Source organism: Actinopolyspora mzabensis (genome assembly GCF_900101095.1).
Lineage (GTDB): Bacteria > Actinomycetota > Actinomycetes > Mycobacteriales > Pseudonocardiaceae > Actinopolyspora > Actinopolyspora mzabensis.
In genome coordinates, this window is sequence record NZ_FNFM01000013.1 from 115,344 (window position 1) to 171,647 (window position 56,304).

Below are 56,304 nucleotides of genomic sequence, written 5' to 3' on the forward strand. Positions count from 1 at the left end.
CCTCGGGCGTTGCCGGTGATGCGGTGCGCGGCCAGCTTGCCGGACAACACCACGGTGGGTACCCCGACACCCGGGGTGGTTCCGCAGCCGGCCAAAACCACGTTCTCGATGCCGCTGACCAGGTTTCTCGGGCGAAAGGGGCCGGTCTGGGCGAACGTGTGCGCCGCACTGAACGGGGTGCCGGCGAGCATCCCCCGAGCCGCCCAGTCCGCGGGCGTAACTATGCGGCTGATCTCCATCGAGGATTCGAATTCCGGCATGAGCCGGTGTTGCAGTGTGGCGAGCACTTCTCGCGCGTATCCGTTCGAGATTGCGTCCCAGTCGAGGCGGGCGAGGTCCAGGTTGGGGCAGGGAACCAGTATGTGGTGCAGGTGCTTGCCCGCCGGCGCGAGTGAGGGATCGCTGCGAGTGGGATTCGTGATCAGCACCGAAGGGTCGCTCATCAGCTTTCCGGACCGGGTCAACTCGTCGAAGATGCCTTTCCACGCTCGCCCGAACGAGAGCGTGTGATGGCTCAGTTCCGGTTGGTCCCGGTTCGTCCCGGCGTGGATCAGCAACGCCGAGGGAGCGGCGCGCAGTCGCACGGGACGTCGCGGAGTACGACCCAACAACCGGTAGGAGACGGGAAGATCGGGAGTGAGTACCACCGAGTCACACGGAATGCGTTCACCGTGATCGGTGTGCACAGCGGTGATTCGTCGTCCACGACGTTCCAGGTCCGTCACCGAGCTGCCGTAGCGGAACGTAGCCCCCGCCCCGGCGGCCGCTGCGGCCAGCGCGTCCGGCACCGCTCGCATCCCGCCGCGTGGGAAGTACACGCCCCGTACCGTGTCCATGTAGGAGATCACCGCGTACGCGGCGAGCGCGTTGTGCGGTGCCACCCCCGCGTACAAGGCCTGGAACGAGAACACGCGTCGCAGTCGTTCGTCCCGCAGGAAGTGACCGATCCTGCGGTCCAGTCCCCCGAAACCACCAAGCGCGACCAACCGGGCGAGGTTCGGTTCCAGCAGATTCAGCGGAGAATCGAAATTGGCATCGATGAAGGTCTCGTACTGGGCCGAGTAGAGCCTGCTCAACCACTGCCGTAACCGGCGGTAGCCCGCCGCCTCCTCGGGACCTGCGAACTCCCGTACCTGTTGTTCCATGGCCGACGCGTCGGTACGGACATCGATACTCGAACCATCCGCGAACCGTGCGCGGTAGGCCGGGTCCAGCGGGATCAGCTCCAGCCGCTCCCGTACCGATTCACCCACCGCTGCCAACGCCTCGTCCAGCAGTTCCGGCATGGTCAACACCGTCGGCCCGGTGTCCATGCGGTATCCCGCGATGTCCAACCGCCCCGCACGGCCTCCCGGGAACTCCTGGGACTCGACGAGGGTCACCTCGCGGCCCGCCCCGAGCAGGTGCAGCGCGGCGGTCAACCCGGAAAGTCCCGCGCCCACGACCACGACACGCTCGGTGGGCCCGGTGACTGTCCGCATGTGGCTTGCTCCTTGGGATTGATCTGAGAGGACTCGGTTCCCACGGCGAACCGCTCCTCGTGGGTCAGTCTAGAAATCCACTCGGATCCCTTCAAATTCGCGATATCACTTCTTCGGGTGAGGTCTTCGGAGCAAGGCGGGCCGGCGAGTGCTCCGAACGATATACACGGTTGTGGCGTCGCGACGGGAGCATCGGTTCTTGTCGTCGAGGGGCGAAGAGGTGGTGATCACCGGTTGCCTCGCCCCGAGCGGCTTCCACGGTCGGCCGTTTCAGGACACGGGGCCTCGCTCGATACCAATCCCTTCCCCTGCGGCCTACGAACAGTGTTCGGTGGCAGTGTGCGGCAGTACGTCCGGCCGTTCGCCACCAGAGGCGACGAGCGTACGTGCGTCACCCGAAAGGAGTCAGGCACAGTGATCAGCGACGATCGTGCGAGTGAGACCCACACGGAGTTCGGAGCCATGCCCAGGCCACCGCTGAACGAAACCGCCGACGTCGAGGTGGTGCTGCCCTGCCTCGACGAGGCCGCGGCGCTGCCCGCGGTACTGGACTCGATCGTCGAGGGGCTTGCCGTGCCCGTCCTGGTGGTGGACAACGGCTCCACCGACGGTTCCCCGGATGTGGCGGCCCGGCACGGAGCGCGAGTCGTACACGAGACCAGGCCGGGTTACGGCGCGGCCGTGCACACCGGGCTGACGCACGCGTGCGGCAGGATCGTCTGCGTACTCGACGCGGACGGTTCCGTGGACCCGGCCGAGCTTCCCGCGTTGATCAGTCCCGTGGTCGAGGGTGAGGCCGACCTCGTGGTGGGAAGGCGGGTGCCGACCGTTCGCTCGGCGATGGCGTGGCACGCCAGGGTGGGCAATGCCGCCATCGCGACACTGATCCGTCGAAACGGGCTGCCCGTGCACGATCTGGCTCCGGTGCGGGTCGCCGATCGTGTGAAACTGCTCGGCCTGGACATCCAGGACCGCGCGTTCGGTTATCCCCTCGAGCTGTTGCTTCGAGCGGGGCGCGCGGGTTGGCGGGTACGCGAACTACCGGTTCGGTACTCCCCCCGAACAAGCGGTACGAGATCCAAGGTGTCCGGCTCGATGAAGGGAACCGCCCGCGCGGTACGCGACATGATCAAGGTGCTGCGATGAATCCGACGGTCGTACTGGTCGTGGCCAAGGCCCCCGAGAGCGGGGTGGCCAAGACACGCCTCACGCCACCGCTTTCCCCGGAACAGGCGGCCAAGGTGGCCGCTGCGAGCCTGCTGGACACGCTGAACGCGGTTCACGGTATCCCCGGGATATATCCGGTGATCGCCTGGACAGGTGAAATAGAGCGGGCATGTCGTCGTGACGCGATCGAGGAGGCCATGGCCGACATGGATCTGATCCCGCAGCGGGGAGGAGATCTCGGTGAGCGGTTGGCCGCGGCGCACGCCGATGTGGCGGAACGCTACCCTGACTCGCCCGTGTTGCAGATCGGGATGGACACGCCGCAGGTCACTTCCGAGTTGCTCGTCGATTCGGCCGCGCAGCTGCGCTCCCACGACGGCCCGGAAGCGGTTCTGGGGCCTGCCGTGGACGGTGGGTGGTGGGCGCTCGGCCTGCGCGAGCCGCGTGATGCGGAAGTGCTCGCCCACGTCCCGATGTCACGAGCGGATACCGGGGAACTGACCGGAACGGCCCTGGCCCAACGGGGACTACGGGTGCACGAACTGGTCGAACTCTCCGACGTGGACACGGTACTGGACGCGCATCGTGTGGCCGGATCGGTTCCCGACTCGGAATTCGCGGCGGCGTTGCGCGCGAGCGTCGAGCCGGAGGGCGCCGTGTAGCGGCGCATGTCCGGTCGCTCCCTGGCTCAGTCGGGTGCGCCGCGTTGGGCCGCGCTGGCGAACTCGGTGATCCCCTCGGTGAAGCCGATCCGAGCGCGGAAGCCGATCTCCTTCGCGGTCAGGTCCGGGTCAGCAACGATGTGGCGCACATCACCGAGCCGGTACTGCCCGGTGACCACGGGCTCCGGACCGCCGGTAGCAGTCGCGAGCTCCCGCGCCATGTCGCCGATGGTGCGTGGTTCACCGGAGCACACGTTGTAAGCGGCGAAACCGTGCGGAGGATGTTCGAGTGCCGCGAGGTTCGCCTCGGCGACATCGCGTACGTGCACGAAGTCACGACGCTGCCCACCGTCCTCGAACACGCGGGGAGCCTCACCACGAGCGAGGGCCGAACGGAACAGCGCGGCGACGCCGGCGTACGGAGTGTCCCGTGGCATGCGCGGGCCGTACACGTTGTGATAGCGCAGCGCCGTGGCGTGCCCGCCGGTCTGACGCGCCCAGGAAGCGACCAGATGCTCCTGGGTGAGTTTCGTGGTGGCGTAGACATTGCGCGGGTCGGTCGTTGCGTCCTCCGGTACCCGTCCGGACTCGAGCAGTCCGCCGCAATGGGGGCAGCGGGGTTCGAACACGCCGCGGTCCAGATCCTCGGCGGCGCGCGGTCCCGGGCGCACGACACCGTGAACGGAGCAGTGATAGCGCCCTTCCCCGTAAACCACCATCGACCCGGCGAGTACGAGCCGCTCGACCTTTCGTTCGGTCATGGCCGACAACAGCCGGGCGGTTCCCAGATCGTTGTGTTCGACGTATGCGGGTGTGTCCGCCGGGCCGGTTTCCAGACCGACCATCGCCGCGTGGTGACAAACCGCGTCGACTCCTGAGAGCGCCCGCCCGATCACCTCGGTATCCCGTACGTCACCGAGCACGAGGCCGTCCGCGCGGGAATGCGTCTCTCGTGCGGAGGATCCGTGGGCGCTGGGCAGCAGATTGTCGAGCAGTCTGACCTCGTGCCCGGCGGTCGTGAGTCGCTCCGCGACGTGGGAGCCGATGAACCCGGCTCCTCCGGTGATCAGGACCCGCACTCGTTCCTCCCGAGCGGACGACTACTACGACAACGGTGTGTGATTGTCCATCCACCGGCTCGGCACCTCGGCCGCGGGGTGGTGGGGCGTTCGTGTGGCACGCGAGCGGCGTCGGACCGGTCGTCGATGGCCGGACCGCACGACGAGGGCCTCGCTCGGCTTGCGCGACGGCGAGTCCTCGCGGTCCGGAGCACGGCCGGGAAAAGGATTCCTCGGATCGGTGAATCGCAACGATTCACCGATCCGAGGACCTGGATCGAATTGTGCCGGTCACTGCTTGGGTGGCATCAGTACCTCGTCGATGACGAACACCGTGGCGTTGGCGGTGGGAACGTTTCCGACCTGTACGTTCGCCCCGTCGATCTTGATGTTCTCGCCGCTGCCACTGATCGGAACGCTCTTTCCGTTGACGGTCTTGACCTCACCGGCCTTGCCGAGTTCCTCGGCGTTCATCCGCTCGGGAACCACGTGGTACGTGAGAATGTTGGTCAACTGCTCCTTCTTCGCGGGATCGTTGAGCAACGCCTCCAGCGTGGCGGGATCCAGCTTCTCGAAGGCCGAGTTGGCGGGAGCGAAAACGGTGTAGTTCGCATCCGGCTTGTTCAGCGTGTCGACCAGCCCCGCTGTCTTCACCGCCTTGGTCAGGTTGGTCAGCAACGGATTGTTACTCGCGGCCGTTCCCACGGGATCGTCGACCATGCCCTGGGCCGATCCCTCGTTGTTGGGGTCGGTCGGCACCTTGGAGGCGGCCGGGCCGTAGATGTCTTCGACCGTGGTCACACCCTGCTCACCCATGCTGTCCTGCCCGGACTGTTCCTGCCCGGACTGTTCCTGCCCGGACTGTTCCTGCCCCGACTGGTCACCGCTCTGCTGCGACTGCGAGGACTGGTTCTGCTCGTTCTGGCCGCTTTCCTCGGCGGCTCCGCCGCATGCGGACAACAACAGGGCCATGGAAGCCACCGCGCCGGTAATGGCGGTTTTCACTCGCGTATTGCTCATCAGGATCGCTCATTTCCCTTCGCTTCGCCTTCGGGGCGGGCCCGAAGTATTTCTTCCCGGCATTCGGAGTGGGGTGTGCCGCTGATTGGTGATTCGACGGATTTTCTTCCGCTTTTCGGGTGACCATCGTCACTCGGCGGTGAAAAAGACCGAATGCCATCCGGTGGCCCCGTCGGGCACCGTGGGAACACGTTTCGCGGTCTGGGTGTAGCCCGAGCGGTCGGTGGCTCGGGACTCCACATTGTGTCCGCCGGGTGAGAGATCCAGTTCGATCCGCCACATGCGCCAAGTGTCCGTGTTGACGGAGGCTGACAGCTCCGCCTCTTGCCAGGATCCTTGATCGACTCGCACCTCGACACGCTCGATCCCGGTGTGTGGTGCCCAGGCGATGCCCGCCACGGTGATCCTGCCCGCCGGCGTCTTCTCGAAGCCCTTGGGACGATCGATGCGTGACTGGGTCTTCACGGGTGCGCGCTCCGCCCACCCCCGCTTTTCCCAGTACGTACGAGTATCCCAGGTGGTGACTTCGAGATCGGTCACCCACTTGGTCGCCGAGACGTAGCCGTACAGTCCCGGTGTCACCATGCGGACCGGGAAACCGTGCTCGGTGGGCAGCGGCTCGCCGTTCATGCCCACCGCCAGCAACGCGTCCCGATTCGGGTCGGTTAGCGCGTCGATCGGGGTTCCGGCGGTGAAGTTGTCCACGCTGGTACTGAGCACCTGCTCCGCACCGTCCCGTACTCCTGACTCCGCCAGGATGTCGCGGAGCGGTACTCCGATGAACTCGGCGGTCGATATGTAGGAACCGCCCACGGGATTGGAGACGCAGACCATCGTGATCGGCTTCTGCAGTTGTCGTCGGTCCATCAGATCGTCGAAGGTGAGGTTCAACTCCCGATCGACCATGCCGTGTACTCGCAGCCCCCACTCCGAAGCGGGTACCCGCGGCACACGTAACGCCGTGTCGATCCGGTAGAAGCTCTTGTTCGGCGTGATGAAGCTCGGTGTTCCCGAATCCGCGAAATCCGCTCCCGCCGGAACCGGTGCTGCCGCGATGTCCGGCTCGAGCGCTCCGATGGCTTGCCGTGACCTGCTGACCCGACGTCTCCCGCTCAGCAGTTGTCCGACGGTACCCGCGCTCCCCGAAGCGAGAGCGACCACGACGCCCGAGATCAGGAAGCGTCTGCGTCCGCCGGCTGTGCCCCGAGTCGCCGTTTCGTGCTGCTCGGCGTCCTCCTGCTCGGCTTCTCGCCGGGGGTGTGACGATGCCCGGTCATTGCCCCGGGCGCTCGCCGCGGCAGTGCGGTGCAGCCAGGCGAAGGCCCCCATCCCCACCAGTGCGGCTGTAACGGGAGCTGTCAGAGCCAGTGGGGCCAGGCTGGAGCGGGACACGGTGGCGGCCATACCGAGCAGACCGAACCCGGTGATCATGGTCATCCCGGGCAGCGGATTCCGGCGCGAAACCAGCCCGCCCACCGCCGCCAGCGCGGCGATCACGACTCCCATACCCACCAGCAGCGCGAGTTTGTCGGCGGTGCCGAACAAGTCGATCGCCAGTTCCTTCACCGGCTGCGGGGTCAGGTCGATCGCCGTGTTGCCCACCGCCAGGTAAGGAGAGGCGAGTGGTTCGGTCAGCGCGGCGACCAGATGCCCCGCCGCCAGGGCTGCCGCCACCGCGAGCAGAGCGATGAGTACGGCAACGGCGCCACCCAGCCGATGTTGGTGACTCGCACGGTACATGACCGGGATTCGGAGTCGGACACGCTTCGGACTGCTCCCGTGACGTGAGCGACACGCTCACGAAGATCTTGCTCCGGGTCCTCGGTAACACCCGCCGAACGGTCGCGGCAGCCCCCGAGCGAGTTCTACCACTCGCCGCCGGACAACCGATGCAGCCGCAGCGCCAGCTGAATCTCCAGACCGCGCTCGGGAGACCGCCAGTCCGGCCCGAGCAGTGCCGATACCCGCTCCAGCCGTTGGGAGACCGTGTTCACGTGCACGTGCAACGCTCGAGCCGTTCTACTGAGACCGGCATCGTGCTCGAAGTAGCTTCGCAGCGTTTTCACCAGATCGGTGCCCTTGCGGGAGTCGTAATCCAGTACCGCCCCCACGGTTCGACGTACGTAGCCGGAGAGGTCACCGCGGTCGCCCAGCAACACCCCCAGGAATCCCAACTCCGCCAGGGCCGCGCCTTCACCCTCACGGCCCAGGGCGAGCAGAGCTTCCAGGCAGCGGCACGCCTCCTCGTATTTGTCCGCGATTCCCTCCAGGCCCGCCACAGGTCCGGAACCGCCCACAGTTACCGGACGTGCCGTGCTCGTGCCGAGCGCTCGGGCGGCGTTCTGGGCCGCGTTTCCCGCATCCGTGCCGGGAAGCACGATAACCAGGTGGTCACCATGGGTACCCGCGAGCCCGCTGTGCTGCCCGACATAGCGCGAGGCCGCGGCAGCCAGCCGTTCACGATCCGCGTTTCCGCAGGGAGAGACCAGCACCACTTTGCTGCCCTCGGGGTCGAAGCCGACTCGTCTCGCTCTGGCAGCCAGGCCACCGTGCGCGCGTTCCCCCACGCCCAGCAGCTCGGTGATCAGCTCTCCCCGCACGCGTTCCTCCGCCTCGGCGGTTCTGCGTCGGAGCAACAGCACCAGTGCGGTAACCACACCCGCGCGTTCGAACAATCGCCGATCGGCATCGGCGGGTTGGTGGCAGCCCACCAGGGTCAGACTGCCGAGCAGTTCGGGGCCGGCCAACGCCGCGCACACCAGGTTCGTCCGCCACGGCACCGATCTTCCGCTGTGGCGGGACTGCTGCACCGCCCGGTCGGGCCACGGCAACGAATCCGTCGCCGCGCACGCCAGCTCGGTGCCGTCCTCGTCGTGCACCACGATACCGCCCCCGAGCACGTCCGCCACGGCTTCCGCGATGTCCTCCAGGCTTCCGCCGCGCAGCACCAAATCCGTGAGGCGATCGTGGGCTCGTTCGGCACGTCGCATCGCCGAGTTGTGCTCACGGATGGTCTCGTGCGCGGCGTTGAGTTCCACCAACGCGTGCCGCGTCTCCTCCAGCAGCCGTGAGTTGTCGATGGCGATCGCGGCGTGGTCGGCCAGCGATGAAAGCAGTGCGATCTCGTCGTGCGAGTAGTCCCGCGTCGACCGGTCCGCGGCGTAGAGCACGCCGATCACCGAGCCACCCACCGCCAGCGGAACTCCCAGAATGGCCACGAGACGTTCGTCACCGACGGCGCGGTCGATCTCATCGGTGTGCGTGAACCGCTCGTCCTCGAAGTAGGAGGGGGTGGCGTAGGGCCGGGCGGTCTGGGCCACCAGCCCGCCCAGACCTTCTCCCATCCCGAGCCGCACCTGCTGGAACAGCGCCGAGACGCACCCGTCGGTGACCCGCATGTAAGTGGTACCCGCCCGGGAGTCGTTGAGACTGAGATAAGCCACGTGACTTCCCAGCAGCATCCGCGCGCGGTGCACGATCGCCCGCAGCACCGCGTCGGGGTCGCGTACTCGTGCCAGATCGCCCGCGGTGTCGAACAGGGCGGCCAGTTCAGACTCGTGGCGGCGTCTTTCGTCGAGGGTGTTGCGGAGGCGTAGCGCCAGCTTCCCCGCCCGTTCCACGCGGTGCAGCTCCCGGGCGGGGAGCCGAGTACGCGCTTCCACCGGTACCTGTGCGAGCTGTTCACTGGTCCCGTCGCCCGCGAGCAGTTCGAACAGGTGCAGCAGGTAATCCGAGCAGGTGAGCATGCTCGTCATGGTCGAGGTGGGGTGGTTCCGGCGGCAACCAAGGGACGAACGCGATTCGGTTTCCTCCGCCGGTTCCTGATCCCGGTGGTACGAGTTCCCCGCCGACACCGCAGCTCACCTGTCCTTCACCCGCCCCTCATCGGGCGATTTCGGTTTCCGCCGTGCTCTCGGTGTGCAGTGAGCTTCCCCTGGTCTCGGTGGCGAACAGAATGGCCACCGAGGTCACCGCCGCGCCCAGGGCCACATAGATCGCGATCGGTACCCAGCTGTCGAAGGCGGCCAGCAGGCCGGTGGCGATCGTGGGCGCCAGGCCGCCCGCTATCACTGATGCCAGCTGGTAGCCGATCGAGGCACCCGAGTACCTGACGCGGGTGCCGAACAGCTCGGACATGAAAGCCGCCTGTGGCCCGTACATGGCGGCGTGCAGGACCAGACCGCCCGTCACCCCGAGCGCTATCATGGCGAACGAACCGGTTTCGAGCAGCGGGAAGAACGCGAAGATCCAGAAGCCGGTTCCCACGGCACCGATCAGGTAGATCCCCCTGCGCCCGTAGCGGTCGGAGAGGGCGCCCCAGATCGGGATTACCACGAAATGCACCACCGAGGCGACCAGGACCGCGTTGAGTGCGACCGATTCGGACAGATCCAACTGCTTGGTGATGTAGGTCAACACGAACGCCGTGATCACGTAGTAGCAGACGTTCTCCACGAAGCGCGCCCCCGAGGCGATGAGCACCTCCCGCCACTGCTCGCGCAGTACCCGAACGATGGGGGGTTGCTCGGGAGCGCTTCGCTGCTCCGCCTTGTCGGCGGCCTCCAGGAACACCGGGGACTCGCTGACCGCCAATCGGATCCACAACCCCACCAGCACCAGCAATCCGGACAGCAGGAACGGGAGGCGCCAGCCCCAGGCCATGAAGGCTTCCTCCGACTGCACCGCCGACAGCACGGCCAGTACCGCGGTGGCCAGCAGGTTGCCGGTCGGTACACCCGCCTGCGGCCAGGATGCCCAGAAGCCTCGTCGGGCACTGTCGGTGTGTTCGGAGACGATGAGTACCGCCCCGCCCCATTCACCGCCCAGAGCGAATCCCTGCACCACCCGCAGCAGGGTGAGCAGGATGGGGGCCGCGACGCCTATAGTCCCGAAAGTGGGAAGCAGCCCCACCGCGAAGGTGGCACCCCCCATCAGCAACAGGCTCAGCACCAGCAGTTTCTTGCGACCCAGTCGGTCGCCGAAGTGACCGAACACCAGGCCACCCAGCGGGCGGAACACGAAGCCGATCGCGAAGCTGGAGAACGCGAGCAACGTGCCGATCAGCTCGTCCTCGGTGGGGAAGAAAGCCTTGTTGAACACCAACGCGGCCGCCGAGCCGTACAGGAAGAAGTCGTACCACTCGATGGTGGTGCCGATCATGCTCGATCCGACGATCCGGGCCAGTGAGGTGCCGGAGGGCGAATCGGATCGTGTCGCGTTCATATCTCACTCCTGTTGTGTCGGGAGACGAGTCGTGCGGAGCCCCCGAGTTGCCTCCGGGGCACGGGAGTCGGTACGTAAGGGAGCGAGCAGGGCGGGTTCACCGCGCGGTCCACGCTCCGTCGATCGGTACTGAGGCGCCGGTGAGATAGGCGGAGCCCGGACCGCAGAGCCAGCCGACCACTGTGGCCACCTCCTCGGGCTCGATGAGCCTTTTGATCGCGCTGTTTCGCAGGAAGACCCGGTCGGCCACCTCGTGCTCGGGAATGCCGTGCTCGTGCGCCTGGGCGGTGAGCTGGCCTTCCAACAACGGGGTGCGTACGTAGCCGGGATCGACGCAGTTACTGGTGACACCGTGCGGACCGCCTTCCAGCGCGGCCACTTTGCTCAGGCCCTCCAAGGCGTGCTTGGCGGCCACGTACGCCGATTTGCCCGTGCTGGCCCGCAGCCCGTGGACACTGGAGATGTTGACGACGCGCCCCCACCCCCGCTCGTACATGTGCGGTAGGCAGTGGCGCATCAGCAGGAACGGGGCGGTGACCATGACCTGCTGGATGTGGGTGAAAACCTCGGCGGGGAACTCCTGAATCGGCGCTACGTGCTGAATCCCGGCGTTGTTGACCAGGATGTCCACCTCGGTCGGCAGTAGCGTGATCCCCGATTCGTCCCGCAGGTCCAGTACCTGTGGTCGCCCTGCGACTTCGTTCGAGGCCGCCGTCGCGGCCCGTTCATCGTGATCAAGTACGTGTACCAGACAGCCCGCCGCTGCCAGTCGCTTCGCACAGGCGAACCCGATTCCGTTGCCCGCGCCGGTGACCAGCGCGGTCAAGCCGGAGAGATCGGCGAACCCGGTGGGAGGATCCGGAAACTCCGTCGTCATGTCGGATCAGGCTAGACGCGGATCTCGACGTGATCGATGTGATGATCGGACACAGCCGCGTACTCCGAAATGTGCCGTTTCCACATTGTCACGTTCCAGAATTCACCCGAACGGCACCGTTTAGGTAGGCCGAGCAGTGTGGACGTTCGGAGCGCTGCTTCCGAGCCCCCGGAAGGCGGGCGGGACGAACGAACGTCCAGCCCGCTCGAAACCGGTTCCGTAACCGCGGGCTACTTCCCGCCGGTGCGGAGCGAGTGCATCGCCCGTTCGATGGCCAGGTATCCCAGCAACGTGATCCCCAGGACGGGGAGCAGCACCATGAGCAGGACGAATCCGAGTAGTATCGGCAACGGAGCGTCGCGCACCACCGGGCCCAGGCGCGGTGGCGCGCCGAGTGAGCCGGGGGGTCTGCGCAGCAACCAGACCCGATAGCCCGCGATGATCAGCACCAGCAACGCGACCGCGAGCGCGGTCAACAGCAGCTGTGTGGTCAGACCGAACAACTGGGCCTGGTGGAAATCGATCCCCAGCGAGGTGGCCTTGGCCAGCGGCGGATATTCCGCCCATTCCACCCGGTCGACGATCTCACCGGTGTCGCCGTCCACGGCCAGGGCCGTCGGGTTCACCGGCCATCGATTGTCGTCCTCCTCGGCCTTCCAGGCGTGGCCGGGGGAATCGGGTGGTTCGAGTACCATGATTCCGTTCAGTCCGGCCTCTCGTGCCGTGGTTGCCACGCGGTCGATTCCGGCGGTCGTCACCTCGGCGGTGCCGGGTTCGTCTCCCGTGGATCCAACCTGTTCGGAGCCGGTGGTGGGGTGCAACACCGTGGCCACCTCCGGCGAGTCCGAGTCGAACTGAGTTCGTGCTACGTCGACCCAGGACCCCGCGTACGTCGTCCAGGTCAGACCGGTGACGATGAGCAGCACCAACCCCGCGGCAGCGGTGGCTCCGACGAGCCCGTGCAGCGAACGCCACCGAGGTCGCCCCGGTTTCCGGAACAGAAAGTTCCTGGTCAGGGCTCGCTTGTCGCGTGGCCACCACAGCACGAGGCCGGTGAGGATCGATACCAGCAGCCAGCTCGCGGCCAGTTCGGATATCGGTTCCGCGAATTTGCCTATCCGAAAGTTGGAATGCAGGTTACGCAGCCATTCGTCCGGACGGTTCGATTCGGTTATGCTCCCGGTGATTTCGGCCGAAGCGGGGTCGATGTAGACTGTCACCGCGCCTTTCGGTTGTTCGAATCTGTTCTGTCCGGTCGTTTCGGGGACGAGAGTTACCGCCGTCGTCTCCTCTCCTCGTGGAACGTCCGGGGTGGCTGGTGTCACCGAGGATAATCGCAGTTCGGGACGTGTTTCACGTGCCGAGGAGATCTGCTCGCTCAACGGCCGTGCCGGGCCTTCGGCGGTCGCGCTGAGGGCCTGCCGGTGCAGCACGTGTTCCAGTTGGGGGTTCCAGGCGTACAGAATTCCGGTGATCGCCATGGCGAACACGATCGGCGCGACCAGTAATCCACCGAGGAAATGCACACGCCACAGCACGGGACGTATCGCCGCGCGTGCTCGGGGAATTCGTTCGTTCGTTTTTCGGGGTCGGGAAACGGGGGTGTACTCGGATGATCGTCGGGACACACCGGCTCCTGTCGTCGGCGGTCGGGTGATATCCGACCGGTCGGGTGAGGCGTGTGTGGAGTTCCCACGATCATTGGAGTGTGATCGATGCCACCCAGTGTGTTCAACGGGTGCTCTCGCGGTGACCGCCCGGTTCGAGGCTCGGTTCGGGCGGTCCCGAAGACGTCGTGCGAGGCGGGGGTATCGCGAACACGCTGGTCAGGTAGGGGTGAGTGTCCTGCGGTGTGGTCACGACAAGCCTGGGAGCCGCATTCGGAAGCGCCACCCGATCGGCCGAATCGATTCCGTGGTGGAGTCCCGGTACCTCGCGGCGGTGTCGGGCGGCCCAGCACGCGCCGAGTGGGGGGTGATGGGCTCCGCTCGTCGGAGCCCATCGCATCATCCCTCCGTGGCGTACTGGTGGGGGTCGGTGGTTTCGCCGCGGCTGCGCACGGCTCGACGCAGCGCCACTGCCGCCTCCACGATCAGCCACACCGCCAGCAGGAAGATGATCACATCCAGCGGGGCGAGCACCCACTGGTCCTGCGCGACGAACTCGACGAGATTCAGCGCCAGTGCCCATGTGGTCATCACCAGCAGGAACAGCAGTGGCAGCAGTACAGCCAGTGGATTTCGCCTGTTCTTGGTCACCCACACCGCCACCACGGCCAGCGCGAGCCCCGCGGTGAGCTGGTTGGTTGTGCCGAACAGCTGCCAGAGCACACCGAAGGTGTAGCCCTTTTCGCCTCCACCGGGCAGTAGTGCCATGGCCAGCGGGAGGACCACGGCGACCGTGCTGGCCAGCGTCATGTTGCGCGCCAGGGGACGGACCCTGGTGATCTCGCCGATCTCCTGCACCACGTAACGCTGCAGCCGCACCCCGGTGTCCATCGTGGTGGCGGCGAAACTGATCACCATGATCGTCGCGAACACCAGGCCGACGCTGATCGGCAACCCCAGATTGTTGGCGAACCCGGCCACACCCTGCACGAAGTTCTGGGTCGCTCCGTCGGATGCCGTGGCGAAGCTGGCGTAGAGGTTGTTCCACTCGACCGTCGAGCCCACTGCTCCCGCGGTCACCGCGAGCACCGCGGCGAGGGCGAGCGAGCCCTCACCCACGGCCCCCATGTAGCCGATGTAACGGGCGTCGGGCTCGTTGCCCAGCTGTTTGGAGGAAGTGCCCGAGGAGACCAGACTGTGAAAACCGGACACAGCCCCGCAGGCGATGGTCACGAAGAGGAACGGGAACCAGCTCGGCGAGTCGGCGGGTACGTCGTTGATCACGGGTGCCACTATCCGGTCGAAGCCGACCACCACGCCCAACAGGATCACGGCGAGCCCGATGAACAGCTGGTGCGAGTTGATGTAGTCCCTGGGCTGCAGCAACACCCACACCGGGAGTCGCGAGGCGACGAAGGTGTAGGCGAACAGGAAGATCACCCACAGCGTTCTGGGCTCCACCCCGAGCGTGGCAGCGAGAGGATCCAGCGAGACGGGGAAGGCCATGCCCAGCATGATGGTCAGGTACAACACGATCACGCCGATGATCGAGGGGAGGAATGCCGAGGACCTGGTGTGGTAGACGTACTGGCCGATCCCGATGGCCAGTGGGACCTGCAGCACCACGGGAAGCACGGCAGCGGGGTTGGCCACGAACAGGTTGGCGATGACCACGGCGAACACAGCGTTGACCAGTGTCAGCAGGAAGAAAATGATCAACAGGAACAGGGTGCGGGCACGTCTGCTGATCACGTCACGAGCCAGAGTCCCGATGCTCTCGGCCCGGTGCCGTACCGAGACCACCAGTGAACCGAAATCGTGTGCACCCGCCGCGAAGACGGTTCCGAAAGTGATCCACAGCAGTGCCGGTCCCCATCCCCAGAATACCGCTATGGCCGGTCCCACGATCGGCGCGGCCCCCGCTACCGAGGTGAAATGGTGTCCGAACAGCACGTGCTTGTTCGTCGGTACGAAGTCGACTCCGTCCCCCCGCTGGTGGGCCGGTGTCACGAACTCGGGGTCCAAACCGTACACACGACGTGCCAGATAAGCCGAATAGTAGCGGTATCCGAGAGCGAAGATCCCCAGAACCACCAGGGCCGGAACGATCGCGGGCATGTCTCACTCCTCCGGCGTGGCTGCGGCGTCCGACAACGTGGTATAAGCCACCAAAAGAGAGTATCTCCCATTCAGGGGTCACACACCAGGTTGAAAGGAGAACCTCGTTGCGGCGGATCCGTTCAGTGTGGCGAGGGGCGCTGACCGGCGAACTCTGCTGGGTGGACTCGGAGGGCTGTCCGAACGGGATCGCCGTGACACCGTTACTGCGCGGTGAGGTGCCGTGTGTGGCGCTGCCGTACTCCCATCGTTGGATCGTTCGACTGTTGGCCGCGGCGTCCGAGGTCGGTTTCGCCGTTACGGACGGGCGTTCACTGCGAGCGGGACGTGGTGGCATGGTGGCTTTCGGGCCGGTCCGGGTGATCGATGATCTGTCGGGCTCGTTGTTCGGCGAACAGTTGCTCGAGCAGGAGTTGCGCAAGTACCCGCCCTCGCGTGCGCTCGTCGACAGCCTGCTGCTCCGCCGCGAGAACTGGTGGTGGATGCCTCGGGTGATCGTGGAGCTGTCCGGAGTGAACCGTGTCGTCGAGCCCGCCCGCCGCGACGACCCCGCGCGGAACGCGTTGTTGATTCACGGGTCGGAAACCGCCACGGTAAGCGCCGTGGCGCTCGGGGCCCGCGGGGCCGACCGCATGGAAATCACCCCATTGGATGATGCTTTGCCTACCGACGGGGTAGCGGGAATGGTGTTCGGGTACGACTACACGAGTACCGACCTCGAAAGATGGGAAAGTTGGCGGTTTTCCGGTTCGCTGGAGCGCGGCAGTTTCGAAATCACGCGCGGCGAGGGAACACCCGGCGAAAAGTCTCGTCCTCTCGGGCTGCTGGAGCGGATCCGACGCAGGCACAGGATCGCCAAAGCGTGTCGCGGTGAGATAACAGCGGCCGAACGTCGCACTGCCGGGGGCTCTCGGGAAGTGTCACGGACCCCGTGACCCGTTGGTGACTCCCGTGCACCGGTCGTATGGCCCCTAACCCGAGCGGGAAACCGAACTCTTCAGCTCGGGATTCGCAGCTCCGCGACCACCGGAAGATGATCGGAGGCCGCGCTGGCCACCGTCGTCGAACAAACGACCTCCGTCTCCCGGGACACCGCTATGTGGTCGAGCCGCACCCGCGGTCGCTGCGCCGGGTAGGTGGGCGCACCGGTGTGCCCCGCCGCGTCGCGAAGCCGCTTCCAGAGCGGAACCAGTTCCGGTGCTCGCGAGGTAGCGTTGAGATCTCCGAGCAGCAGCCGAGGGGCACTCGGCTCATCCCGATCGAGGAGGGCCACGATCTCTCGCACTTGGATTCGCCGCGTCCGAGGGCTTTTCCGGTAGTCCAGATGAGCGGCGTAAACGTGTACGGCGGTTCCGTCGATGTCCACCACCACTTCGGGAAATCCCGGTAGCCTGACGGGGGAGTCGGACGGGTGCTGAGTGCTTCGCCTGGTCATCCGGTGGTTGGTCGTGGCGAGCAGGGGGTGTTCGCTCAGCACGGCCAGGCCGAACCGTCGTTTCGGATACCCCGGTCGTGACGGCGGAAGAGTGTAGATCGGCGCGAAGAACACGCTCATCCCCAGTCTGCTCGCCAGCATTTCCACCTGGTCGCGCCAGGCGCTGCGCCGCGACCAGTGCACGTCCACTTCCTGCAGAGCCACCACCTCGGCTCCAGCCCGTTCGATCACCGAAGCCGTCCGTCGTGGATGCAGCCGTCCCCGGGAATCACGGCCCGAATGGATGTTGTACTGCATGATCCGCAAGTGCGGACTCGGTAGCCCGCAACCCGCTGCCGAGCCAGCGGCTCCCGTCGATTGCGGTGCGGGCAGGAACTCCGGTGCGGCCAGCAACAGGCTCAGCACGATGACGGTGGCGCGAAGCACGTTTCCACTCTGCGGGGGCGAGGTTGGCGAATCCCGTGCTCAGCGTCGGTGTGTCGCCGGAGGCGGTGCGTTTCGACCCGGACGACCGTTCGGACCTCCGGCCGGTCGAGGTGCTGTCGACCGGCCGGAACCCCACGATGGGCGAGCCTTTTCCGCCGGTCGGTGCTCACCAGCCACGTGCCCGCCACTCGGAAAGTTTCGGACGTTCCTGCCCCAGAGTCGAGTCGTCACCGTGGCCGGGGTAGAACCACGTGTCGTCGGTGAGGACGCCGAAGACCCGGTTCTCCACGTCGTCGAGCAGCGAGCGGAAATCCTCGCCCGTTTGTGTCTTGCCGACCCCCCCGGGAAACAGCGAGTCCCCGGTGAACAGGTGTGGATGCCCCACCGGGTCGCGATAGAGCAACGCGATCGACCCAGGCGTGTGTCCCCGCAGGTGTACGACCTCCAGCGCGGACTCACCGACCTGGATGGTTTCGCCGTGTTCGACCTCCCGATCGGGCGGAACCGGAAGCGGTTCCGAATCCAGGGGGTGAGCCACGGTGTAGGAACCGGTCTGACCGGCTATGGAACCGAGTGCCTGCCAGTGGTCCGGATGCCGGTGCGTGGTGACGATGGTGCGCAATCGCGGACGGTCCTCGTCGTGGCCGAGCAGGTCGGTCAACCGCTCCGGGTCGTCGGCCGCGTCGATCAGCAACGCGTCCCCGGTGCGCCTGCAGGTGAGCAGGTACGCGTTGTTGTCCATCCGCCCTACGGAAATCTTGGTGACGGTCAGCGCGTCCAGCCTCCGCCGCGCCGCGGCACCGCCCGGCTGCACGTGTCCGGTGTAGTGTTCCTGGATCTCCACGGCGGTGAGCCTAGTAGGACTTCGTCCTCCCGCTCCGCAGAGGTTCCGGCCGAGCCCGGCGGGCCGCGCGGTGGGCGGTCACAGCCACGGTGGCAGCTCGGGAGGATCACCTGCCAGCTGCTGGGTGCCGGTTCTGCCCAGCAACCACCCCAGGGCGGCCCCCGGGGTGCCCCGCACTCGGTGCTCCGGTGAGTCCGGTGTGCCGAGCCGCCACACACTGCTGCTCCCGTCGGCGAACTCGACCAGGAGGGAGAGCGGAGGAACATCGGGGCGTCCGCCGAACTGGCGGACGGCGTCGTTGAGCAGCCATTCGATCTCCTCGCGCGGTATGTCGTCGAATCCGAAACCGTGATTCAGATCCACCGAGTGCACCCGCACCTCGAACAGGCGGATCCGTGGTATCCGGTGCGCGGGGACCCACTTTCCCGGGGCCACTTCCACCTCGGCGTGCCACGCCGGTTCCGGAAGCGTTCGGAAGGCCTCCGTCAGCCGCCCCGAGGCAGCCGCCACGTCCTCCAACAGCAGACGATGGCTTCGCAGCGCGCCCTCGGCGATGTCGGCGTCCCTGTCCTGCCTGCTGGCGTACATGGCGTGTTCGACACCGGTGCGTGCCCACGTCAGCAGGTTGACGCACCCGTCTGCGTTGCGGGCCAGGTGCGAGATCACGTGTGCCCTGTTCCAACCGGGCAGCAGGCTTGGCTCGTGTACCGAGGTCTCGTCCATTGCCTCGATCGTGGTCAGCAACCCGGCAGTGGCCTGCTGCACGGCTGTCAGCAGCTCCCTTCGGTGAGTGTGTTGCCGAGTCACTTCACCATCGGCGTGTTCCTCGTGTTCGAGGTCGATCATGCTTCCCCGCCTTCGCGTGGCTTCGATGTCGTCGTCCCGGATCCTCGGGGCGGGGTGGTAGTACCGGCTTTGGACGAGGATAGGCGGCCCCGTGCCCCTGGCGGTAGTCTCGTGGGGCCGTAAAACCGGCGCGGCACTCGCTGCTGGGTGGGGACGCCACGCATATATCACTCACAAGAGTGAAGTTCGTGGGCTTGCTCCCCCGGCCCGGAACCGGTTCGGAATGCCTGTCGCGTTCGTGACGTTGTTCGCCGCGTGCGGAGGTGTCCGGGTCCCCGTTCGGGGCGGACCGCGTGAAGCCGTATTGTCGTCCCGCTGCAATAGCATGGGCGTGAACCACCGCGCCCCGCGCCCACCGAGCGGCGGTTGTTCGGGTATCGGGAGCCGCGGGCGGGCTCGTGGTGAAGCGGCGACAACGGCGGCCGCCGCATCACAACGCGTATCCGCAGACCACATACTTTGTGAAGGGATCTTCGAGTGGCTGACCGCCTAATCGTCCGCGGCGCTCGTGAGCACAATCTCACCGGAATCGATCTCGACCTGCCGCGTGACAGCCTGATCGCTTTCACCGGCCTGTCCGGGTCCGGTAAGTCGAGTCTGGCCTTCGACACCATCTTCGCCGAGGGGCAGCGCCGGTACGTGGAGTCGCTGTCGGCCTACGCCAGACAGTTTCTGGGACAGATGGACAAACCGGATGTCGACTTCATCGAAGGACTGTCCCCCGCCGTGTCCATCGACCAGAAGTCCACGAGCAAGAATCCCCGGTCGACCGTCGGCACCATCACCGAGGTCCACGACTATCTGCGGCTGCTGTTCTCCCGGGCGGGCAAACCCCACTGCCCGGAGTGCGGGGACCCCATCAGCAAGCAGACTCCGCAGCAGATCGTCGATCAGGTTCTCGCCATGCCGGAACGCACCCGGTTCCAGGTGTTGGCCCCGGTGGTGCGGGGCCGAAAGGGCGAGTACGTCGACCTGTTCGAACAGCTGCAGACGCAGGGCTACGCACGCGTGCGCGTGGACGGCGCCGTACATCCGCTCGAGTCGCCACCGACGCTCAAGAAGCAGGAAAAGCACGACATCGCCGTGGTCGTGGATCGGCTGACCGTCAAGCCCGAGGCCAAGCAGCGGCTCACCGACTCCGTGGAAACCGCGCTTCGGTTGGCCGAAGGGCTGGTCGCGCTGGAGTTCGTCGACGTCGATGAACACGACGCCCGGCGGGAACGCAAGTTCTCCGAGAACTTCGCCTGCCCGAACGGGCACCCCTTCGGCGTGGAGGAGCTGGAACCACGGGCCTTTTCCTTCAACTCCCCCTACGGAGCGTGCCCGGACTGTACCGGGCTCGGCATCCGCAAGGAGGTCGATCCGGAACTCATCGTTCCCGACGAGGACCTCTCGTTGTCCGAGGGGGCGATCGCGCCGTGGGCCGGCGGAAACACCGCCGAGTACTTCACCCGTATGCTGACCGCCCTGGCGGAGTCGATCGGCTTCCGGATGGACACCCCGTGGAAGCGGTTGCCCACCAAGGTCAAAAAGGCCGTGCTCCACGGCAGCACCGACCAGATCCACATGCGCTACCGGAACCGCTACGGCAGGCAGCGCTCCTACTACGCCGCCTACGAGGGCGTGATCCCTTTCCTGGAACGCCGGTTGGACCAGACCGACTCCGACTACGCGCGGGAGAAGTACGAGGGCTACATGCGCGATGTGCCCTGTCCCTCCTGCTCGGGCACTCGGCTCAAACCGGAGATCCTGGCCGTCACCGTGCACAACCCCGAGATGGGGGAGATGTCCATAGCCCAGGTGAGTTCGCTGAGCGTGCGGGAGTGCTCGACGTTCCTCGACGGGCTGGTGCTGGGCGAGCGGGAACAGATGATCGCCGGACGAGTCCTCAAGGAGGTGCAGGCCAGGCTGGGTTTCCTGCTCGATGTCGGGCTCGAGTACCTCTCGCTGGATCGCCCCGCTGGCACGCTCTCCGGCGGTGAGGCACAACGTATTCGACTGGCCACTCAGATCGGTTCCGGGCTGGTCGGAGTCCTCTACGTGCTCGACGAGCCCTCGATCGGACTACATCAACGCGACAACCACCGCCTGCTGGACACGTTGAACCGGCTGCGTGACCTCGGTAACACCCTGATCGTGGTGGAGCACGACGAGGACACGGTGCGCAGCGCCGACTGGGTGGTCGACATCGGTCCGGGCGCCGGTGAGCACGGCGGACGTGTCGTACATGCCGGCCCGGTGGCCGAGCTGCTCTCCAACGAGAAGTCGTTGACCGGCGACTACCTGGCCAGGCGCAAGCGCATCGAGCTCCCCGCCGAACGCAGGCCCAGGAACCCGAAAAACCAACTCACCGTGGTCGGGGCCAGGGAGAACAACCTTCGGGAGATCGACGTCTCGTTCCCGCTGGGCTGTCTGATAGGCGTTACCGGCGTTTCCGGTTCCGGCAAGTCGACACTGGTCAACGACGTGCTGGCCTCCTCGTTGGCCAACAAGCTCAACGGTGCTCGCACGGTACCCGGCAGGCACAAGCGCATCAGGGGGATCGACAACGTGGACAAGCTCGTCCAGGTGGATCAATCCCCGATCGGGCGTACGCCCCGTTCCAACCCGGCCACCTACACGGGGGTATTCGACCGGATCCGGAAACTGTTCGCGGCCACTACGGAAGCGAAGGTTCGCGGGTATCAGCCAGGCAGGTTCTCGTTCAACATCAAAGGGGGACGTTGCGAGGCCTGCGCGGGCGACGGAACCCTCAAGATCGAGATGAACTTCCTCCCCGATGTCTACGTCCCGTGCGAGGTCTGTAAGGGGGCCCGTTACAACCGGGAGACTCTCGAGGTCCACTACAAGGGCAAGACCATCGCGGAGGTTCTCGACCTGCCCATCGAGGACGCCGCCGAGTTCTTCGAGCCGATCACCGCGATTCACAGGTATCTGAGGACGCTGGTGGACGTCGGACTCGGCTACGTACGTCTCGGCCAGCCCGCGCCCACGTTGTCCGGGGGCGAGGCCCAACGGGTCAAGCTCGCCAGTGAGCTGCAGAAGCGCTCGACGGGCCGGACCGTCTACATTCTCGACGAACCGACCACGGGCCTGCACTTCGAGGACATTCGCAAGCTGCTCGGTGTGGTCAACGGTTTGGTGGACAAGGGAAACACCGTTGTCGTGATCGAGCACAACCTCGACGTGATCAAAATGTCCGACTGGCTGCTCGATCTGGGCCCCGAAGGCGGTAACGGTGGTGGCACGCTGGTCGCCGAGGGGACTCCGGAACAGCTGGCCGAAGTCGAGGAGAGCTACACCGGTCGGTTCCTGGCACCGGCGCTGGCCGAGCACTGACACGCCCGCCGGAGGATCGGCACTTCCTCGTTCCTCCGGCGCAGCGGTGATATCGGGAACCGGACCCCGGTCGAGATCGACTACTGTGTACTCTCTTTCCCCGCGTGTCGGTGTGCACCCTCGGGGAAAGCGCCTCTCGTTCGACGATCCCCGGGACGCCCATCCGAGCGCAGCCGCATCGTCACAGCGTCGGAACGGAAGGTGGGCGCGCCAGCTTGAGCGGGGTGGACTACTACGAGCTGCTCGGGGTGACTCGTGAAGCCTCCGCCGCGGAGATCAAGTCGGCTTATCGGTCGCTTGCCCGTGTGATGCATCCCGACGCCGGGGGTACGGCGGGCACTTTCCGCTCGTTGCAGGAGGCGTACGAGACTCTCAGCGATCCGGCACGTCGCGCGGCCTACGATCGTGGTGAGATCCTCACCACCGGTGGACGCGACACCCGGGGCGCTCCTACCTCCCGCCGCCGTCGTTCACGGGACACCGACAGGCGTGATTTCGGCGCCGACCCGAGCTTCGTGCCGCCCGTTCCCGAGCCCGACGTGGCACGGCTGCAGTGGTGGAACGCGGTCAATCCCGAGCAGCCGGTGCGTTACTTCCCCCGTGCCACTTACAGCCGAGGCGAAGTGCTCGCCACCATCGGTGGGTGGGCGTTGTTGTTACCCGTGGTGTTGGCCAGTGACGCCTGGCCCCTGATGTTGGTGCTGTGGCTGATGCCCGCCGTGGCCGTGGCCGGGGTGTATCGCCACGTTCCCGAATACCTGCCCCCGGCCTCGGAGGATCGAGTCTTTCTGTCCGAGTTCGGCCGTTCCGTGGTTTTCGGCCAACCCGAGGGGATACGTGGCGAGTACGGTGAGCGCTTCACCGCGGGGTTATTGGCCGACTACTTCACCAGACTGCCGGGAGCCAAGGTCTTCCACGGATTGTCCTGGCCCGATTCGGTCTTCGCTGACATCGACCACGCCGTGCTGTGTGGCAGGCGGCTGGTTCTGATCGAATCGAAGATGTGGCTGCCCGGACACTACACTGCCGATGCCGACGGCACGCTGCGCCGGAACGGGGGCAAGTTCAGGGGTGGGGGAACCAGGCTGGCCGAAGGCATCGCCGCTTACCGGGAACTGCTCGACGACATCGAGGTGGTGGGCGCGCTCGTGCTCTATCCGAGTCGAGCGGGTGAGATCACCGCGAGTGAGTCACCGACGACCGCTCCCGCGCCTCCCATGACCCCTGAGGGGTTCGTCCGGGAGATCGGGCATTACCTGGCACAGGATCCCGCCAGTGTGCATCGTGACGCCTTCCGCACCGTGTTGGCACGCGTCGTTCCCTGAAGCCCCCCATCGCTGTTGCCTACCGCCCGTTTCGCGGTCGTCCTCCCTTTCCGCTGTCCGTTTCGGAATGGCGAAGGGGCCGTTTCGGAATGGCGAAGGGGTGAAAATGATCTTTTCGTGCCCCTTCGTCGGCGCGACCACAGCGCCTCCGGCGTCTCCTGTGGGCACGTGCCGGTTTCCGGTTGCGGGGACAGCTTCCCTCCGAAAACACGAACACCAGAGTGGCGGAGTTCGTATCTCGAGCCCTGAAGATGATCTTGACTGTAGTCGGCGGATGTTTCGTCCTTGGGAAGAATGGTTAATTCTGGACTGATTTTCCCACTATCTGCGGTCGCTCGAAAGAATGATAAACTGTTGACCGGCCATTTTATTTGTTCCGGGTGTTCTGTGAAGAAAATTCATTTGGTAATGTCGCTCCACAATTCCCGGAAAATGAAATGTGATTCACGTTGAATGACACTACTGGATCCGCCGGGAAGCACTCCGGCGTTTCGAACAGAAACAAGATCAACATCCTCTCGTTTTCGCTGTCCGCATTCGGGATATTGATCGTGGCGATCAATCTGCGCCCCGCGATAGCTTCGGTGGCCCCGTTGGTGGGGCAGATCCAGGCGGACACCGGTTTGTCGAACACCGCCACCGGGCTGCTCACCACGGTGCCGCTGTTGTGCTTCGTGCTGCTGTCCACCACCGCGCCACGCTTGGGAAGGCGTTATGGCGAGGAACGCACCATAGCGGCGGCGCTGCTGTTGCTGTTCGCCGGAATCCTGCTGCGAGTGCTTCCGGTATCCGCCGCGTTGTTCGGTGGGACGGTGCTGGTGGGCATCGCCATTACCGGTGGAAACGTACTTCTTCCCACAGTGATCAAGAAACGTTTCGGCGCGCAGAGCGGCATCATGACGGGGCTGTACACGATGGGAATCAGTATCGGTACCGCCGCGGCAGCCGGGTTGACGATTCCCTGGCAGCATTTCGCCGGCCTCGGGTGGCGCGCCACACTCGCGGTGTGGGCCGTTCCCGCGTTGCTGGCTGTTGTGCTGTGGTTTCCACAACACCGCGATCCGAGGAGGTCCACGACGGACCCCCTCGGTGCCGCTCGGGGCGGACAAGCCTGGCGAAGTCCGCTGGGATGGGGCGTCACCGGCTTCTTCGCCCTGCTGTCACTGACGTTCTACACCGTCATCGCCTGGTTGCCGAAGATACTCACCGACAACGGTATGGACCCCACGAGCGGCGGCCAGATGCTTTCACTGGCCAACCTCGTCGGGATTCCCTTCTCGCTGGCGGCGCCCATAATGGCGGCTCGCAGCAGCCGTCAGGTCTGGATCACCACGACCTTTCCCGCCCTGCTGCTCCTCGGGTTGCTCGGACTGACCCTGTCACCACGGAGCGGGGCCCTGTGCTGGGTGCTGGTGCTGGGAGTGGGACTCGGTGGGACGATCGGGATCGGGTTCATGCTCGTCGTCCTGCGCGCGGCCGACGCGAGGGGAGCCGCCGCGCTGGCGGCGATGTCGCAGACAGCCGGGTACCTGGTGGCCGCCACCGGACCGATACTCACCGGTGCGCTGCGCGATCTCACCGGCTCGTGGACACTGCCGTTGCTTTCGTTGTGCCTGCTGGTAGCCGTTCAAATCCCGGTGGGGGTTTACGTGGGGAAGAGTCGGCAGCTCGGTGCGACCGTCGACACCGGACAAGTGGTGCTGAGTTCCCGCGCCCTGCCACAGTCCCACGTGGACTCCAGGGCGAGGCTCGCCCCCGCGGCGGGGAACGAGAACTCACGGGATTCACACGCCTCGGATACCGGCAGCGGAGTCGGGAAGAAAGGTGAGCCGGCCGGGCGGGACACCTGAGGCGATCGGTTACCGCCCTACCTGCTTCATTCTACCGTGGCCGAGTCGATCGCCGGTTCGCTCAACGCGGTTTACCTGGTACGCCTGGGCGCTGTTGCCAGGGCAGCGGTCCCTGCAGCGGCCGGAACCGTACTCCGAAGGCCGTCAGTCGTGCGAGATGCTCCGCGGTCAGCCGAGTCCGGAAGTCCGAGAAGTCCCGGACGGCGGTGGACGACCAGGCGACCTCGGCGAACGCGCACAGCCTGGGAAAGGTGGCGTAGTCGACCCTGGACGGCGAGTCGAGGTGCTCGGTCCACACTTGTGCCTGGGTTCCCAGTACACGCCGGGAAAATGCGCTAGCCGACTCGGTCGGTACCGGATCGTAGGCGTAGACGTCCTCGAGAGTGTTCACGAATCCGACCGGGACGGGTTCCTCCGGTCCAGCGGCCTGTCGATGGTCCAGGTACACCCGTTGTTCGGGGCACATGACGGTGTCGTACCCCGCGTTGGCAGCCCGGAGTCCGCCTTGCTCGTCGCGCCACGAGGCGACGATGCTCCCTGCAGGCAGCGGCTCGCCGGAATCGAGCATCTCGTCCCAGCCGATCGCTCGTCTGCCCCTTGCGTGCAGGTGTTCGATGATCCGGCGCAGGAACCAGCCGTGCAGCTTCGCGGGTTCCGAGAGCCCGAGCTGCCTGCTGCGTCGCACGCACCGTGGGCTGCGTTCCCACTCCTCGGTCGGTACCTCGTCACCTCCCACGCAGACGACAGGGGAGGGGAACACGCTGAGCACGTGGTCGAACACGCGGCAGAAGAACTCCACCGTGCTTTCCTCCGCGTTGAGTACGTGCTTGCTGATCCCCCAGCCGGTCCACACGTCCAACTGCCGTTGTGGTTCGTTGCCCAGCTCCGGATAGGAGGCGATGGCCGCTTGGCAGTGGCCTGGTACGTCGATCTCGGGTACGACGGTGATCCGGTGTTCTGCCGCGTAGGAGACGATCTCTGCCAGGTCGGCTCCGGTGTAGTAGCCCCCGTGCGGGCGGTCGATGAGTCCCGCGTCGGGGCCGGCACCGAGCTGTGAGCCCTTCCGCCAGGCCCCTACCTCGGTGAGCCGGGGCAGGCCGGGGACTTCGATCCGCCATCCCTGATCGTCGGTCAGATGCAGGTGCAGCACGTTGAGCTTGTGCGCCGCCAGTAGTTCTACGAAGCGCAACACCTCTTGCTTGGGCATGAAGTGCCGCGCGAGATCGAGGTGACAGCCCCGCCAGGAGAACCGGGGGCGGTCCTCGATCTCGCCGCACGGCAACCGCCACGGTCCCTGTCCGGTCGGCGCCGCGCGCCACGCCTCGGCGCCCAGCAACTGGCGCAGGGTTTGTGCCGCGTAGTGTGCGCCGTCCTCGTCGTGGGCACGGATCCGGATCTCGTGCTCGGTGATGTCGAGCCGGTACCCATCGGGGGCCTCGACCTCCCCCGGCACTATCAGGAACGTGATGTCGGCGTGCTCGGACTCGCGAAGTGGCAGTCCGACAGCCGCGCCCACGTGTCGGCGAAACCAGCCGCACGCGGCGGAGTCGCCCGCGAGGGTGGTGTCGCCGTCCAGTACGAAGCTGCCCCCGGCCGGCCGCACCACCGCGGGTCGGGGGACCACCGAGTCCAACGGAAGGGGAGAGATCTTGCTGCTCACGCTTTCACCGCCCCTGCTATACCGGAGACCAGATGGCGTTGTACGAACACGAAGAACACCAGGACGGGGATCGTCATCAGGGTGGATCCCGCCATGATGGCCCCCCAGCCGTTGCCCGTCGGTTTGAAGAAGACCAGGATCGCCAACGGCAGTGTCTGGTTCTCCGTGGCCGAGATGATGAACGTCTTGGCGAACAGGAAGTCGTTCCACGCGTGGATGAAAGACAGCACGCTCATCGCCACGAGGCCGGGAGCCACCAGGGGAAAAAGTACTTGCCACGTGAATCGGAACCTGCCGGCTCCGTCCAGTGTGGCGGCTTCCTCGAGTTCGACCGGCACCGCGGCCACGAAGCCGCGAAGCATCCATATCGCGAACGGCAGGCTGAAGGCCAGGTGCACCAGGATCAACGAGCCGAGGTGGTTCAACCCGAACCAGGGTGCCACCGAACCGACCGAACGCATCAGGAAGAACAGCGGAATGGTCAGCGCCTCCACCGGAACCATTTGCGCCACCAGAATCATGATCAGCAGCACGGTTCGGCCCCGGAAACGGAACCGTGTAAGCGCCACCGCGGCCAGAAACGACATCACGAGCGAGAGCAGTACCACGACCCCGGCCACGATCACGCTGTTCAGGAAGTACCTGCCGAAATCGTCCACGGTGAACACTTGTCGGAAGTTTTCCAGCGTAGGTGAGAACGTCCACGGACGCGGATCGGTGGATTGGATCTGCCCGTCCGGTTTGAAGGCGGTGAGCACCATCCAGTAGAGCGGAAAGGCGATGGTGGCCGCCACGAGCACTGTCGCGATCTCGGCCAGTGTTCTCCCGGGGCGTTTTCCCGGCAGCACGCGGCCGATCAGTCCCCGTTTCGGGGCGCGTGCCGCTGTCGTCATGTGTTTTCCCCCGTCGCTCGTTGGGCCCACAGGTAAATCCCCGTGATCAGCAACAGCAATCCGGTCATAACCACTCCGATGGCTGATCCGAGTCCGTAGTTCGATCCGGCGAACGCCTCCTGGTAGGCGTAGACGTTGAGCACGAGATTCTGCCCCGCGATTCCACCGCCGTCGGTCATCACGTATATCTGTGTGAAGATCTTGAAATCCCAGATGATCGACTGAATGGTGGCGATGATCAAGAGTGGTCGCAGCATCGGTAGCAGAACGCTTCTAGCGGTGCGCCACGCCGAGGCCCCGTCCAGCGAAGCGGCCTCGACGATCTCGCCGGGTATGGCCTTGATTCCCGCGTACATCGTCACCATCACGAACGGGAACGAGCACCAGACGACCTCACCGGCCACCAGGCCGAACGCGGTGAACCGATCGTAGGTCCAGGAGAATCCCGCCATTCCCTGCCAGCCGAGTCCGCTCAGCACTTCGTTCACCAGCCCGAAGTTCTGGTCGAACAGGAAGAGCCACACCGTCGAACCGGCAACCGCCGGGGTCGCCCAGGCACCCAGTGCCGCGAGGAAAAGCAGGGTGCGGGGCAGCCAGCGGACCCTGCTGGCCAGTACGGCCAGCGCGATCCCCACCGTCAGGCTGCCCAGCACACAGACCGCGGCGAATCCGCAGGTGTTGATCAACACCATCCAGAAACGACTGTCACCGAGCAGCTTCGCATAGTTGCCCACCCCGAGGAACTCAAGTGGTGCCCCGCCACTGGCCTGGGCCTGGCCGTACTCGTACAACGACAGTTGCACGAGCTGATACAGCGGATAGGCCATCACCGCGATCAGCAGAAGACCCGCGGGGGCCAGATAGAGCACCGCGGCGCGGGCCTGCCCGTTTCCGCCGGAGCGACGCCGGCGGCGTCCGTGGCGTGTTTCCGGGTTCCCCGGTGGCGTTCTCGGGCCGGATTCGGTGGTCAGCTCGGCTGTCATCGGCTGGAACCTTCTGGATCGGGTGGTGCGGCCGGGTTCCCAGCAGCGCTTTGTCAGGTCTTGCCGTACTCGCTCGAATGGCTGTCCCGTGGGGATTCCTCGGTGCGGCCGAGTCGAACGGTCCCTCGCGGCCCGGCCAGCCCACCGGGGTTCCGCCGAACGAGGACCGGGAAAACCGGGGCGACGAACTCCTATCGGTCGTCGAATGCGCTGTTCATGCGCTGGGCCGCCCGCTGGGTGGCAGGACGGACCTTCTCGCCGGTGGCGATCCGCTGTGCCATCGTCGGCAGGATCTCCTGCGCGTCGATCTCGGACCACGCCGGCGTGCTCGGAACGAAACGGGTACCGGCCTGCAGCGTCTCGATGAACGGTTCGATGGCCGGGTCGTCGGCTGCCACCCTGTCCTGAACATCCTCGAAGGTGGGCAGGTAACTCATCGCTTCGTACATCCGGCGCTGGTACTTCTTGCCCGCGAGTACCTTGATGAACTCCTGGGCGAGAGTGGAGTGATCCGAGGATCGCAGCACCCCGAGCAGGTTGCCACCGGCGAACGCGGGCGCGATCGAACCGGTCTTTCGTCCCGGAAGTGGCACCACGTCGTAGTTGTCCCCAGCGGCACCCTCGTCGACGGCGGTCCGGTTGAAGTCCCCGCCGATGGCCATGGCCGCTTTGCCGCCAGCGAACGCCTGGATGCTTTCGGTCCCGGTCAGTTGTGCACACTGGTCGGGTGGGCAGATCGCCGGATCGAGCAGGCCGGTGTAGGTGCGTATTCCGCGGCGGGAGGCCTCGCTGTCGACGGCGGACCGCCACGAGCCGTTTCTGCGCTCGGCGAGCTCCCCGCCGGAGGCCCAGATGAACGGCATCATCGCGTAGGTGTACTTGCCACCCGCGGCGATACCGTACATGTCCGGTCGCTCCGAACGGATCCTTCGAGCGGTCTCGACGAGTTCACCGAGACTGCGCGGTGGCTCGAGCCCCAGCTCGTCGAACACGTCGGTGCGGTAGTACAGCGCTCGCACGCCGGTGAACCAGGGGACGCCGTAGGTCTTGCCGTCGACTTCGGCCGTGTCCAGCACCGAGTCGGAAAGGTCGGTTGCCGCGGGCCAGTCCTCGATCACGCCGGTGAGGTCCGACATCCCACCTGCCGCGACGTAGCTGGCGAGGTCGGTATTGCCGAACTCCGCCACATCCGGGGCGCTGGAGGGGTCATTGAAGGCGCCGGTGAAGCGTTCCGAGCGCGTGTCCACCGCGATGTAGCGGACTTCGACTGTGACGTCCCGGTGGTTTCCCTCGAACTCTTCCACCGCGGCATTGACCACTTTTTCCTTCGGATCGCGGTTGGCCTCGTCGAACAGCCACACCCGAAGAGTTCCGGTGCGGCTGTCCGCACCGGAGTCCGATTGGTCCACCTGGGGTGGTCCGCATCCCACCAGCAACGTCGCCGCGATCGCGGCGGTGGTTAATTTCCAGAACCGCATGACACCTCCGTTGCGTTGAATGCAACGTCTGTTCTGTTCTGTGCAATGTGCTCGATGCTAAGTGGGCCGATGAGTGGACACAAGGTTTAGACCTGTAAAAGAAGACAACTTCTGCTGCGAGCGTGGCGGGCTCCACGACGGGGCGGTCGCTGTTTCCCGCGTTTCGCCCGCCACCGGTGCACTACAGCGCCACCACGACGACACCGGGAACCTCGACGGTGTCGACCACCGGACTCAACGAGCCCGTCACACTGTCACGCGACATCCTGGTGACCGTTCCCGAATTCTGGTTGGCCACGTAAAGCCAACGTCGACTCAGGTCCAACGTGCAGTGCCGAGGCCAGTCCCCACCGGTGTCGCTCGTGCCTGTCAGGTGCAACCGCCTTCCCCGGCCGCTCACCTTGAAGTGAGCGATGGTGTTATCGCCCCGATTGGTGACGTAGCAGTCGTCGCGAGTGACCACGATCTCCGCCGGATAGTTCTCTCCCACGGCACCCGGTGGGCGGGTGCTGACGCTGTCGCCCAGTTCGAAAGTTCCCGACGCGGCATCCCAACGCAGCACCGTCACCGTGCTGGCCAACTCGTTGAGCAGGTAGGCGTGTCTGCCGTCCGGATGAAAGGCCAAATGGCGAGGTCCGCTGCCCGCCGGAGTGGACAGCCGCTGGTTTCGGCGTAATTCGCCGGACTCGGTGTCCAGCCGGTAGGTGAAGACAGCGTCCGCTCCCAGATCGACCGCCACCACCCACCGTCCGCTCGGATCGGTGCCGACCTGATGTGCGTGGGGCGCACGTAGTTCGGAGGTGTGCCGAACCAGATCCGTCGACTCCCCGATGCTGCCGTCCACCTCCAGCCGGTGCACCGCGACTGTGCCATCGGTGTAGTTGGCCGTCAGCAGAAACCGGCCGCTGGGATGCACGCTGAGATGCGTAGGCCCGGCGCCTCGGCTGGAGCGCGTGTTGATGATCCGTGGGTTCCGCGGATCCCGCAGGCTCAGTGCCGTCACGGAACCGTTCGGGACCAGTTCGTTGGTCGTGTAGAGCACGTGGCGGTCGGGTGAGAACGCCAACCAGGAGGCGTCGGGGACCCCTTCGACCGAGCGAATCGGGTGCAGCTGTCCCGAACTCAGGTCGTGGGAAGCGACGTCGAAGCCCCTGCCCGGCGGATCGGTCCAGCTGAAGCTGCCCAGATAGGCGGGCCTGTGCTCACCTCCGGCGCGTGCCGCGGCCGCGGTGGGCAGGGCCGCGGCGGCTCCCGCCGCGCCCAACGAAGCCAGCAACGTGCGTCGATTCAGTGTGTTCGTCCACATGACTCTCCTGTTCCCTGCGGTGCCCGGAGCCCGCTCGCCCCGCCCCGCTCGCTTCGTCCTCTCGCGGGGTGCTCCGCCGAGCACCGGCGGACCGGAGCGGAGCCCCCCACCTCGGGCCGAACACCGGCGTCCGCCCTTCGGTGCGGACCTGACGCCGATCTTCTTCGACTCAGTGTGCCCCAGCTCTCACAGGTGGACTAGACCAAAATTCACGGTGGCGGTTTCCGGACAACTTCTTGACCGGGCCCGGACGCACAGCTCGGGGTGCTCGGCGGGACGTCCGCTTCGAACCGGGCCTGCCGGGCACGGAGCGGAGACGAGCTTTTTCAGGCGATCGCCCCGACACCACGACGCAGCGCTCGTCCCGGTGTGGCGTCGTTACGCTTCCCGTTCACGAGCACGGGGACCCCGTTGACCATTACATGACTGATTCCGCTGGGTTGCGCACGGGGGCGTTCGAACGTCGCGTTGTCGCGAATCTCCTCCGGATCGAACAACACGAGGTCCGCGACCATGCCTCGCCGCACGAGTCCTCTGTCGGACAGGCCGAGTCGGAGCGCCGGCGTCGATGTCATGTGGCGGATGCACTCCGGTAGATCGAGCAGCCCGAGCTCCCGCACGTATCGTGCCAGGTAACGCGGGAACGTCCCCCATCCGCGGGGATGGGGCCGCTCACCGAGGAGTAGGCCGTCACTGCCGACGGTGTGCATCCGGTGCCGCATGACGGCACGCACGTTCTCCTCGTGGCCGACGTGCATCAGACAGGAACTGCCCAGTTCGTCCGCCAACAGGGTGTCCAGGTAGAGCTTCCCGGGAGGTACCCCTTCGGCCTCGGCCGCCGTCGCTATGTCGCGGCCGACCAGATGGCCGGTTCTGTCGGGGTGCCGCACCCCGTTGATCTCGATGGCACTCCAGTCGATCGGTACACCGTGCGCACCGTCGGAGCCTTCGAACTCCATCTCACGCAGCACACGTCTCCTGCTGTCCGGATCGGACAACCTTCGTAACGTCGCCTCGACACCACCGCCGAACATCCAGCTGGGAAGCAGTGCGTGCAGCGAGGTGCATCCCGCCAGGTAAGGGTAGGAATCCATCGTGATCCCGACCCCCGAGTCCAACCCCTCGTCCAGCATCGCCAGCAGTTCGGGAGCGCGTCCCCGGTTCACCTCGAAATTCACGGTCGCGTGTGCGAGGTGCAACGCGCAGCCGGACTGCCTGCTGATCCGGATCATCTCCTCGTAACCGGCGAGGGCGCCGGCACCATAGCTGCGATGGTGGGGACAGTGGTAGCCGCCGTACTCGGCGACCACCTCGCACAGCGTGACGAGTTCGGATGTCGTGGCGTACATGCCGGGGGCGTAGGTCAATCCCGAGGACATGCCGAACGCCCCCTCGGACATTCCCCGCGCCAGTTCGTGGCGCATCCGTGCCAGTTCGGTTCTCGAAGCGGGACGGTTTTCCGAACCCACACACAGCATCCGCAGTGCGCCGTGCGGAACCAGGTAGGCAGCGTTGACGGCGATCCCTCGGTCGAGGCGAGCCAGGTACTCGCCCACGCCACGCCAGTTCCAGTCGAAACCGGGGGGATCGCCGTTCCAACCTGCCAGCTGAGTACGCAGGCTCCGCAGCGTTCGGTCGTCGACGGGAGCGTAGGACAGCCCGTCCTGGCCGATGACCTCGGTGGTCACCCCCTGCGCCACCTTGGCGGTGTGCCGGTGGTCGGTGAGCAGCAGCAGGTCCGAGTGCGCGTGCATGTCGACGAATCCGGGGGAAAGCACCAAGCCGTCGGCGGCTATGGTGCGTCTGCCGCACAGGGTTCCCGGCCTGTCGACAGCCGAGATGTGTCCCGCTCCGATCGTCACGTCGGCTTCGAAAGGCGGTGCTCCGCTGCCGTCCACCACCAGGGCGCCCCGAATCAGGAGCTCGTCCATCCTCGCCTCCGTTCCGGTGCTTTCGACACGTTCTCGGTTTCCGGCGAGCGAGCAACCCGACAACCCGACCGGAAAACTTCGATCAGAAGAAAGTACGCACCAAATCCACGACCTTCCCGTTGTCCACGAGCGGTATGAGCTGCCACTTGTCGAACGTCGTGCATGGGTGCGACAGCCCGCACTCGACCCAGTCGCCCACGGAGACCCCCGAGCTCGCCGGGACGGACAGGAAGGCGTGCTGATCGGCCAGTTCGGTGACTCGCGAATCGGTAAGGGGGCTCGCGGTGCCGTCCCGCGCCCACAGGGTCCGCGGTTGCGGCAGTGCCTGGTCGAACGAGGCGTCCCGCCTGCCCAGCATGAGCAACGCCAGTTCCGGTTCCGGACGTGAGGTCACCTGAGCGAGGATCCGCATGGCGGCGCGGAACGGCTGTTCCGGCCCGGCGAGCCGGTGTGCCCGGCCGAAGGGCGACATGGTGCGGTACAAGCCGTGATCGTGAGTGATGTACGAACCGCTCCGCAGCACGGGAAGTACCGGTGATGCCAACCCCCACGGCGCCGTGAGCGCCTCGGCGACCTGGTCGAAATAGGAACTCCCGCCCGCGGTGACGACGATTTCCTCCGTTCGGTCGAACATTCCCGCCTCGGCTATCCGCGTGACCGACTCCCGCAGTCGAGCCATGTAGGAGTCCACCGCGGTCAGATCCTCCTCGCTGAGATCGTGCGAGATCGCGCCCTCGTAGCCACTGACGCCGACGAGCCGCAGCGCCGGACTCTCCGACACCGCGCGCGCCACCTCCACCGTTTCCGCGACGGTTCTGGCGCCGGTGCGACCGTGCTCGCCGCCGAGTTCCACCAGTACGTCGACCCGCCGACGCGCGTGTTTCGCTGCCAGAACCTCGCTCATCAGTCGCACGCTCGCCACCGAATCCACCCAGCAGCCGAACGTGAAACCGGGGTCGTTGTCGAGCTCCTCCGACAACCAGCGCAGTCCCGCCTCGTCGACCAACTGGTTGGCCAGCAGCACCCTACTGATGCCGAACGCGCGATAGACCCGGAGCTGGCTGACGGTGGCGGCAGTCATCGCCCATGCCCCGTGGTCGAGCTGTCGTTGGAACAGCTGTGGGGCCATGGTCGTTTTGCCGTGCGGTGCCAGCAGCACCCGTTGCTTGGCACACCAGTCGGCCATCGTCGTCAGATTGTGCTCCAGCGCGGAGCGGTCCAACAGCAGCAGCGGACCCACGAATCCACTTCCGGTGATCTCGGGCTCCGTACGAAGGAATTCCGCGATCGTGCTCCCGAAGGCTTCGGACGGTACAGCCTTGAACCGCCAGTCGAGCCGCTCTTCCCGGAGGGCACGTACCGCGGTCCGATCCATCGTCGCTGCTCGCACCGGATCTCCAATTGCGCCTAATGCAACAAATATTGCATATATTGATAGAATGCTGTTTAGCAGTTCGCAAGGTGTCCGTCAACGGAACCGCTGCCGCAGGGTCCTTTCGAATGCCCAGCGCAATCCGCACGGGGTTGGGCATCCATGCTTGGTGGAGCGGTCGACGAGAGCGAAAAGGACCACGGGATGAGCCAGAGCCTACGGCGTGGACTCGCGTTGCTGACCGAGTTGGCCGACGGGCCCCGCAACCTCGACCAGCTCGCGGAAGCGGTGGGAGTGCACAAATCCACCGTCATGCGGTTGCTGCGTTCGTTGGAGGCCGACAGGTTCGTCAAACGCTCCGATATGTACCGCTATCGGCTCGGAAGCGCACTGTTCGAGCTGGCCAACCGCGCGTTGGACGGGATCGACGTTCGCGACACGGCTCGCTCCCATCTGCTCGAACTCGGGGAGAGCACGGGGCACACCGTGCATCTGGCCGTTCGCGAGGACGATGAGGTCGTCTACGTGGACAAGGTGGACAGCACCCACGCGGTGCGGATGTACTCACGCATCGGTGCTCGGGCGCCGCTGCACTGCACGGCGGTGGGAAAGATACTGCTTTCCGGGCTCGACGACTCCGTTCGCAGGGACGTCGCCGCCGCGCTGGACTATCCCGCGCTGACGGACAACACCATCACCGATCCCGAGCGGTTCCTGACCGAACTGGAGCGGGCCTCGCGAGCGGGCTACGCAGTCGACCGCGGTGAACACGAGGACTTCGTGCACTGTATAGCCGCCGGAGTGCGCGATTCCCGTGGCGAGATCGTCGCCGCGGTTTCGTTGTCGGCGCCGAAAGTGCTGTTCGACTTCGACGAACTGCTCGGCTCGAGCGGTGAGCTGTCCCGTGCCTGCGACCGCGTCTCGGTCGAACTCGGTTGGCAGCCACCGGACCACTGATTTCTCCCGAAAGGTGAATACCAATGTCCAGAACCGTCGTGACCACTCCGAAGGCCCCCATCCCACCCGCGGGAGTGCCACTGTCGCAGGCCGTGTGCAAGGGCAACCTGGTGCAGGTCTCGGGGCAGACGGGTGTTGCTCCCGCCACCGGGAAACCGGTGTCGAACTCCGTGGCCGAACAGACCGAGCAGGCGCTGCGCAACGTTTTCGCCATCCTGGCCGAGGCGGAAGCGGGAGTCGAGGACGTGCTCATGCTGCGGGTTTACCTCACCGACGTGGCTCATTTCACGGAGATGAACGAGACCTACTCTCGTGTGGTCGGGGAGCCCTATCCGGCACGAACCACGGTCTATGTGGGGCTGCCCGCCAATCTGCTCGTCGAGATCGACGCGCTGGCTGTGCGCGGGGAGTGACCCGGAAGCGCCGTTCACCGGTACCGACGTTGTCCGGGATCTCTCATCTTTTTCACAGATCGGCACGTCAGACTGTCCGGGATGGCACGGCGACCCACACGACACACCCCTGATACGGACCGCACCGCGCCGCCTCGCGGTGCGCGTCCGAGCAAGCTCGGACCGTTGAGCGCGTGGTTCCGGCCCTGGCGCACCCGCGACACCGTGGTCGCGGGCCTCGCCGCGGGAATCAGTGCACTGCTGCTCTGCCATCGTCTGTTGCCCAATCCCATGGGGATCGGAACCCTCGTCGACAGCTTCGCACCCTGGCTCGGAGTGGCCGTCCCACTGGTGGCGCTGCCCGCGTTGCTGGGGCGCTGCCGTGCCGCGGTGCTGCTGCTCGTGCCCGCACTGATATGGGCTCTCGTCTTCGGAACAGCCGTTCCGCCGAACGGCCGGAACGAGGCGGGGGGAGTGAAAGTCGTCACCCAGAACCTCTACGCGAGCAACAGCGAGCCGAAGGCCACGCTGGGCGACCTGTCCCGCACCGGGGCCGACCTGGTCGGACTGCAGGAGATCACGTCACGTACTCGCTCAGTGGCCACCGAGGCACTACGGGAAAGCCATCCGCACCACGTCGCGGTGGGGACCGTCGGTCTCTGGAGCCGTTACCGGCTTTCGGACGTACGCGCCGTGGACCTGGGCCTGGGCTGGACCCGGGCCGTTCGAGCCGTCGCACACGCTCCCCACGGGAAGATAGCGGTCTACGTCGCCCATCTGCCCTCGTTGCGTCCGGATCTGGTGGAGCAGCGCGACCGAGGACTGCGGAAACTCGCCACTGCGGTGGCGGGGGAAACCGTCGAGGACGTGGTCCTGCTCGGTGATCTCAACACCGCCACCACCGACCGAGCGCTGCGTTCGCTCACCCGACGGTTACCGAACGTCGCCGGTGAGGTTACGGCAGGTTTCGGCTTCACCTGGCCGGACACGTTTCCCGCAGTACGACTCGACCACGTGCTGTCCAGGGGGGTGCGCGTTGCCGACGCGGAGGTCGTCGACACGCGGGGAAGTGATCACCGCGCGGTGCGGGCCACGCTGAGCGGTTGAGCGGTCCGCTCGTGGTCAAGGGGCCGCTCGCGGGCTGAAGGGGGTGCTTGGCCGGGGCAGCCGTTCAGTGAACGGGGCCGGTGTATTTCTCACCCGGGCCCTGGCCGGGCGGATCCGGTTCCGAGGAGGCTTCCCGGAAGGCACGTTGCAGTGTCTGCAGTCCGTCCCGCAGCGCACCCGCGTGAGGGCCTAGGTACTCCACCGATGCCGTGATCAGGCCGGCCAGCGAAGTGATCAGACGGCGTGCCTCGTCGAGGTCACGGACCGGGGAGTCGTCCGGGTCCTCCTCGGCCAGCCCCAGTTTCTCGGCCGCCGCCGACATCAGCATCACGGCGGCCCTGCTGATCACCTCGACACTGGGAACATTGCTCAGTTCGCGCACGTTGTGCGTGGTATCCGTGGCATCGAGGCCTTCCCCGGATTCGTCGCCGTTCGGCGGTGCGGCTGGTTCGGGGGACTCGGTTGGCTGCGACTCGGTCACGCCTGTTACTCTCACATGCGCGCAACGCCCTCGGCCTTTCGGGGGCGGTAAAGTGGAGCCCCGCTCCCACCCGCGTGGCCGGTTCACAGGCCGCCGGGTCCCGATCCCGCCGAGAACACCGTTCGACGGCGGAATGAAGCGGTATTGCCATACCGGTTCGATCGGTTGGAGTAAAAGGGTCTCGCGGATCCGGCAGGATGCCGCGAGGCGGCTGCATGCTCTAGGGGCGAGCTTCACGCCGCGGTGCAGCACAGAAACGCCATCGAACCGAGGAGACCCCATCAGCTCCGAGACGCGCATCAACGACCGCATCCGTGTGCCCGAGGTCCGGTTGGTCGGACCGAACGGTGAACAGGTCGGCATCGTCCGTATCGAGGACGCACTCCGGCTCGCGGAGGAAGCGGAGTTGGATCTCGTCGAGGTCGCTCCGCAAGCCAAGCCGCCGGTGTGCAAACTCATGGACTACGGCAAGTTCAAGTACGAGAGTGCGCAGAAGGCTCGCGAGTCACGCCGTAATCAGCAGCAGACCGTCATCAAGGAGCAGAAGCTCCGCCCCAAGATCGACCCGCACGACTACGAGACCAAGAAGGGGCATGTTTCGCGCTTTCTCGGTCAGGGTCACAAGGTCAAGGTGACGATCATGTTCCGCGGCCGTGAGCAGTCCCGCCCCGAGCTGGGGTTCCGGTTGTTGCAGCGGCTGGCCGACGATGTCTCAGAGCAGGGGTTCATCGAGGCCAAACCAAAGCAGGACGGCCGCAACATGACTATGGTGCTGGCTCCGCACAAAACCGGCAAAGGTAACAAGAGCAAGGCGAACGCGTCGTAACCGTAGCGCGGCAATCGGGTGCCGGGGCCACCGAACGCATCAGGTCGTGGCATCACCCGGAACGCAGGCCGGGCGGGATTCTCACCGGGATTCTGCCCGGCGTTCGCACGAAAAGAGGATGATAATGCCCAAGAACAAGCCACACAGCGGCGCGTCCAAGCGGTTCAAGGTCACCGGTTCGGGCAAATTGCGCCACGAGCGTGCCGGCCGTAGGCACATCCTGGAGAAGAAGTCGAGCAGGGTGAAGCGTCGGTTGAAGGGCACTGACGAGGTGTCGCCCAACGACACCCACCAGGTCAACAAGATGCTGGGCCGCTGAGCCTCACTCAGCCACGGGTGTAGCCGGAACGCTTGACCCGCCACACCCTTCGGACCAGTGACAGCCTCATCCGCCGGGGCGGGGCTCCGCCCCCGATGCGATCAGGACGGAACCAATGGCACGTGTCAAACGATCGGTGAACGCGCAGAAGAAGCGCCGCAAGATTCTGGAGTCCGCCAAGGGCTATCGCGGGCAGCGTTCTCGCCTTTACCGCAAGGCCAAGGAGCAGATGCTGCATTCGCAGGTCTACTCCTATCGGGACCGCCGGGCCCGCAAGGGCGAGTTCCGCAAGCTCTGGATCATGCGTATCAACGCGGCCAGCAGGCAGAACGGGCTGAGCTACAACAAGTTCATGCAGGGCCTGAAGGCCGCCGAGGTCGAGGTCGACCGCAAGATGCTCGCCGAGCTGGCGGTCAACGATCCGCAGGCCTTTACCGCGCTGTGCGACAAGGCGCGTAGCAGCCTTCCGGAAGGCACGGTCTGATTGGATCGATCCGGCGCCCGGCACACCGGTGCGGATACCGGGGGAAGACCTGGGAGCCCTGAAACGGCTCGTTCCCCGTTGACGGAACGTTCCGCCCGGGTCGCTTCCGCTCGTAAGCTCACGCGTCGTGTCGGGCGCGAACGTGCCGGTATGTTTTTGGCGGAAGGTGCCAACGCCGTCCTCGAGTCGCTGGACTCGCGGACGGCGGAGCGGCCTCGGACCGATGTTCGCGAGGTGTTGGCCACTTCCGAAGGACTACGACGGGTTCCGGAGATCGCCGAGCGCTGCGCGGCGAGCGGAGTGCCGTTGTGGACCGTCACCGAACGAGCGGCTGCCTGCCTTTCCGAAACGGTCACCCCGCAAGGGCTGGTCGCCGTTTGCGAGGCGCCCGCGACGGACACCGCGACCGTGCTGGCTCACCGGCCTTCCATGGTCGTGGTGTTGCTCGACATCGCCGATCCGGGCAACGCGGGCACGGTGCTTCGTGTCGCGGACGCCGCCGGTGCGGGCGCCGTGCTGTTCGCGGGCGAGACCGTCGACCCCTACAACGGGAAGGCAGTTCGGGCCTCCACCGGAAGCCTTTTCCATCTTCCGGTGGCTCGGGAACGTGATGCGGACACGGTGCTGACGGCCTGTCGACGAGCGGGACTGCTGCTGGTCGGAGCCGACGGGGCGGCCCCGTCCGACCTGCACACCGCTGAGGAGAGCGGCAGGTTGGACGTGCCGACCGCCTGGGTGTTCGGCAGTGAGGCGCACGGTCTCGGTGAGTACGGCGAACGGCTGGACGTCACGTTGCGTGTACCGATCTACGGTCGAGCGGAGAGTCTGAACCTGGCCACTGCCGCTGCCGTCTGTCTGTACGCCTCGGCCCGGCGCATTCGTCCGGTTGTCGAGTGACTGCTCCGCCGCTCGTGCTGCCTCCCGGCTCGGCGGCATCCCGGAGTTCGCGGCCCCCGAGCGCCTCGGGTGCCGCTGGTTCCGCGGTGTTCCCCCACCGCCCGCACGGGTCGTTTCACGATCCCGCCGAACCCAATCACATACACTGTCCTCCTAGGGAATCAGTGTTCACACGCCAAGACCGGTTCGCTCAGGCGGGCCGTCGGATACGGGAGTTACACAGCGACGATGTCTGGAGCCAACGACCCGTACGACCCGAAGGAGGTCGTCGCGCTCGCGCCGGAGACGCTGCAGAACGCGGTTGACGACGCTCGCAAAGCCTTCGACGGCGCCGCTGATCTCGATGAACTCGCCGCGGCCAAGCCCGCGCACCTGGGTGAGCGCTCTCCGGTGTTGACCGCGCGACGCGAGATCGGGTCGCTGCCGTCGCAGGAGAAGGCCGATGCCGGTAAGCGGGTCAACGAGACGCGCCAGGCGATCCAACAAGCCTTCGACGCCCGCCACGAGCAACTGCGTGCCGAACGTGACGAGCGGGTGCTGCAGGAGGAAGCCGTCGACGTCACGCTGCCGACCGATCGCGTTCCCTCGGGGGCTCGCCACCCGATCACTCAGCTCATGGAACGCGTCGCGGACGACTTCGTGGCGATGGGGTGGCACGTTTCGGAAGGCCCGGAGCTGGAAGCCGAATGGTTCAACTTCGACGCGTTGAACTTTGGCAAGGACCACCCGGCGCGCACGATGCAGGACACTTTCCACATCGCTCCGGAGGACTCCGGACTGGTGCTGCGTACCCAGACCTCGCCGGTGCAGGTGCGTGCTCTGCTCTACAGCGAGCTGCCCGTGTACCGCGTTTCCCCCGGGAGGGTGTTCCGTACGGATGCGCTCGATGCCACCCACACCCCGGTGTTCCACCAGGTGGAAGGTCTCGCGGTGGACCAGGGGCTGACCATGGCACATCTCAAGGGCACGCTGGACGCGTTCGCCCGCGCCATGTTCGGGCAGGACACCCGGACACGGTTCAGGCCCAACTTCTTCCCCTTCACCGAGCCGTCCGCCGAGATGGACGTCTGGTTCCCCGAGAAGAAGGGGGGAGCCGGCTGGGTCGAATGGGGTGGCTGCGGCATGGTGCACCCCAACGTGTTGCGCGCCTCCGGGGTGGATCCCGAGACCTACACCGGGTTCGCCTTCGGTATGGGAGTGGAACGTACCCTGCAGTTCCGCACCGGCATCCCCGACATGCGCGACATGGTCGAAGGTGACGTCCGGTTCACCGAGGCGTTCGGCATCGAATACTGAGTCCGGTCGGGTGCCCGGGCTCTTGCCCGCACCGCCGACCCCACATGATCGAGAGAAGGGCTGCGATCCAGTGCGGATTCCGGTTTCCTGGCTGGCCGAGCATCTTGAACTGTCCGAGGACACGAGCGTGGACGAACTGGCCGAGGCGTTCGTGGGCATCGGGCTGGAAGTCGAGGAGGTCACCCGACTCACCCCGATCACCGGCCCACTCGTCGTCGGACGGGTAGCCGAGATCGAGGAACTGACCGAGTTCAAAAAACCCATCCGCTACTGTCGGGTCGAGGTCGGAAAGTCCGAGACCGGTGAGCAGCAGACTCGCGGCATCGTGTGCGGCGCCACCAACTTCAGCGCCGGTTCACTGGTGGTAGTGGCGCTGCCCGGCACCGTGCTACCCGGGGATTTCGAGATCACCTCTCGCAAGACCTACGGTCGTACCAGCGAGGGCATGATCTGCTCGACCAGTGAACTGGGAATCGGCGAGGACCACGACGGCATTCTGGTTCTGCCTCCAGGTTCCGCCGATCCGGGCAGCCCGGCCAATGAGATCGTCGGCCTGGAGGACTCGGTGATCGAGCTGGCCATCACGCCCGACCGTGGTTACTGCTTCTCGGTGCGTGGTCTCGCCCGGGAACTCTCCAACGCGTTGGACGTGCCGTTCGGGGACCCCGCGAACCGGGGTATCCCGGATGACGACCGTCCCTCCCGCACTGTGCGGATCGAGGACCCTTCGGCCTGTTCCCGTTTCGTGTTCCGCAGGTTGACCGGGGTGGATCCGACCGCTCCGACCCCGTGGTGGATGCGGCGGCGACTGGCGCTGGCCGGCATTCGCTCCATCTCGCTGCCGGTGGACATCACCAACTACGTGATGCTCGAGCTCGGCCAGCCGCTGCACGCCTGGGATGCCGCGAAGCTGTCCGGTGACGTCGTCGTGCGCCGTGCCGTGGCCGGGGAGTCCCTCGTCACGCTGGACGGCGTGCGGCGTGACCTCGATCCCGACGACATCGTGATCTGCGACGAGTCCGGCCCCGTCTCCCTCGCGGGCGTCATGGGGGGTGCCAGCACCGAGATCGGCCAGGACACCAACGACGTCCTGCTCGAGGCGGCGAACTGGGAGCCCACGGGTATCTCGCGCATGATCCGCAGGCACCGGCTGCCCAGCGAGGCGGGCAAGCGTTTCGAACGTGGTGTGGATCCCGCCGTGGCCGCCGTGGCGGCGGAGCGCGCCGCCAGACTGCTGGTCGAGTACGGGGAAGCGACCATCAGCGCCGGGCGCACCGACGTGGGGGAACCGGCGCAGCCGCAGCCGGTGACGATGCCGCTGGCCCTACCGGACCAGGTGGCCGGTGTCCGCTACGGACGTGGTGTCACCGCCAAGCGGCTCAACCAGATCGGCTGCGGCATCGAGGTGGGTACCTCCGATGACGGTGTCGGTGTGGTGACCGCGCTGCCGCCGACCTGGCGTCCCGATCTCACGCAGCCCGCCGATCTGGTCGAAGAGGTACTTCGACTGGAGGGGTATCACACCATCCCGTCCGTCGTTCCCCCGGCGCCCACCGGAAGCGGACTGACCGCTGCCCAGCGCCGCAGGCGCGCGGTCTCGCGCGCGCTGGCACACGACGGTTACGTCGAGGTGTTGCCGTTCCCGTTCACCGGTGAGGACACCCTCGGATCCCTGGGGATCGGCGAGGACGACCCGCGTCGACGTACTTTGCGAGCCGTCAACGCCCTCGAATCGGATCGTGCGCTGCTCAGCACCACGCTGCTGCCGGGACTGCTCGACGCGCTGCAGCGCAACCTTTCCCGGGGAAGGCGTGACCTCGGGCTGTTCCACATCGGGCAGGTGGTGCTGCCCGAGCCGGATCAACCTTCCGTTCCCGAACTCGGGGTTCGGCAACGCCCCTCGGACGAGCAGTTGGCGGCGCTCCACGCCGCGTTGCCCGCGCAGCCCCAGCACGTCGGGGTGGTGCTCACGGGACAGCGGGAACGTTCCGGTTGGTGGGGTTCCGGCCGGGAGGCGGACTGGTCGGACGCCGTGGCGGCGGCCAGACTCGTCGCGGAGACGGCCGGAGTGTCACTGAGTGTCTCCGCCGCGGACAGGGCGCCGTGGCATCCGGGACGCTGTGCCGCGCTCGAGGTGGACGGCACGGTCATCGGGCATGCCGGTGAGTTGCATCCCAAGGTGGTGGAGGCTCTCGAACTGCCCAAACGGACCTGTGCGATGGAGCTCGACCTCGACGCGCTGCCGGTGACGGACGAGCGTCCCGCTCCGAGTATCTCGGCCTATCCACCGGTGCGGCTGGACGTGGCATTGGTGGTGGACGAGGATGTTCCGGCCGCCGAACTCGGTGAAGTGCTTCGTAGCGGCGGGGGTGAGCTTGTCGAGGACATCAGGTTGTTCGACGTTTTCACCGGCGAAAAGCTCGGTGCCGACAAGAAGTCGTTGGCGTTCGCGTTGCGGCTGCGTGCTTCCGACCGAACGTTGACCCAGGAGGAGGCGACCGAGGTCCGGGACGCCGCGGTGGCTGCCGCCGACCAGCGGTTCGGGGCGGTGCTGCGCGGCTAGCCCCGGTTGAGCCCGCGCCGGCTCGGCTCGGCGCGGGAAACACCCGCCACATCGGCTTCGACCGGCCGACGGTGACCCAGCTCGGGGTGGGTGGCTGCTACGCGGCCACCCACCCCGAGCTTTTCGTCTCTCCGGTCCTCCGGGGTACTTCGGGACCCCCCGTTGATTGATTTTGCATGAAAGTGCATAATCATTCGTATGGTTGTACGAGTGGCGGTCGCCGGTGCCAGCGGCTATGCGGGCGGAGAGCTGTTGCGTCTGTTGCTGGCACACCCGGACGTCGAGATCGGCGCTCTCACCGCGGGCGGAAACGTCGGCAGTACGCTCGGGGAGCATCACCCCAACCTCACCGAACTGTCCGGCAGGCAGCTCCGCGAGACCGACGCCGAGGTGCTCGCCGGGCATGACGTGGTCTTCCTCGCATTGCCACACGGGCACTCCGACGCGCTGGCCGGACAGCTCCACGACACCCTGGTGATCGACTGCGGAGCGGACCACCGCCTCGAGGATCCGACGGCCTGGGAGCGCTGGTACGGCGGGGCACATCCCGGCAGCTGGCCCTACGGTCTGCCCGAACTGCCCTGGGCGAGGGAACGAATCACCAAGGCGGACCGGATAGCCGTACCCGGATGTTTTCCGACGGTGACCACGCTCGCGTTGTTGCCCGCCCTGCTCGACGGGCTGGTCGAGCCCGACCTGGTGGTCGTGGCAGCGACCGGGACCTCCGGGGCGGGGCGAGCGCTCAAACCTCATCTGCTCTCGGCGGAGGTCATGGGCTCTGCGAGCGTCTACGGCGTCGGTGGGGCACACCGACACACCCCCGAGATGATCCAGAATCTGGGAGCGGCGGCCGGCGAAACCGTCCGCGTCTCGTTCACCCCGATGCTGGCTCCCATGTCGCGGGGCATCCTGGCCACCTGCAACGCGCGACTCCGGGAAGGGGTCGATCCCGCTCGGGTGCGGCAGAGCTACACACGTACCTACGAGGCGGAGCCCTTCGTGCGGGTGCTGCCGGAGGGACAGTGGCCACAGACCTCGGCCACGCTCGGAGCGAACACCGTACATCTGCAACTCGCCGTCGATGACGACGCCGGAAGCCTGGTCGCAGTCGGTGCCGAGGACAACCTCACGAAGGGCACGGCAGGCGGTGCCGTGCAGTGTATGAACCTCGCCCTGGGGCTTCCCGAGACCGCGGGGCTTTCCACTGCGGGGATGGCGCCGTGACGACACTGACCCTGCGAGCGCACGAACAGCTCCTCGCCGTGGCCACACCCGAACCGGGAACCGCCCCCGAACTACCCGCTTCCGGACCCGTCAACGCCGAGCTCGTCACCGGGAACGACCGTACGCTGGTGTTCGCCTACCGGGATGTCGCCGAGCTCTCCGACTCGTCGGTCGTCCAGGGGCCCTTCCGGGCGTTGGAGATAGCCGGCCCGTTGGACTTCTCGTTGACCGGCGTCCTGGCCGCAGTGCTGTCCCCGTTGGCGGAAAGTGAGATCAGCGTGTTCACGCTCTCTACCTTCGAGACCGACTGGATCCTCATCGGGGCGAACGCACTCCCGGACGCCGTGGACACGCTGCGCCGAGCCGGGCACACCGTGGTGGAGGACTTCGAGGGAGAACATTGAGTACGAGTGAAGAGACGACCGACGTCGGCGCGCACGAGACGGCCACGGACAGGCGATGCGGTGTCACCGGCCCGCGCGGTTTCCGCGCTTGCGGCGTTGCCGCCGGTATAAAGTCCGGCCCCGCCCTCGACCTCGCGCTGATCGTCAACGACGGACCCGGGCAGCAGGCCGCCGGGGTGTTCACCACCAACCAGGTCAAAGCGGCTCCCGTACTGTGGTCCGAACAGGTGCTGCGGGAGCGGAAGTTGCGTGCAGTGGTGCTCAATTCCGGTGGTGCCAACGCCTGCACCGGCCCCGAGGGTTTTCAGGACACCCATGCCACCGCCGAACGCGCCGCGGAACTGCTCGGTACCGGTGCCATCGAGATCGGTGTCTGCTCCACCGGCCTCATCGGGCAACGACTGCCGATGCCCGCCCTGCTGCAGGGCCTCGACACCGCGGTGACCGGACTGGACGACACCGAGCGGGCGAGCACCGATGCCGCGAGCGCCGTACTGACCACGGACACCCACCCGAAACAGGTCTGCCTCACCCACCCGGACGGTTGGTCGATCGGCGGGATGGTCAAAGGGGCGGGAATGCTGGCGCCGAACCTCGCGACCATGCTCGCGCTCGTCACCACCGATGCCGGCGTCGAAGGCGAGACGCTGCAACGGGCCCTGCGGCAGGCATGCCGCAGTACTTTCGAACGGCTCGACGTCGACGGTGGCACCTCCACCAATGACACCGTGCTGCTGCTGTCCTCGGGGGCCTCCGAACTCGCGCCCGCCGAGGCCGAGTTCACCGAGCTGCTGACCCGAGTCTGCGGCGATCTCGTCCGACAACTGCAACACGACGCCGAAGGAGCCACCAAGGCGATCGACATAACCGTCCGCGGTGCCGCGTCGGAGAACGACGCGGTGAGCATCGCCCGGTTGACAGCCGAGGACAACCTGGTCTCCGCCGCGCTGTTCGGTTCCGACCCCAACTGGGGCCGCATCGCAATGGCCGTGGGCCGCTCCCCGGTCACGATCGACGCCTCGGTCATGGAGATCATCGCCAACGGCGTGACGCTTTACGCCGGGGGAACCCCGGTCGCCGACCGCGACACGGTGGACCTCTCCGGACGAGACATCGAGATCGTGGTCGACCTGCATCTCGGTGACCACAGCGCCACCGTGCTGACCACGGATCTTTCCCACGACTACGTCGAAGAGAACAGCGCGTATTCCACATGAGCAGCACGAGCCACGACGAACGGTTGAGCACGGCCGCCGCGAAGGCAGGTGTACTGACCGAGGCACTGCCCTGGCTGGAGCGGTTCCGCGGTGCCACCGTGGTGGTCAAGTACGGCGGCAACGCGATGACCGACGAAAAGCTCAAGCGTGCATTCGCCGAGGACATGGTTTTCCTGCGGCTGGCCGGACTGCGCCCCGTGGTCGTGCACGGCGGTGGTCCGCAGATCACCGAGATGCTCGACCGGCTCGGCATGCCCGGCGAGTTCCGAGGTGGATTGCGGGTCACCTCACCGGAAACGATGGATGTGGTCCGGATGGTCCTCGTCGGCCAGGTCGGCCGTGAGCTCGTCGGGCTGATCAACCAGCACGGTCCGCACGCGGTGGGTATGTCCGGTGAGGACGCGCACCTGCTCACCGCCCGCAGGCGCAACGCGGTGGTGGACGGCGAACCGGTGGACATCGGGCTGGTCGGCGACGTCGAATCGGTCGAGCCGACCGCAGTGCTCGATCTGATCGAGACCGGCCGCATTCCGGTGATCTCCACAGTCGCCCCCGACGCCGACGGCGTGGTGCACAACGTCAACGCCGACACCGCCGCCGGTGCGCTGGCCGTCGCGCTCGAGGCGGAGAAGCTCGTCGTGCTCACCGACGTCGAGGGGCTCTACACCGACTGGCCCGACCGGGAGTCGCTGGTCTCGCGACTGGACACCGCGCGACTGCGGGAACTGCTGCCGAGCCTGTCCTCCGGAATGGTTCCCAAGATGGAGGCCTGCCTACAGGCGGTGGACGGGGGCGTGCCTCGGGCGCACGTGATCGACGGCCGACTCGCCCACTCGGTGCTGCTCGAAGTCTTCACCAGCGAGGGTATCGGCACGATGGTCGTTCCCGGCGAGCCGACCCAACGAAAGGACGATGCCTGATGTCCTCCCAACAGCAGGCCAACGCCGCAGCCGCGCACCGTTGGCGGGAAGCGATCATGCCCACCTACGGCACCCCCGCGGTGGAGCTGGTCAGCGGTTCGGGATGCACGGTCACCGATGCCGAGGGGAAGACCTACCTGGACCTGCTCGGTGGCATCGCCGTGGCAGCCCTCGGCCACGCCCACTCCGCCGTCACCTCGGCCGTGTCCGAACAGATCGCGAAACTCGGACACGTCTCCAACTTCTACAGCCATGAGCCGGAACTGCGACTGGCAGAGCGGTTGCTCCAACTGGCAGGGGTCGGTGACGACGGCAGGGTTTTCTTCTGCAACTCGGGTTCCGAGGCCAACGAAGCCGCGTTCAAGATCGCCCGGCGCACCGGTCGCCCCGGCATCGTGGCCGCGGACGGAGGTTTCCACGGTCGTACCCTGGGCTCGTTGGCGCTGACCGGACAGCCGGAGAAACAGCGGCCCTTCGAACCGCTGCCCGGTGGAGTCTCACACGTACCCTTCGGGGACGTCGCCGCTCTCGACGAGGCGGTCGACGAGCACACCGCCGCGATCGTGCTCGAACCGATTCAGGGCGAGGCAGGCGTGATCGTCCCTCCCGAGGGGTATCTGCGATCCGCGCGGGAAATCGCCGACCGCAATGGCGCTCTGCTGATCCTCGACGAGGTGCAGACCGGAATCGGCCGCACCGGACACTGGTTCGCCTTCCAGCGCTACGGAATCGTGCCGGACGTGATCACCCTGGCAAAGGGACTTGGTGGCGGGCTGCCGCTCGGCGCCTGCATCGGGGTTGGGCGAGCGGCCTTCCTGCTGGAAGCCGGTCAGCACGCCACCACCTTCGGCGGGAACCCGGTCTGTTGCGCCGCCGCGCTGGCGGTGATCGACACCATCGAGTCCGAAGGACTGCTGGAACACGTCGCCCGACTGGGCAAGGAAATCATCGCCGCGGTCGAACGTCTCGACCACCCGGCAGTGCGCGAGGTCCGTGGCGCCGGGCTGCTGCTGGCCGTCGAGCTCAACGACGACATCGCTCCCGCCGCCGTGGAAAGCGCCCGCGCCCGCGGCTACCTGATCAATCCCGTCCGTCCGGACACCCTGCGGCTGGCGCCCCCGCTGATCCTGGACGGTCAGCGGGCCAACGATTTCGTCCGCGATCTCGCCGAGGTGCTCTCCGAAGCAGCGGGCGGAGAAGGGAAGAACTGATGCCGCGTCATTTTCTGCGCGACGACGATCTCACACCCGTCGAGCAGCGCGAGATCCTCGACCTCGCCGATGAGTTCAAACACCGGCGAACCGACAGCACACCCCTGGCGGGCCCGAAGTCGGTGGCGGTCATTTTCGAGAAGACATCCACCAGGACGCGCCTCTCCTTCGAAACCGGGATCGTCCAACTCGGTGGTCATCCGGTCGTGGTCGACGCACGCACGATGCAACTCGGCCGCGAGGAGACGATAGAGGACACCGCACGAGTGCTGAGCCGCTATGTCGATGTCGTGGTGTGGCGCACCTTCGCCCAGGCGCGTATCGACGCGATGAGCTCGGCCTCCGACATCCCGGTCGTCAACGCGCTCACCAACGAGTTCCACCCGTGCCAGGTGCTCGCCGACCTGCAGACCGTTCGGGAGCGGCACGGCACCCTTGCCGGGCTGACCCTGACCTATCTCGGCGACGGTGCCAACAACATGGCCCACTCGCTGCTCATCGGTGGGGCGACCGCGGGGATGCACATCCGGATCGCCGCCCCCGAAGGTTTCGAACCCGAGCAGTGGGTGCTCGAAGCGGCGCACAAGCGTGCCGTCGAGACCGGAGGCTCCAGTCGGGTGCTGAGCACACCGCGGGAAGCCGTCGCCGGGGCCGACGTGGTCGCCACCGACTCCTGGACCTCAATGGGACAGGAGAACGACGGCAAGGATCGGGTGGGGCCCTTCCGGCCGTTCCGGCTCGACTCCGCTCTGCTGGAGGCCACCGGCAAATCCGACACCACGGTGCTGCACTGCCTCCCCGCCCACCGGGGATGGGAAATCACCGACGAAGTGCTGGACGGTCCCGCCAGCGCGGTGTTCGACGAGGCGGAGAACCGGCTGCACACCCAGAAGGCGCTGTTGAGTTGGTTGGTGCAGCGACGATGAGCACACGAGTGGCGCGGCAGGCGCGCATCGTCGAACTCGTCACCGGTTCCGAGATCCGCAGCCAGACCGAACTGGTGAGGCTGCTCGCGGCCGACGGTATCGACGTCACGCAGGCCACCCTGTCACGTGACCTCGACGAGTTGGGCGCGGTGAAACTCCGGGCACCCGACGGGGGACAACCCGTTTACGTCATTCCCGAGGACGGCAGTCCCATCCAGGGGGTGCAGGGCGGTACCGCACGGTTGAGCAGGCTGCTCGGTGAACTGCTCGTCAGCGCGGAGGGCTCGGGAAACCTGACGGTGCTGCGAACCCCGCCCGGCGCCGCCCAGTTCCTGGCCAGCGCCATCGACAGATCCTCGATGGACGAGGTGGCGGGCACGATCGCGGGCGACGACACCCTGCTGGTCGTGGCCCGTGAACCACTCACCGGTGAGCAACTCGCCGAGCGGTTACGCGAGCTCGGCGCACAACAGCCCGAGTCGGCCGCCACGGCGGACTGAACGGACGCCGCGGTCGAACAGGCATTCCGACAACAACACTCGAGACCACCAGGTATTAGGAGCATGATCATGAGCGACCGAGTCGTACTCGCCTATTCCGGCGGACTGGACACCTCAGTCGCCATCGGCTGGATCGCCGAGGAGACCAACGCCGAGGTCGTCGCCGTGGCCGTCGACGTCGGCCAGGGCGGCGAGGACTTGGAGACGGTGCGCAAGCGAGCCCTGGCCTGCGGCGCGGCCGAGGCCGTGGTCGCCGACGCGCGCGCCGAGTTCGCCGAGCAGTACTGCCTGCCCGCGCTGCAGGCCAACGCGATGTACATGGACCAGTATCCACTGGTCTCGGCCCTTTCGAGGCCGCTGATCGCCAAGTACCTGACCGACGCGGCTCGGCAACACGGGGCGGACACCGTCGCGCACGGCTGCACCGGCAAGGGCAACGACCAGGTTCGTTTCGAGGTCGGTATCGGAGCGCTCGCTCCCGAGATGAAGGTACTCGCTCCGGTCCGCGACTTCGCCTGGACCAGGGAAAAGGCCATCGACTGGGCCGAACGGCACGGCCTGCCGATCGACGTCAGCAACAAGTCTCCCTACTCGATCGACCAGAACGTCTGGGGGAGGGCCGTCGAAACCGGCTTCCTCGAGGACATCTGGAACGCCCCCATCGAGGACGTCTACTCCTACACCGCCGATCCGGCCCAGTCGCGTGACCCCGACGAGGTGGTCATCACCTTCGAGCAGGGTGTTCCCGTGGCCCTCGACGAGACAGCCGTCACCCCGCTGCAGGCGGTCACCGAACTGAACCGCCGCGCGGGCGCCCAAGGGGTGGGCAGGCTGGACATGGTCGAGGATCGACTCGTCGGCATCAAGAGCAGGGAGATCTACGAGGCTCCCGGCGCGTTGGCGCTGATCACCGCCCACCGCGAGCTCGAGGCCGTCACCCTGGAGCGCGACCTCGCGCGGTTCAAGCGCACGGTCCAGCAGCGTTGGGGCGAGCTCGTTTACGACGGCCTGTGGTTCTCGCCGCTGAAGACGTCGCTGGACTCCTTCATCGCCGACACGCAGCGCCACGTCTCCGGCCAGATCCGGATGACCCTGCACGCGGGCAGTGCGGTGGTGACCGGCCGCAGCAGCGATCAGTCGCTGTACGACTTCAACCTGGCCACCTACGACGAGGGCGACAGCTTCGACCAGGAACTGGCGAAGGGGTTCGTACAGCTGTGGGGACTGCCCAGCAAGATCGCCGCCAAGCGCGAGCAGTACCACTGAACGTTCCCGCCGGGACGGGCATCTCCCAGATGCCCGTCCAGCCCTGTCCGTGCCGCTTCGCTTTTCCCGAGGAAAGACCGCATGTCCCGACAAGACGATTCCGCCACCGACAGCGATCGGTCGGATCCGACCATGCTCTGGGGAGGACGGTTCACCTCCGGCCCCTCCGAAACCATGGCCGCGCTCAGTCTGTCCACACATTTCGACTGGTCGCTGGCGCCCTACGACATCGCGGGCTCGAAAGCCCACGCCAGAGTGCTGCACGGTGCGGGACTGCTCACCGAGTCCGAGCTGGCAGACATGCTGGCGGGGCTGGACAGCCTCGCCACCGATGTGCGTACCGGGCGGTTTCTGCCCGAGCCGAACGACGAGGACGTGCACACCGCTCTGGAGCGCGGGCTGCTCGAACGGGTCGGCGCCGACCTGGGCGGGAAACTCCGCGCCGGCCGTTCCCGTAACGACCAGGTGGCCACTCAGTTCCGGATGTGGCTGCGTGACTCGGTGCGCGGCATCGTCTCGGCCGTACTCGACGTGATAGAGGCTCTCGGCGAGCAGGCGGCCGCCCACCCGAGCGCGGTGCTCGCCGGGCGTACTCACCTGCAGCACGCCCAACCCGTGCTGTTGGCCCATCATCTGCTCGCGCATTCCCAGGCTCTGCTACGCGATGTGGCACGTCTGCGTGACTGGGACGCGCGCACCGCCGTATCGCCCTACGGTTCCGGTGCTCTGGCAGGGTCCTCGCTGGGGCTGGATCCCGACGCCATAGCTACCGAGCTCGGGTTCGAGCACGGGGTGGACAACTCGATGGACGGCACCTCCTCGCGCGATTTCGCCGCGGAGGCGGCCTTCGATCTGGCCATGCTCGGGGTGAACCTCTCACGCATCGCCGAGGAGGTCGTCGTGTGGAACACGGCGGAGTTCGGCTACATCACACTGGACGATTCCTGGGCCACCGGCAGTTCGATCATGCCGCAGAAGAAGAATCCCGATGTGGCCGAACTGGCTCGCGCCAAGTCGGGCAGACTGATCGGGAACCTCACCGGTCTGCTGACCAGCCTCAAAGCGCAGCCACTGGCCTACAACCGGGATCTGCAGGAGGACAAGGAACCCCTGTTCGACTCGGTTCACCAGCTGCGATTGGTCCTGCCCGCCATGGCGGGCATGCTCGGAACGCTGACTTTCCACACCGAGCGGATGGCCGAGATGGCCCCCGCGGGGTTCACGTTGGCCACGGACCTCGCCGAGTGGCTGGTGCGGCGTGGTGTCCCGTTCCGCGTCGCGCACGAGGCCTCCGGGGAGTGCGTGCGGCTCGCCGAGTCGCGTGGTGTGGGGCTCGACGAACTGAGCGAGCAGGAGCTCTCCCGGGCGCATCCCGAGCTCACACCGGCCGTTCGGGAGGTGCTGACGATTCGAGGTGCGGTCTCGGCACGTGACTCACGCGGTGGGACGGCTCCCGATCGAGTCGCCGAGCAGGCTCGACGAGTGGACGAACACGTGGCACGGCACCGGGCGTGGCTGGAGAGCGGAGCCTCCCGGTGCTCCTGAGGAACTCCCGTCATGCGGAGTCGGAGCCGGGCATCTCCCCTCCGGCGCGGCTCCGGTCCGTTCCCGATCGTGCGCCACGCGGTAGTGTGCCCCCGTGGTTGAGGTGACACGCCCCGAGATAGCACGGGACCCGCTTCGCGTGGCGCGTTTCCTGCTCGGTTGTGAGCTGGTTTCGGACTCGCCCCAGGGTGTGGTTCGTGTCCGGTTGGTCGAGGTGGAGGCGTACCGCGGACAGGACGATCCGGCATCACACTGCTATCGCGGGCGTACCGAGCGGAACGCGGTTATGTTCGGGCCTGCGGGACACCTCTACGTGTACTTCGTCTACGGGATGCACTTCTGCATCAACGTGGTTTGCCTGACCGATGGGCGTCCTGGGGCGGTGCTCCTGCGGGCCGGGGAGATCCTCGAGGGTGCGGAGCTGGCGCGCGATCGTCGTCCCGCTGCTCGTAAGGAGAGCGCACTGGCCGGCGGGCCGGCACGGCTCGCCGGGGCGCTGGGGATCACTCGCGAGTGCAACGGCGTGGACCTGACCCGCTCCGACTCACCGATCCGGCTGCTCCGGGGGTGTGCCGTGGCGGACGAGGACGTACGCAGTGGCCCCCGAGTCGGGGTTTCCACCGCCACGGAACTTCCCTGGCGTTCCTGGGTGCACGGTTCGCCCGCCGTGAGTTCCTATCGGCGTGGGGGGCGGCGTAAGGTCACGCACGGGAACTGAGCGGGCTGTTCCGACTCCGCCGGTTCCTCCCTCCCGACACGCGTTCATGCCCGGCACGAGGCGGTGGTCCGGGGGCTCCTGAATCGAATTCTCGGGGGGTCGTCGAGGTCGTGTGGTTCGCGTGAGCCAAACTGGCAGCGTGAGTGAGCACATCCTTGACGAACTTTCCTGGCGCGGTCTCATCGCGCAGTCCACCGACCTCGATTCGTTGCGTCGCGATCTCGATTCACCGCCACTCACGCTGTATGCCGGTTTCGACCCGACCGGGCCGAGCCTGCACGCGGGCCATCTGATCCCGCTGCTGACCCTGCGTCGTTTTCAGCTCGCCGGACATCGGCCGCTCGCGCTGGCAGGCGGTGCGACCGGTTTGATCGGTGATCCACGTGACGTGGGCGAACGCAGTCTGCACGACGAGAGCGTCGTCTCCGAATGGACCGAGGGCATCCGCGAACAGCTCAGGCTCTTCGTCGACTTCGACGACTCGGAGACCGGGGCCGTCATGGAGAACAACGCCCACTGGACCGCGAACCTGTCCGTTACGACGTTCCTGCGGGACGTGGGCAAGCATTTCTCGCTCAACGCGATGCTTTCCCGCGAAACCGTCAAGCGACGGTTGGAATCCGACGGGATGTCCTACACCGAGTTCAGTTACATGCTGCTGCAGGCCAACGATTACGTACAGCTCAACCGGCGTTACGGTACGAGCCTGCAGTTGGGCGGGTCTGATCAGTGGGGAAACATCGTCGCCGGCGTCGACCTGCTGCGTCGGCAGGACGGTGCGAGTGCGCACGCACTGACCACTCCACTGGTCACCGACGCCGAGGGGAACAAGTTCGGCAAGTCCACCGGGGGTGGCAATCTCTGGCTCGACCCGGCGTTGACTTCCCCGTACGCCTGGTACCAGTACTTCATCAACACCGCCGATGCCGACGTGGGCAAGTACCTGCGGTTGTTCACCTTCCTGGAGCGCGCGGAGATCGAGGAGCTCGAGCTCGCCACGGCGGAGCGACCGCAGCAACGACGCGGGCAGCGCAGGCTTGCCGAAGAACTGACTACCTTGGTGCACGGGGCTACGGCTACCGAGCAAGTGGCTGCCGCCAGCAGTGCGTTGTTCGGCGGTGGGGACCTGAACCTGCTGAACGCCGAGACCCTGAAATCGGCGATGGCCGAGATTCCCACCGCGCGACTCAGACTGAGCGATGAGCCGACGATCGTCGATGTTCTCGTGGAGAGCGGTCTGGTAGCCGGACGCAAGGCGGCCAGGCGCACCATCGCCGAGGGCGGTGCCTACGTCAATAACGCCAAGGTGTTCGACGACACCTGGGCACCGAGCAAGGCGGACCTGCTGCACGGCACGTGGCTGGTGGTTCGTCGTGGCAAGCGTCACACTGCGGGAGTCGAGTTGGTCTAATAGGATTCTCGCTGTAACGGTGAGGCGTTTGACCTGCGGGTTCGTTTCAGCCGACGGCACGTGCGGCCGATTTGACGTCGGCTGGCTCGGGGCGTAGATTCAGAACTGTCAGCGCTGTGGGGTGTTCGGCATTCCCGGGGTGCTGGTTCCTCCGATCAATCGGGCCCGGTTGCGGGCCCCTTGGTTCGGGGTGTTCCTCGGCTGTTAAAGTGTCGAGTAAGACATCCCGTCAGGAGCTCGGAATCGAGTGGTTCGAGCTTCGTGGTTGCTTGTACAATCCAGAGTCGATCGATACTGCTTCGGTCTTGCGGGTGTTGAAGGGGACCCCCCTGAAACGCCGGTTCGTTCCGGTGCTAAAGTGATCGACGTTCCGCTTGGACGGGGAGTGAACAACACTCTTCGAGCTGCGGAAGCAGGGCCTGCCGCGTGGGTGGTGGGTGTGTTCTTTGAGAATTCAACAGTGTTTGTGCACGCGTGTGTGTGTTTGTTTCTTGTCTTTTTTGCTTTGAGTGTCAGCTCGCATCGTCCCTGTGGTTTTGGGGTGTGGTGTGGGTTGTGCTGGGGTTTGATTTTTTCCATGCATTGTTGGAGAGTTTGATCCTGGCTCAGGACGAACGCTGACGGCGCGCTTCACACATGCAAGTCGAGCGATGGCACCGGCCTTTGTGGTGGGTGTGCAGAGCGGCGGACGGGTGAGTAACACGTGAGTAACCTGCCCTGGGCGTGGGGATAACCCTGG

General features: G+C 66.2%; 46 protein-coding genes and 1 rRNA gene (1 of these 47 cut by a window edge). 27 read left to right on the plus strand and 20 right to left on the minus strand.

Going from position 1 to position 56,304, the window contains the following annotated elements; all coding sequences use genetic code 11:
* A protein-coding gene (gene crtI, locus BLR41_RS20580; protein ID WP_092631822.1) for a phytoene desaturase family protein crosses the window boundary here: on the minus strand, window positions 1-1,481 show its 5' portion. The gene continues 49 nt to the left of window position 1, outside the view; 1,481 of the gene's 1,530 nt are visible here — the first part of the coding sequence; its start codon is at window positions 1,479-1,481; its stop codon lies beyond the left edge, outside the window.
* 462 nt (window positions 1,482-1,943) lie between these two features.
* Between crtI and BLR41_RS20585 the strand changes: the two genes are divergently transcribed.
* Both BLR41_RS20585 and BLR41_RS20590 read left to right on the plus strand, forming a co-directional pair.
* On the plus strand, window positions 1,944-2,627 hold the full coding sequence (locus BLR41_RS20585; protein WP_092631983.1) for a glycosyltransferase: 684 nt from the start codon (window positions 1,944-1,946) through the stop codon (window positions 2,625-2,627).
* Window positions 2,624-3,310: a TIGR04282 family arsenosugar biosynthesis glycosyltransferase gene (locus tag BLR41_RS20590; RefSeq protein ID WP_092631825.1), complete on the plus strand. Its 687-nt coding sequence runs from the start codon at window positions 2,624-2,626 to the stop codon at window positions 3,308-3,310. Before BLR41_RS20585 ends, BLR41_RS20590 begins: the two co-directional genes overlap by 4 nt.
* A 26-nt stretch (window positions 3,311-3,336) precedes the next feature.
* Here BLR41_RS20590 and BLR41_RS20595 read toward each other — a convergent pair whose 3' ends face one another.
* From BLR41_RS20595 to BLR41_RS20630, 8 genes are all read right to left on the minus strand, one after another.
* Window positions 3,337-4,389, minus strand: coding sequence for an NAD-dependent epimerase/dehydratase family protein (locus BLR41_RS20595; protein ID WP_092631828.1), 1,053 nt, complete (start codon window positions 4,387-4,389; stop codon window positions 3,337-3,339).
* A 270-nt stretch (window positions 4,390-4,659) separates the two neighbouring features.
* Window positions 4,660-5,388: a fasciclin domain-containing protein gene (locus BLR41_RS20600; RefSeq protein WP_092631831.1), complete on the minus strand. Its 729-nt coding sequence runs from the start codon at window positions 5,386-5,388 to the stop codon at window positions 4,660-4,662.
* A gap of 129 nt (window positions 5,389-5,517) precedes the next feature.
* Window positions 5,518-7,128, minus strand: coding sequence for a molybdopterin-dependent oxidoreductase (locus BLR41_RS20605; protein WP_092631834.1), 1,611 nt, complete (start codon window positions 7,126-7,128; stop codon window positions 5,518-5,520).
* 125 nt (window positions 7,129-7,253) lie between these two features.
* Entirely contained in the window at window positions 7,254-9,143 is a 1,890-nt protein-coding gene (locus BLR41_RS20610) for a helix-turn-helix domain-containing protein (protein ID WP_092631986.1), read from the minus strand.
* Window positions 9,144-9,270: 127 nt separating this feature from the next.
* Window positions 9,271-10,611, minus strand: a complete 1,341-nt coding sequence (locus tag BLR41_RS20615) for an MFS transporter (protein WP_092631837.1) — start codon at window positions 10,609-10,611, stop codon at window positions 9,271-9,273.
* Window positions 10,612-10,708: 97 nt separating this feature from the next.
* Window positions 10,709-11,488: an SDR family NAD(P)-dependent oxidoreductase gene (locus tag BLR41_RS20620; protein ID WP_092631840.1), complete on the minus strand. Its 780-nt coding sequence runs from the start codon at window positions 11,486-11,488 to the stop codon at window positions 10,709-10,711.
* Window positions 11,489-11,718: 230 nt separating this feature from the next.
* Complete coding sequence (locus tag BLR41_RS20625; protein ID WP_176798082.1) at window positions 11,719-13,116, minus strand: PepSY-associated TM helix domain-containing protein; 1,398 nt, start codon at window positions 13,114-13,116, stop codon at window positions 11,719-11,721.
* 378 nt (window positions 13,117-13,494) lie between these two features.
* Window positions 13,495-15,213 carry a carbon starvation CstA family protein gene (locus BLR41_RS20630; protein WP_092631847.1) on the minus strand — a complete coding sequence of 573 codons (1,719 nt, stop codon included), beginning with the start codon at window positions 15,211-15,213 and terminating at the stop codon, window positions 13,495-13,497.
* A gap of 107 nt (window positions 15,214-15,320) precedes the next feature.
* On the opposite strand from BLR41_RS20630, the gene BLR41_RS20635 reads away from it, so the two are divergent.
* Entirely contained in the window at window positions 15,321-16,148 is an 828-nt protein-coding gene (locus BLR41_RS20635; RefSeq protein WP_143013150.1) for a hypothetical protein, read from the plus strand.
* Window positions 16,149-16,210: 62 nt separating this feature from the next.
* Here BLR41_RS20635 and BLR41_RS20640 read toward each other — a convergent pair whose 3' ends face one another.
* From BLR41_RS20640 to BLR41_RS20650, 3 genes are all read right to left on the minus strand, one after another.
* Window positions 16,211-17,074, minus strand: a complete 864-nt coding sequence (locus BLR41_RS20640; RefSeq protein ID WP_092631852.1) for an endonuclease/exonuclease/phosphatase family protein — start codon at window positions 17,072-17,074, stop codon at window positions 16,211-16,213.
* 166 nt (window positions 17,075-17,240) lie between these two features.
* Complete coding sequence (locus BLR41_RS20645) at window positions 17,241-17,918, minus strand: MBL fold metallo-hydrolase (protein WP_092631854.1); 678 nt, start codon at window positions 17,916-17,918, stop codon at window positions 17,241-17,243.
* A gap of 78 nt (window positions 17,919-17,996) precedes the next feature.
* On the minus strand, window positions 17,997-18,764 hold the full coding sequence (locus BLR41_RS20650; protein ID WP_092631856.1) for a maleylpyruvate isomerase family mycothiol-dependent enzyme: 768 nt from the start codon (window positions 18,762-18,764) through the stop codon (window positions 17,997-17,999).
* 477 nt (window positions 18,765-19,241) lie between these two features.
* Between BLR41_RS20650 and uvrA the strand changes: the two genes are divergently transcribed.
* The 3 genes from uvrA to BLR41_RS20665 all read left to right on the plus strand — a co-directional run bounded on the left by uvrA (window position 19,242) and on the right by BLR41_RS20665 (window position 25,278).
* Window positions 19,242-22,103 carry an excinuclease ABC subunit UvrA gene (gene uvrA, locus BLR41_RS20655; RefSeq protein ID WP_092631858.1) on the plus strand — a complete coding sequence of 954 codons (2,862 nt, stop codon included), beginning with the start codon at window positions 19,242-19,244 and terminating at the stop codon, window positions 22,101-22,103.
* A 215-nt stretch (window positions 22,104-22,318) separates the two neighbouring features.
* The gene (locus BLR41_RS20660) at window positions 22,319-23,428 is read left to right on the plus strand and encodes a J domain-containing protein (protein WP_092631860.1); all 1,110 of its coding nucleotides are present in this window, start codon (window positions 22,319-22,321) and stop codon (window positions 23,426-23,428) included.
* A gap of 551 nt (window positions 23,429-23,979) precedes the next feature.
* On the plus strand, window positions 23,980-25,278 hold the full coding sequence (locus tag BLR41_RS20665; protein WP_218120290.1) for a CynX/NimT family MFS transporter: 1,299 nt from the start codon (window positions 23,980-23,982) through the stop codon (window positions 25,276-25,278).
* Window positions 25,279-25,339: 61 nt separating this feature from the next.
* On the opposite strand, the gene BLR41_RS20670 is transcribed toward BLR41_RS20665, so the two are convergent.
* The 7 genes from BLR41_RS20670 to BLR41_RS20700 all read right to left on the minus strand — a co-directional run bounded on the left by BLR41_RS20670 (window position 25,340) and on the right by BLR41_RS20700 (window position 34,904).
* The gene (locus BLR41_RS20670) at window positions 25,340-26,938 is read right to left on the minus strand and encodes a beta-N-acetylhexosaminidase (protein ID WP_092631862.1); all 1,599 of its coding nucleotides are present in this window, start codon (window positions 26,936-26,938) and stop codon (window positions 25,340-25,342) included.
* On the minus strand, window positions 26,935-27,831 hold the full coding sequence (locus BLR41_RS20675) for a carbohydrate ABC transporter permease (RefSeq protein WP_176798083.1): 897 nt from the start codon (window positions 27,829-27,831) through the stop codon (window positions 26,935-26,937). Before BLR41_RS20675 ends, BLR41_RS20670 begins: the two co-directional genes overlap by 4 nt.
* Window positions 27,828-28,814: a carbohydrate ABC transporter permease gene (locus BLR41_RS20680; protein ID WP_092631864.1), complete on the minus strand. Its 987-nt coding sequence runs from the start codon at window positions 28,812-28,814 to the stop codon at window positions 27,828-27,830. Before BLR41_RS20680 ends, BLR41_RS20675 begins: the two co-directional genes overlap by 4 nt.
* A 191-nt stretch (window positions 28,815-29,005) precedes the next feature.
* Window positions 29,006-30,292 (minus strand): extracellular solute-binding protein, encoded by a 1,287-nt coding sequence (locus tag BLR41_RS20685; RefSeq protein WP_092631866.1) that lies wholly within the window; start codon window positions 30,290-30,292, stop codon window positions 29,006-29,008.
* Between the two features lie 181 nt (window positions 30,293-30,473).
* Window positions 30,474-31,598 carry a lactonase family protein gene (locus BLR41_RS20690; RefSeq protein WP_092631869.1) on the minus strand — a complete coding sequence of 375 codons (1,125 nt, stop codon included), beginning with the start codon at window positions 31,596-31,598 and terminating at the stop codon, window positions 30,474-30,476.
* 326 nt (window positions 31,599-31,924) lie between these two features.
* Complete coding sequence (locus tag BLR41_RS20695; RefSeq protein WP_092631995.1) at window positions 31,925-33,529, minus strand: N-acyl-D-amino-acid deacylase family protein; 1,605 nt, start codon at window positions 33,527-33,529, stop codon at window positions 31,925-31,927.
* Between the two features lie 82 nt (window positions 33,530-33,611).
* Window positions 33,612-34,904 (minus strand): amino acid deaminase, encoded by a 1,293-nt coding sequence (locus BLR41_RS20700; protein ID WP_176798085.1) that lies wholly within the window; start codon window positions 34,902-34,904, stop codon window positions 33,612-33,614.
* A 201-nt stretch (window positions 34,905-35,105) separates the two neighbouring features.
* Between BLR41_RS20700 and BLR41_RS20705 the strand changes: the two genes are divergently transcribed.
* The 3 genes from BLR41_RS20705 to BLR41_RS20715 all read left to right on the plus strand — a co-directional run bounded on the left by BLR41_RS20705 (window position 35,106) and on the right by BLR41_RS20715 (window position 37,357).
* A complete protein-coding gene (locus BLR41_RS20705; protein ID WP_092631874.1) occupies window positions 35,106-35,858 on the plus strand; it encodes an IclR family transcriptional regulator in 753 nt (250 codons plus the stop codon).
* 23 nt (window positions 35,859-35,881) lie between these two features.
* Window positions 35,882-36,271, plus strand: a complete 390-nt coding sequence (locus BLR41_RS20710; RefSeq protein WP_092631877.1) for a RidA family protein — start codon at window positions 35,882-35,884, stop codon at window positions 36,269-36,271.
* A gap of 165 nt (window positions 36,272-36,436) precedes the next feature.
* Window positions 36,437-37,357: an endonuclease/exonuclease/phosphatase family protein gene (locus BLR41_RS20715; protein ID WP_245694639.1), complete on the plus strand. Its 921-nt coding sequence runs from the start codon at window positions 36,437-36,439 to the stop codon at window positions 37,355-37,357.
* Between the two features lie 64 nt (window positions 37,358-37,421).
* Here the strand turns inward: BLR41_RS20715 and BLR41_RS20720 are convergent, their stop codons facing one another.
* The gene (locus BLR41_RS20720; RefSeq protein ID WP_218120291.1) at window positions 37,422-37,838 is read right to left on the minus strand and encodes a DUF1844 domain-containing protein; all 417 of its coding nucleotides are present in this window, start codon (window positions 37,836-37,838) and stop codon (window positions 37,422-37,424) included.
* A 211-nt stretch (window positions 37,839-38,049) separates the two neighbouring features.
* Here BLR41_RS20720 and infC point away from each other — a divergent pair, with 211 nt between their 5' ends.
* The 18 genes from infC to BLR41_RS20810 form a co-directional block, all read left to right on the plus strand.
* Window positions 38,050-38,664, plus strand: coding sequence for a translation initiation factor IF-3 (infC, locus tag BLR41_RS20725; protein WP_092632001.1), 615 nt, complete (start codon window positions 38,050-38,052; stop codon window positions 38,662-38,664).
* A 124-nt stretch (window positions 38,665-38,788) separates the two neighbouring features.
* Complete coding sequence (rpmI, locus tag BLR41_RS20730) at window positions 38,789-38,983, plus strand: 50S ribosomal protein L35 (protein WP_092631883.1); 195 nt, start codon at window positions 38,789-38,791, stop codon at window positions 38,981-38,983.
* Between the two features lie 115 nt (window positions 38,984-39,098).
* On the plus strand, window positions 39,099-39,467 hold the full coding sequence (gene rplT / locus BLR41_RS20735; protein WP_043571586.1) for a 50S ribosomal protein L20: 369 nt from the start codon (window positions 39,099-39,101) through the stop codon (window positions 39,465-39,467).
* Window positions 39,468-39,545: 78 nt separating this feature from the next.
* A complete protein-coding gene (locus BLR41_RS20740; RefSeq protein ID WP_425426936.1) occupies window positions 39,546-40,364 on the plus strand; it encodes a TrmH family RNA methyltransferase in 819 nt (272 codons plus the stop codon).
* Window positions 40,365-40,592: 228 nt separating this feature from the next.
* Window positions 40,593-41,660 (plus strand): phenylalanine--tRNA ligase subunit alpha, encoded by a 1,068-nt coding sequence (gene pheS / locus BLR41_RS20745; protein WP_092631886.1) that lies wholly within the window; start codon window positions 40,593-40,595, stop codon window positions 41,658-41,660.
* Between the two features lie 70 nt (window positions 41,661-41,730).
* Complete coding sequence (gene pheT, locus BLR41_RS20750; RefSeq protein WP_092631889.1) at window positions 41,731-44,223, plus strand: phenylalanine--tRNA ligase subunit beta; 2,493 nt, start codon at window positions 41,731-41,733, stop codon at window positions 44,221-44,223.
* Window positions 44,224-44,421: 198 nt separating this feature from the next.
* A complete protein-coding gene (gene argC / locus BLR41_RS20755) occupies window positions 44,422-45,447 on the plus strand; it encodes an N-acetyl-gamma-glutamyl-phosphate reductase (protein WP_092631892.1) in 1,026 nt (341 codons plus the stop codon).
* On the plus strand, window positions 45,444-45,851 hold the full coding sequence (locus BLR41_RS20760; protein WP_092631895.1) for an ACT domain-containing protein: 408 nt from the start codon (window positions 45,444-45,446) through the stop codon (window positions 45,849-45,851). Before argC ends, BLR41_RS20760 begins: the two co-directional genes overlap by 4 nt.
* Before the next feature lie 107 nt (window positions 45,852-45,958).
* Window positions 45,959-47,068, plus strand: a complete 1,110-nt coding sequence (argJ, locus tag BLR41_RS20765; RefSeq protein ID WP_342745405.1) for a bifunctional glutamate N-acetyltransferase/amino-acid acetyltransferase ArgJ — start codon at window positions 45,959-45,961, stop codon at window positions 47,066-47,068.
* A complete protein-coding gene (gene argB, locus BLR41_RS20770; RefSeq protein ID WP_092631902.1) occupies window positions 47,065-47,988 on the plus strand; it encodes an acetylglutamate kinase in 924 nt (307 codons plus the stop codon). The genes argJ and argB overlap by 4 nt, the downstream gene beginning before the upstream one ends.
* The gene (locus BLR41_RS20775) at window positions 47,988-49,199 is read left to right on the plus strand and encodes an acetylornithine transaminase (protein ID WP_092631905.1); all 1,212 of its coding nucleotides are present in this window, start codon (window positions 47,988-47,990) and stop codon (window positions 49,197-49,199) included. The genes argB and BLR41_RS20775 overlap by 1 nt, the downstream gene beginning before the upstream one ends.
* On the plus strand, window positions 49,199-50,125 hold the full coding sequence (gene argF / locus BLR41_RS20780; RefSeq protein WP_092631908.1) for an ornithine carbamoyltransferase: 927 nt from the start codon (window positions 49,199-49,201) through the stop codon (window positions 50,123-50,125). Before BLR41_RS20775 ends, argF begins: the two co-directional genes overlap by 1 nt.
* Window positions 50,122-50,625, plus strand: coding sequence for an arginine repressor (locus BLR41_RS20785; RefSeq protein ID WP_092631911.1), 504 nt, complete (start codon window positions 50,122-50,124; stop codon window positions 50,623-50,625). The genes argF and BLR41_RS20785 overlap by 4 nt, the downstream gene beginning before the upstream one ends.
* 69 nt (window positions 50,626-50,694) lie before the next feature.
* Window positions 50,695-51,891, plus strand: a complete 1,197-nt coding sequence (locus BLR41_RS20790) for an argininosuccinate synthase (protein ID WP_092632006.1) — start codon at window positions 50,695-50,697, stop codon at window positions 51,889-51,891.
* A gap of 81 nt (window positions 51,892-51,972) precedes the next feature.
* Window positions 51,973-53,436 carry an argininosuccinate lyase gene (argH, locus tag BLR41_RS20795; RefSeq protein ID WP_092631913.1) on the plus strand — a complete coding sequence of 488 codons (1,464 nt, stop codon included), beginning with the start codon at window positions 51,973-51,975 and terminating at the stop codon, window positions 53,434-53,436.
* Between the two features lie 103 nt (window positions 53,437-53,539).
* Complete coding sequence (locus tag BLR41_RS20800) at window positions 53,540-54,154, plus strand: DNA-3-methyladenine glycosylase (RefSeq protein WP_425426937.1); 615 nt, start codon at window positions 53,540-53,542, stop codon at window positions 54,152-54,154.
* Window positions 54,155-54,293: 139 nt separating this feature from the next.
* Entirely contained in the window at window positions 54,294-55,565 is a 1,272-nt protein-coding gene (gene tyrS / locus BLR41_RS20805; RefSeq protein WP_092631919.1) for a tyrosine--tRNA ligase, read from the plus strand.
* A 582-nt stretch (window positions 55,566-56,147) separates the two neighbouring features.
* Window positions 56,148-56,304: ribosomal RNA gene (locus tag BLR41_RS20810) — 16S ribosomal RNA — on the plus strand; the annotation flags it as partial.

What these genes read in the sequence shown, in the direction of transcription:
- BLR41_RS20610 (WP_092631986.1), bottom strand. Translation starts at nt 9,143, where the DNA reads ATGACGAGCATGCTCACCTGCTCGGATTACCTGCTGCACCTGTTCGAA.
- BLR41_RS20785 (WP_092631911.1), top strand. Translation starts at nt 50,122, where the DNA reads ATGAGCACACGAGTGGCGCGGCAGGCGCGCATCGTCGAACTCGTCACC.
- BLR41_RS20605 (WP_092631834.1), bottom strand. Translation starts at nt 7,128, where the DNA reads ATGTACCGTGCGAGTCACCAACATCGGCTGGGTGGCGCCGTTGCCGTA.
- BLR41_RS20600 (WP_092631831.1), bottom strand. Translation starts at nt 5,388, where the DNA reads ATGAGCAATACGCGAGTGAAAACCGCCATTACCGGCGCGGTGGCTTCC.
- BLR41_RS20680 (WP_092631864.1), bottom strand. Translation starts at nt 28,814, where the DNA reads ATGACAGCCGAGCTGACCACCGAATCCGGCCCGAGAACGCCACCGGGG.
- argF (WP_092631908.1), top strand. Translation starts at nt 49,199, where the DNA reads ATGCCGCGTCATTTTCTGCGCGACGACGATCTCACACCCGTCGAGCAG.
- argC (WP_092631892.1), top strand. Translation starts at nt 44,422, where the DNA reads ATGGTTGTACGAGTGGCGGTCGCCGGTGCCAGCGGCTATGCGGGCGGA.
- BLR41_RS20620 (WP_092631840.1), bottom strand. Translation starts at nt 11,488, where the DNA reads ATGACGACGGAGTTTCCGGATCCTCCCACCGGGTTCGCCGATCTCTCC.
- argH (WP_092631913.1), top strand. Translation starts at nt 51,973, where the DNA reads ATGTCCCGACAAGACGATTCCGCCACCGACAGCGATCGGTCGGATCCG.
- rplT (WP_043571586.1), top strand. Translation starts at nt 39,099, where the DNA reads ATGGCACGTGTCAAACGATCGGTGAACGCGCAGAAGAAGCGCCGCAAG.
- BLR41_RS20690 (WP_092631869.1), bottom strand. Translation starts at nt 31,598, where the DNA reads ATGTGGACGAACACACTGAATCGACGCACGTTGCTGGCTTCGTTGGGC.
- BLR41_RS20790 (WP_092632006.1), top strand. Translation starts at nt 50,695, where the DNA reads ATGAGCGACCGAGTCGTACTCGCCTATTCCGGCGGACTGGACACCTCA.
- BLR41_RS20590 (WP_092631825.1), top strand. Translation starts at nt 2,624, where the DNA reads ATGAATCCGACGGTCGTACTGGTCGTGGCCAAGGCCCCCGAGAGCGGG.
- pheS (WP_092631886.1), top strand. Translation starts at nt 40,593, where the DNA reads ATGTCTGGAGCCAACGACCCGTACGACCCGAAGGAGGTCGTCGCGCTC.
- BLR41_RS20710 (WP_092631877.1), top strand. Translation starts at nt 35,882, where the DNA reads ATGTCCAGAACCGTCGTGACCACTCCGAAGGCCCCCATCCCACCCGCG.
- BLR41_RS20775 (WP_092631905.1), top strand. Translation starts at nt 47,988, where the DNA reads ATGTCCTCCCAACAGCAGGCCAACGCCGCAGCCGCGCACCGTTGGCGG.
- BLR41_RS20630 (WP_092631847.1), bottom strand. Translation starts at nt 15,213, where the DNA reads ATGCCCGCGATCGTTCCGGCCCTGGTGGTTCTGGGGATCTTCGCTCTC.
- argB (WP_092631902.1), top strand. Translation starts at nt 47,065, where the DNA reads ATGAGCAGCACGAGCCACGACGAACGGTTGAGCACGGCCGCCGCGAAG.
- BLR41_RS20650 (WP_092631856.1), bottom strand. Translation starts at nt 18,764, where the DNA reads ATGATCGACCTCGAACACGAGGAACACGCCGATGGTGAAGTGACTCGG.
- BLR41_RS20685 (WP_092631866.1), bottom strand. Translation starts at nt 30,292, where the DNA reads ATGCGGTTCTGGAAATTAACCACCGCCGCGATCGCGGCGACGTTGCTG.
- BLR41_RS20700 (WP_176798085.1), bottom strand. Translation starts at nt 34,904, where the DNA reads ATGGATCGGACCGCGGTACGTGCCCTCCGGGAAGAGCGGCTCGACTGG.
- BLR41_RS20695 (WP_092631995.1), bottom strand. Translation starts at nt 33,529, where the DNA reads ATGGACGAGCTCCTGATTCGGGGCGCCCTGGTGGTGGACGGCAGCGGA.
- BLR41_RS20675 (WP_176798083.1), bottom strand. Translation starts at nt 27,831, where the DNA reads ATGACGACAGCGGCACGCGCCCCGAAACGGGGACTGATCGGCCGCGTG.
- rpmI (WP_092631883.1), top strand. Translation starts at nt 38,789, where the DNA reads ATGCCCAAGAACAAGCCACACAGCGGCGCGTCCAAGCGGTTCAAGGTC.
- BLR41_RS20585 (WP_092631983.1), top strand. Translation starts at nt 1,944, where the DNA reads ATGCCCAGGCCACCGCTGAACGAAACCGCCGACGTCGAGGTGGTGCTG.
- BLR41_RS20705 (WP_092631874.1), top strand. Translation starts at nt 35,106, where the DNA reads ATGAGCCAGAGCCTACGGCGTGGACTCGCGTTGCTGACCGAGTTGGCC.
- BLR41_RS20615 (WP_092631837.1), bottom strand. Translation starts at nt 10,611, where the DNA reads ATGAACGCGACACGATCCGATTCGCCCTCCGGCACCTCACTGGCCCGG.